This is a genomic window from Pedococcus sp. P1_H8, from assembly GCF_056405175.1.
Genome location: NZ_JBFUCP010000013.1, coordinates 57,672 through 115,342 on the forward strand (window position 1 = coordinate 57,672; position 57,671 = coordinate 115,342).

Sequence of the window (57,671 nt, forward strand, 5' to 3'; positions counted from 1 at the left end):
CTACCAACTGCGCCACAGCCCCGGTCTCCCGAGTGGGACATCCCCCGAGGGGGACTGCGGAAGTTTACCCAGTACCCCCACCCAATCTCCAAATCGGGGCGGCGTCCGCGCTCAGACCTCAGGCCGATGCGTTCCAGGCCTGGATCCGCCAGCCGTTCTCGGCCTCGACGACCTCGGCCCAGTGACAGTTGCCGAACCCGCCCAGCACCCGCCAGGCGGTCAGCCGGTCGAGGTCGACCAGCTCGGCGATGACCACGCGGCCGGTCACTCCGTGCGTCGCCACCACGGCCGTCTGCCCCGCCGGAAGTCCGTCGAGCAGGTCGTCCAGGGCGGCGCGGACCCGCTGCGCCACGTCCGAGAGCGACTCCCCGTCGACCCCGCGCACGAAGTCCTCGCCGCGCAGGTGTCGCAACCGCTCCTCCGGGAACTCGCTGCTCACCTGTTCGCTGGTCATGCCCGCCCACTGACCCACGTGGATCTCACGCCACCGCGCGTCATAGCTGATCGGCAGGCCACAGGCCTGCGCGACCTCCGCGCCGGTCTCCGCCGCCCTCTTCAGGTCGGAGGCAACGACCACGGAGGGCGCGTATGCCGCGAGCGCACCGGCCGCTGCCCGCGCCTGTTCGTGGCCGAGTGAGGACAGGTCGCTGTCGACCTGTCCCTGCCAGACGCCCCGAGCGTTGTCGTCGGTCTGGCCGTGCCTCAGCACGATGATGCGGCGACGACCAGACGTGGTCGGGGCGGTCGAGGCCGAGGCCTCGCCGCTCATGCGTCCCGGCGCTTGGGCACGCCGAGGTCGATCTCGGGGCAGTCCTTCCAGAGCCGCTCGAGCTCGTAGAACTCGCGCTCCTCGTCGTGCTGGACGTGGACGACGATGTCGCCGAAGTCGAGCAGCACCCATCGGCCGTCCCGCTCCCCCTCGCGGCGGATCGGCTTGGCGCCCTTCTCGCGGAGCTGGTCCTCGACCTCGTCGACGATGGCGCCGACCTGTCGGTCGGTGCTCGCCGAGACGATGACGAACACGTCGGTCAGGGCGAGCTGTTCGCTGACGTCGATGCCGGCCACGGTGGTGGCCAGCTTGTCGTCGGCAGCTTTGGCGGCCGTCATGGCCAGGTCAAGGGATCGTTCGGTGGCGGGCACTGCTCTCCTACGTTCGTGCCGGTGCGCCGGCAGGTGAGCCGGCGGCATACAGGCGGTATTTGTTGACGTACTGGACGACGCCGTCGGGCACGAGGTACCAGACGGGTTCGGCGCGCTCGACGCGCGCTCGACAGTCGGTGGAGCTGATCGCCATGGCGGGCACCTCTTGCAAGGTCACCCGGTCGGCGGGGAGGCCGGACTCCGACAGGACGTAGCCCGGCCGGGTGACCCCGACGAAGTGGGCGAGGTCGAACAGCTCGTCGGCGTCCTTCCAGGACAGGATCTGGGCCAGCGCGTCGGCGCCGGTGATGAAGAACAGCTCGGCATCGGGCCGCTCGCGGTGCAGGTCGCGCAGGGTGTCGATCGTGTAGGTGGGGCCGGGGCGGTCGATGTCGACCCGGCTCACCGTGAAGCGCGGGTTGGACGCTGTCGCCACCACCGTCATGAGGTAGCGGTGCTCCGGCGCGCTGACCTCGCGCTCGTCCTTCTGCCAGGGCTGGCCGGTGGGGACGAAGACGACCTCATCGAGCCCGAACCGGGTCTGGACTTCGGAGGCGGCCACCAGGTGGCCGTGATGGATCGGGTCGAACGTCCCGCCCATCACTCCGAGGCGCATGGTCAGTGGTGGCTGCCCTGGTGGTCGGTGTGCGCCCCGTGGCTGTCGTGCTGGTGGCCACTGCCGTGCGTGGCGTGGCCGACGGCGTGCTTCTGGGCCGTGCCGCGGAAGGCCCACAGGACGCCCAGGAGGGCGAGGAACGAGACGAACGCGATGACCCCGAACGCATAGGGGGACATCGGCAGCTCGCGAGTGTGCTCCTCGGCGACGACGACCAGGTTCGGCAGGGACACAGGCGACAGAGACAACGACATGGGCCTCAGCGTACCCGCCACCGGGGCAACGGCCGTGACCATCGCCGCCCTTGCCTCGCAGGCGCACGCTCTCCGCCGATCCGTGGCGGAACTATCGGGGATCTCTCGCAGATCTGTCACGGATCCGTCAGGGATCCATCAGGGATCTGTCCACGGATGTTGTGCACAGGGGTGTGCACAACATCCCTTGCGAGCACGGCCGGGTGTGGACAACGGTGTGGGAAACCGGTGGACGAAAAAAGTTTCGCGAAACCTATTGCGGCGCAATGGATGCGGCGAATAGAAATCTCTCACGCGCTCCGGTCGGAGGGTCGAAACGGGGAGACCCGGACGGCCGTGAGACAGGAGCACAGGTCAACCGGATAACGGACGACCGCCTCGACCGGGTTCGCTCGGACGAGGTCCTCGAAGCCTTCGGGCTGACAGGTCCGCGGGCGACGCCGCGGAGGAATGCCGGGCCCGTTGACCAGATCGCATCGCCGTGGTTGCACCGGTTCGCCGGAGCAGGCAGGGCGCCATCGTCGCAGTGGCCACAACGTCCGGTTCGCCGGAGGACGTGGGCGATCGACAGGGGCAGGGTCGTGGCCGGTTCGCCGGCCAAGGAACTGCACCACCCCGTGGGGAGAGTCGTCACCTCGGTGACGGCAGCACCCGCACCGTGGGAAGCCACGCCGCTTCGGTGGCGTGGGGACCCGCACCCGTGGGGAGAGTCGTCACCTCGGTGACGACAGCACCCGCACCCGGGGATCCACCCAGCAGCCGGCTCTGCCAGCGGCCGGGAGGATCTCCACCGAGGGCCCCTCGAACTCATACTTCGAGGGGCCCTCACCCTTTCGGGGGAGCCCCGCCGCGAGCGCTCCGGTGCCGGTGGCCAGGCACGTAACCTGTCCTCATGGCCCCCGAGCTCAGCATCGTCGTCCCCGTGTACAACGAGGAGGCCGTGCTGCCCCTGTTCGCAGCCCGCCTCCGGCCGGTCGCCGACGGGCTCGGCACGACGTACGAGGTCGTCACGGTCGACGACGGGAGCGATGACCTGTCACCGGCGGTGCTGCTGCGCATGCGGCGCGACTGGCCCGAGCTGCGCATCGTGCGGCTGCGCGCCAACGCCGGCCACCAGGCGGCCATCTCCGCGGGGCTGGCGAGCGCCCGTGGCGCCTACGTCGTGACTCTCGACGCCGACCTGCAGGACCCGCCAGAGGTCATCCCCCAGATGCTTGCCCAGGCGCGTGCCCAGCGAGCAGACGTCGTCTACGGCGTGCGGTCGGACCGGTCCAGCGACTCGCCGTTCAAGCGCCTCAGCGCCCGGGCCTTCTACCGCCTCATCCGACTCCTCTCGGGCACCCACGCCCAGGTCGATGCAGGTGACTACCGGCTCATGTCCCGAGCCACCGTCGACGCGATCAACTCACTCCCGGAGCACCACCGGGTGCTGCGGTTCGTCGTACCGACCCTCGGGTTCCCGTCGACCTCGGTGACCTACCGTCGTGGCGAGCGCGCAGCCGGCCGGTCGAAGTACCCGCTCTCCACCATGATCCGGCTCTCCCTCGACAGTGTCACCGGGTTCTCCACCGCTCCCCTGCGGGCTGCCACCTGGTTGGGGCTGCTCGGTGGACTCGGGGCGTTCGGCCTGCTCGGCTACGCCCTGGTCGGCAGCGCCCTGGGCCGCACGCTCCCCGGGTGGACGTCCATCGCCGTCGCCGTCGCCGGGGTCGGTGCCGTGCAGCTGCTGTGTCTGGGAATCCTCGGCGAGTACGTCGGGCGCATGTATGCCCAGCTGCAGGCCAGGCCGACCTACTTCGTCGCCTACGACTCGCTCACCGGACCCGTCACCCCTGCCGACGAGCCCCTTCCGCCCGCAGACGGGTCCGCCAGAACCGCACCCGCACCCGCACCCGCACCCGCACCCGCACCCTCGGCCGCACGCCGTTCCTAGGCGCGTACCTGTCCGTCGCCCTCGACGATCCACTTGGTCGTGGTGAGCTCAGGCAGGGCCATCGGCCCGCGGGCGTGCAGCTTCTGGGTGGAGATCCCGATCTCCGCGCCGAAACCGAACTCTCCCCCGTCGGTGAACCGGGTTGACGCGTTGACCATGACGGCAGCGGCGTCGACCTCGCTGGTGAAGCGTCGGGCGGCCGCGCGGTCCTCGGTCACGATCGCCTCGGTGTGCCCCGACCCGTAGGTCCGGATGTGGTCCATGGCCGCGTCCAGGTCGGGGACCACGCGGACGCTCATCTCCAGTGCGAGGTACTCGGTGCCGTAGTCCTCCTCCGTGGCGGCCTGGTGGGCAACCCCGGCAGCATCGGCCGCCGCGCCTGAGGCGTCGTCGGTGTGCAGGACCACGCCGGCACCCGAGAGCTCGGCCAGCACCTTGGGCAGGAAGTCCGCCGCGACCGCCTGGTGGACCAGCAACGACTCGGCCGCGTTGCAGACGCTCGGTCGGTGGGTCTTGGCGTTGACGGTGATGGCCAGGGCCTTGGCGAGGTCGGCCGCGGCATCGACATAGACGTGGACGATGCCCACCCCGGTCTCGATCACCGGCACGGTCGACTCGGTCACGACGGTCTGGATCAGTCCGGCACCGCCGCGCGGGATGATCAGGTCGACCAGTCCCCGGGCGGTGAGCAGCGCCCGCACGGCGTCGCGCCCGCCCTCGAGCAGGGTGATGGCGTCGGCCGGGAGTCCGCGCGCCTCGAGGCCAGCCCGCATCACGTCGACCAGCGCCCGGTTCGTGGACTCTGCGGCCGAACCACCCCGGAGGATGACGGCGTTCCCGGACTTCAGGCCCAGCCCCGCCGCGTCGACGGTCACGTTGGGTCGCGCCTCGTAGACCATGCCGACGACCCCCATCGGCACCCGCACCTGGCGGATCTGCAGACCGTTGGCCAGGGTCGAGCCCCGGACCACCTCCCCCACCGGGTCGGGCAGGGCGGCCACGTCACGCAGCGCCTGGGCCACGGCGGCGACCCGCTGCGGGTCGAGGGCCAGGCGGTCCAGCAAGCCCTGCGGCATACCCGAACTGCGGCCGCGCTCGAGGTCCTCGGCGTTGGCGGCCACGACCTGGTCGGTGGCGGCGTCGAGGGCGTCCGCGAGCGCGTGCAGCGCGGCGTCCTTGTCAGCGCGCGAGAGCAGCGCCAGCCTGCGGGAGGCCGCGCGAGCGGCGCGGGCCGCGGTCGCGACCTGCGCGACGGCGGCTTGGTCGATCTCAGCCATACCCCAAGGGTATGCCGCGTGGCCACGCCAGCCACGCGCCCGTCCAGCAAGCCGGGTGGGACGCTTTCGACGACGCTATGCACTGCCCCAGACGTCTGGGGCAATGCATAGCCTCCCCACCCTGCCCCGCGCGGCTCGCTGGTTGAATGCTGGCGTGAGCATCCTGTCGATCCAGTCCTCCGTCGCGTACGGCCACGTCGGCAACAGCGCCGCCGTCTTCCCGCTCCAACGGCTCGGGGTCGAGGTCTGGCCCGTCCACACGGTGCACTTCTCGAACCACACCGGTTACGGCGAGTGGCGCGGGCCCTTGCTGCCCGCCGACGACGTCCGCGCGGTCCTGCGAGGTGTGGAGGAGCGCGGCGCCTTCCCGGGGGTCGACGCGGTGCTGTCCGGCTACCAGGGCGGCGAGGACATCGGGGACGTGATCCTCGACGCCGTGGCGCGGGTCAAGGCGGCCAACCCCCTCGCGATCTACGCCTGCGACCCGGTGATGGGCAATGCCAAGAGCGGCTGCTTCGTCCACCCCGCGATTCCTGTCCTGCTGCGCGAGCGCGTGGTGCCGGCTGCCGACCTCATCACGCCCAACCAGTTCGAGCTGGGCTACCTCACCGGCACGCAGCCGCGGACCATCGAGGAGACGCTGGCCTCCGTCGAGCTCGCGCGGGACCTGGGCCCGGCGACCGTGCTGGTCACGAGCGTCGAGCGTCCCGACGCCCCAGCCGACACCATCGAGATGCTGGCCGTCACCGACGACGGCGCGTGGATCGTGCAGACGCCGCGACTGGCCATGAAGGCCAACGGTTCCGGCGACGTCACGGCCGCCCTGTTCACCGCCCACCTGCTCTCGACGGGCGACCCGGCGGTGGCCCTGGCCCGGACGTCGAGCAGCGTGTTCGACCTGCTCCAGAACACCTTCGACTCCGGCGATCGCGAGCTCCAGCTGGTCCAGTCGCAAGAGACCATCGCCGCGCCGCGGATGCAGTTCGAGGTCACCCGGCTCCGCTGACGGACAAGCGCAGGCGCAGCCGCCTACAGGATCACGAGGTCGTCGCGGTGGACGACCTCACGCTCGTACTCGGGCCCGAGCTCCTTGGCGAGGTCGCGGGTCGAGCGCCCGAGCATGCCGGGCAGCTCTGCCGAGCTGTAGTTGACCAGGCCACGACCGACCACGCGTCCCTCGGGTGCGCACAGGTCGACGGGATCACCGTCGGAGAAGGTGCCCTCGACCCCGGTGATCCCGGCGGGCAGCAGCGAGGTGCGCCGCTCGGTGACCGCACGCACCGCGCCGGGGTCGAGCAGGAGCCGGCCCATCGGCGTCGTGGCATGGGCCAGCCACAGCTTGCGGGAGGTTCGACGCGAGCCGGTCGGCACGAAAACCGTGCCGACGTCGTCGCCGGCGAGGGCCTGCTCGACCTGCGCTGCGCTGGTGAGCACGGTGGTGATCCCCGCCGCGTTCGCGATGGAGGCCGCCTCGACCTTGGTGACCATACCGCCGCTGCCGACGCTCGAACCGGTGCCACCGATCGTGATCGCGTCCAGACCCGCACCACCGACCACGGTCGGCACCCGCTGGCTGCCCGGACGGCTGGGCGGCCCGTCATAGAGCGCGTCCACGTCGGTGAGCAGCACGAGACCGTCGGCGTGCACGAGGTGCGCCACCAGGGAGGCGAGCCGGTCGTTGTCCCCGAACCGGATCTCGTGGGTGGCCACGGTGTCGTTCTCGTTGACGATGGGCACGATGCCGAGCTCGAGCAACCGGTCGAGGGTGCGGCGGGCGTTCGTGTAGTGCGACCGCCGGGTCATGTCGTCGGCCGTGAGGAGCACCTGCCCGACCGTGAGCCCGTGGGCACCAAAGGCCCGCTGGTATGCCGCGACGAGGGCTCCCTGCCCCACGCTGGCTGCCGCCTGCTGCGTCGCGAGGTCCCACGGACGCTTGGTCAACCCGAGCGGGGCGATCCCTGCCGCGATGGCACCCGAGGACACCAGCACGACCTGTTGCCCGGCGTGGCGCCGCTTGGCGAGGACGTCGACCAGGGCGATGAGCCGCCCTTCGTCGAGGGCTCCTCCCCCGACGTCGGTCAGGCTCGACGAACCGACCTTGACCACGAGGCGCCGGGCGCGCGCCACCTCGCCCCGGCGGTCAGCCGCGCTCATTCCTCGGTGTCCTCGTCCTTCGCAGTGGCCCAGTGACCGGCCCGACGCTCGGCGGCGAGCTCGGCGCGGGCAGCGGTCTTGGCCGCCCGACGGTCGGCGTAGTCCGCGCGTTTGTCGTCGCGGGTGGGCCGGGCCTCGGGCTCGAGGCGCAGGTCGGTGCCCCGGGCGCCGAGCATCTCGGCGCCCGCCACGAGGGTGGGCTCCCAGTCGAAGACGACCGCGGCGTCCTTCGGGCCGATGAGCACGGTGGCTCCGGCCACCGCCCCTGCGGCGAACAGCGCCTGCTCGACGCCGGCCCGCCCGAGCCGGTCGGCGAGGTAGCCGACGGCCTCGTCGTTGGAGAAGTCGGTCTGGCGGACCCAGCGGGTGGGCCGCTCACCGTCGATGCGGAAGACCTCGCCGTCCGGAGTGTTCTCACGGATGACCTTGAAGCCGGTGTCGTCAACCGACTTGGGCCGGATCACGATGCGCTGCGGGGTCGCCGCTGCGGCGGCCTCGATCTCGGCCCGGGCCGCCTTGACCTGACGAGCCATGGCGAAGGTCAGCTCGCGGAGTCCGGTGTGGGCGACGGCGGACACGACGAACACCTCGATGCCGCGCGCCTCGAGGTCGGGCTTGACCATCTCGGCGAGCTCGTTCGCATCGGGGACGTCGGACTTGTTGAGCACCACCATGCGGGTGCGCTCGGCCAGCGGGCGGCCACCCAGGGTGGCATCGATCACGTACTGGGCGAGCTCGCTCTCGATGACGTCGAGGTCGGTCATCGGGTCGCGGCCGGGCTCGAGGGTCGCGCAGTCGATGACGTGCACGAGGACCGAGCACCGCTCGACGTGGCGCAGGAACTCCAGCCCCAGCCCCTTGCCCTCGCTGGCGCCGGGGATCAGCCCGGGGACGTCCGCGATGGTGAACCGGGCGTCACCGGCCTGGACCACGCCGAGGTTGGGCACCAACGTGGTGAACGGGTAGTCGGCAATCTTGGGACGCGCGGCGGACAGCACCGACACGAGCGAGGACTTCCCTGCGGAGGGGAACCCGATCAGCGCGACGTCAGCAAGCGACTTGAGCTCGAGCACGATGTCGAGGGCGTCGCCGGGCTCGCCGAGCAGCGCGAAGCCGGGCGCCTTGCGACGGGCCGACGACAGGGCCTTGTTGCCGAGCCCACCGCGACCACCCTTGGCAGCGATGAACTCACCGTCGAGCCCGACGAGGTCCATCAGCACCTCCCCGGAACCGTCCTTGACGACCGTGCCCTCAGGGACGGGCAGCACCAGGTCGCCACCGTCGGCGCCGTTGCGCTCGTCACCGGCGCCGGGCTTGCCGTTGGTCGCCTTGCGGTGGGGGTGGTGGTGGTAGTCCAGCAGCGTGGTGGCGTTCGGGTCGACGCGCAGGATGACGTTGCCGCCACGCCCGCCGTTGCCACCGTCCGGGCCTCCGAGCGGCTTGAACTTCTCGCGCTTGACGGAAGCCACTCCGTGTCCGCCGTCGCCGGCAGCGACGTGCAGCACGACGCGGTCGACGAACGTGGTCATGGGGGCTCCTCTGGTCTGTAAGGGAATTCTAGGTAAAGACGTGCGGAGGGGGCGGGCCCGTGTCGGGCCATGTTGACGACCTTGCGCCGACGCTTCGTGCCGAACTGGACGTTGCCCGCGACGAGCGCGAACAGCGTGTCGTCGCCGCCACGGCCGACGCCGTCACCGGGGTGGAAGTGCGTGCCACGCTGGCGGACGAGGATCTCGCCCGCGTTCACGAGCTGGCCGCCGAAGCGCTTGACGCCGAGGAACTGTGCGTTCGAGTCGCGACCGTTACGGGTCGAGGACGCACCCTTCTTGTGTGCCATGTCAGTACCTGCCTATGTCTTGTTCTGGTCCGAAACTCAGGCGTCGATCGAGGTGATCTTGACCTGGGTCAGGTGCTGACGGTGGCCCTGACGCTTGCGGTAGCCGGTCTTGTTCTTGTACTTCATGATCGTGATCTTGGGGCCCTTGGCGGCCTTGACGACCTCAGCCTTGACGCTGACCTTGGCGAGCTTGGCAGCGTCGCTGGTCACGGTCGAGCCGTCGACGACGAGCAAGGGGGTCAGGTCGATGCTGTCGCCAGCCTTGCCGCTGACCTTGTCGATGATGAGGACGTCGCCCACGGAAACCTTCTCCTGGCGACCACCAGCGCGAACAATCGCGTACACGTGGAACTCTTTTCTACTTCGGAAGGCACGCGCTCTCTGTCTGACCAGCCAGCAGCTACCCGCGCTGTGATTCAACTCAGCCGCGGACGCCGGATGGTGGGCGCACCAAGGATGAAGATTACCGGCTAGGGGCCTTGCCGACCAAACCGGCGGTCGTGCGGCACACCGACGGGTCATCCGCCGGTATGCCGCACGGCTCAGGCCTGCTCTGCCGTCGCCTCCGCGGCGGGCTCGCCGTCGGCGTCGCCGGCGCCGGCGCGCGGTGGGCCTGCCGGGGCCACGACGCGGCCGCGCTTGCGTCGCTTCGGGGCCAGGGCCACCGGCTCGGGAGCGAGCTCGCGGACCGGCTCGGGCGCCGTCAGCGTCTCGGGGGCGACCTCGGGGGCGACCTCGGCAGCAGGCTCAGGGAAAGCTTCGGGAGCGGTCTCCTGACCAGGCTGGTCGGGCTGCTCCTGCTCGATGTCCTCGTGCACCTCGACGACCGGGGCGTCCTGCCCGACCTCGTCGTGGTCGTCGTGGTCGTGGTCGTCGTCGTGGTGGTGGTGGTCAGCGGACTTCAGGGCCGCCGCGTGGGCAGCTGCGGCGATCTGGGCGGGGGTCGGCCCGGTGTGGACCGGCTGCGGCGCAACCTCTGCCTCGGGGGCCGGGGAACCGGACCGTCCGCGACGGCCGCGGCCGCTGCGGGAGTTCTGGCCGCTCGAGCCGGCCCCACCCTGGCTGCCACCACCGCTGTCACGGCTGTCACGGCCATCACGGCTGTCACGGCTGTCACGACCATCGCCACCGGACGACCTGTCGACCGGGTCGGCGTGGACGATGATGCCGCGGCCACCGCAGTGCTCGCAGTTCTCGGAGAAGACCTCGATGAGGCCCGACCCGACGCGTTTGCGGGTCATCTGGACCAGGCCGAGCGAGGTCACCTCGGCGACCTGGTGCTTGGTCCGGTCGCGGCCCAGGCACTCCAGCAGTCGGCGCACCACGAGGTCGCGGTTGCTCTCCAGGACCATGTCGATGAAGTCGATGACGATGATGCCGCCGATGTCGCGCAGCCGGAGCTGGCGGACGATCTCCTCAGCCGCCTCGATGTTGTTCTTGGTGACGGTCTCCTCGAGGTTGCCGCCCGAGCCGACGAACTTGCCGGTGTTGACGTCGACGACCGTCATCGCCTCGGTGCGGTCGATCACCAGGGAGCCACCCGAGGGCAGCCAGACCTTGCGGTCCATGGCCTTGGCGATCTGCTCGTCGACGCGGTAGTGGGTGAACAGGTCCTCCTCGGAGGTCCACTTCTGGAGCCGCTCCGCGAGGTCGGGGGCGACATCGCCGAGGTAGTCGCTGATCTCGCCGTAGGCCTGGTCGCCGGCGACCACGAGGGAGGTGAAGTCCTCGTTGAAGACGTCGCGGATGACCCGGACGGTGAGGTCCGGCTCGCCGTGGACGAGGGACGGGGACCCGCCCTTGGCCTTGCCCTTGGAGTCGGCCTTGCCCTTGATCTTGTCCCACGTCTTGGTGAGGCGCTCGACGTCGGCGCGCAGCTCCTCCTCGCTCGCCCCCTCGGCAGCAGTGCGCACGATGACGCCGGCGCTGTCCGGCACGACCTCCTTGAGGATGCCCTTGAGGCGGCTGCGCTCGGTGTCGGGGAGCTTGCGGGAGATGCCGGTCATCGAGCCCTCGGGCACGTAGACGAGGTAGCGGCCCGGGAGCGAGATCTGGCTGGTGAGCCTGGCGCCCTTGTGACCGATGGGGTCCTTGGTGACCTGCACGAGGACGGTGTCACCGGACTTGAGGGCGTTCTCGATGCGCTTGGGCTGGTTGTTCTCCAGGCCTGCGGCGTCCCAGTTGACCTCACCGGCGTACAACACGGCGTTGCGGCCCTTGCCGATGTCGACGAAGGCGGCCTCCATGGACGGGAGCACGTTCTGGACCCGGCCGAGGTAGACGTTGCCCGCCATCGACACGTTGGTCTCGCGCGACACGTAGTGCTCGACCAGGACGTTGTCCTCGAGCACACCGATCTGGGTGCGGCCCTCGCGCTCGCGGACAACCATCACGCGCTCGACGCTCTCGCGACGGGCGAGGAACTCGGCCTCGGTGATGATCGTGCGACGACGTCCGGCTTCGCGGCCCTCGCGGCGACGCTGCTTCTTGGCCTCGAGGCGGGTGGAGCCCTTCACGCTCTGCGGCTCGTCGCGGCGCGACTCACGCACGCGGGTCACGGTGCCGGGCGGGTCGTCCCCCTCGGCCGAGGAACCGCTGCGGCGACGGCGACGGCGACGACGGCTCGACGACGCGTCGCCGTCACCGCCCTGGTCCTCGGTCGCGTCGGAGTCAGGGCCCTCGGACGACGAGTCGTCGTCCTCGTCGGAGCTGGCGCCCGCGTCGGAGTCCGCCTGACCGCGGCCGCGGCCGCGGCCCTTGCCGCCACGGCGGCGCCGACGGCGACCGCCTTCGGAACCACCCTCGGCGTCGTCGCCTGCCTGGCCGTCTTCGTTCTGGCCGTCCTCACCCTGGTCGGCCTGCGCGGTGTCCTCGGTGCGGTCGGCAGCATCGCCGCCGTCCCGAGCGGTTGCGTCACCCTGGGCGCCGGCCTGCTGCCGGGCTCCACGGCCACGGCGGCGGCGCGGTGCGGGAGCCTCCTGCACCTCGACGGCCTCGTCTGCACCGTCGGTCTGGTCTGCGCCTTCCCTGTCGGCCTCGGCGGCAGGGAGGGCCTCGGCGACCTGCGGCGGTCCCGCGGCCTTGGKGGCCGCGCGGCGGCGCGTCGGCCGGGCGGCCGCGGGGTCGGGCGCCTGGAACACCACGCCGAAGCTCGGCACGGCAGCGGCAGTCGCTGCGGCCTCGTCCTGCGCCGCGTCGTCCTCAGGCGTTTCGTCCTCGGGGGTTTCTTCCTCGGGAGCCTCGATGGCCTCGTCGATGGTCTCCTGCAGCACGGGCTCGGCCGTGGCGCGCGTCGCCCGACGGGACCGGGTCCTCGAGGCCCGTGCCGGTGCCGCAGGCTCGGTGTCGGCGTTGGTCTGGTCGGCAGCGGTGGTCTGGTCGGCAGCGGTGGTCTGGTCGGCAGCGGTGGTCGCGTCGGCAACGGTGGTCGCGTCGGCGGCGGCCTTGGCGGCCTTCTTGGGAGCCGCCTTCTTGGCGGTGGCCTTCTTGGCAGTCTTCTTCGCAGCCGCCTTGGCGGTCTTCTTCGCCGCGACCGGCGCGTCGCTCAGGGCGTCGGCATCCGTCTCGGGGGAGCCGAGGGCGGCGTCCAGGGCGAGGACGTCCTGCGCCACAGCAGCGGAACCGGTGTCGGTGGACTCGACAGGTGCCGGGGCGGACGCCTTCTTGGTCGCCCGTCGGGCCCGCTTGCGGGCCGGTGCCGGGGTGCTCACCCCGTCGTCGCCCGCAGGCTCGTGCGTGGAGGTGTCCGAACCTTCTGAGGGGTTCGAGTTGAACAGGTCTTCGTTGGAGGCCATCCGTGGCGCCCTTCCGTCACCCACGGGCGAAGGCCACACCGAGAATCCGGAAGGACTCTCCCATCGGCCACGTGGTGCGCGGTGTTGCGTCGTGTCGGTGGCGGGATGCCGTCGACACGGAAGTCGGGTGGGCTACGCCCGTCGAGGCTCGCGCAGGTCGCGCGGCACCAAGTCAGGCGCCGTCGTCGTCCTTGTCGGCAGCCAGTGGATCAGCCACCCCAGCGGTTGCGGGTCGCAGCGGGCCTTGCGCCAGTCGGGTCACCAGGGGTGGTGTCGGTGGCGTGAGCTCCGTGGCTGCTCGCAGCGCGGTCAGGACGTCGTCGGGGCGTACGGCCGGTGTGGTGTGCCGTACAACCACCCGAAGTATCGCACAGTCGGGCCGCTGCGACGGTTCGGTGGTCATCGACACGACGGCCGATCTCACGTCGAACGTCTTCGGGCCGGTCTTGAAGGTCCGGGTGACCTCGACCCGGTCGAGCGCGAGGAGCTGGTCGGCGGCCCGCTGGAGCTGATCGGCGGTGAGCCCCGGGAAGTCCATCACCCAGTCGCTGCCCTGCAGCCGGTCGGCGAGCGCACCGGGCGCCGCTTCGACCACCTCGAGCACGTCCAGCCCCTCGGGTAGCGCCTCGTCCAGGGCCCGTCGCACCGACTCGGGGTCGACCCGCTCGGTGACCGAGATCTCGAAGTACTCGGCCTCGCTGGCCGTCCCGGTGGGGGCGGCGTTCGCGTAGCTGATCTTCGGGTGCGGGTGGAAGCCGGCTGAGAACGCCATCGGCACCCCCGCCCGTCGCAGGGCACGCTCGAGAGCGCGCTGGAAGTCCCGGGTGGAGGAGAACCGCAGCCGACCCCTCTTGGCGTACCTGATCCGCAGCTTCTGCACAGCCAGGGCGGGTGGGGGTCCTTCGGGAACGCGCTGCCTGGCCATGGGCCAAGCCTAGGCACCTTCCCGCGTCTGGCTCCATCGGGCCATGGTGGGCCACTGCGGACCGTGCCACGGTGGTCTGGTGGCAGCGGGCGACGTCCTGCGCGACGTCGTGGAACGCACGGTGGTCCTGGACCACGTGGGCAAGTCCGGAGCGGGACTCGAGCGGGTCCGGCTCCGAGACGGGCGTGCCCTCGTGGTCAAGCGGGTCGACCCCCGGCACGACGTGACCCTGGCTCTGACCGGCGGTGGGCCGTCCAGGGAGTACGTCCTGTGGCGCGACGGCGCGTTCGACCGGCTGCCACCGGGCGTCGGGCACGCCGTGGTGGATGGTTGGGTCGAGGGTGACAGCACCGTCCTGGTGCTGCGGGATTTGGGGGACCACGTCCTGACGTGGGACGACCGGCTCTCGGCCGACCAGGCCGCACGGACGATAGCCGCGGTCGCCTCCCTCCACCGCGCCTTCCTCGGCCAGGCACCGCCGGGCCTGGCACCGCTCGACCTCGTCGTGACGCTGTTCACGCCGCGCCGCATCCGGCAGGCGCAGGTCGACGAGGTCGAGCTCCTGCGGCTGGCACTGCGCGGGTGGGAGCTGTTCGCGGACGCCGTCCCGGCCGATGTCGCCGGCCCCGTGCTCGGCCTGCTCGACGATCCCGCGCCGCTCGTCACCGCCCTGCACCGCTCGCCGTCGACGTTGGTCCACGGTGACCTCGCCTCGGTCAACATGGCGTTCGAGGGCGATGACCTCGTCCTCCTGGACTGGGCGATGGCGACGCAGGGACCCGGGGCCCTCGACGTCGCCAGGTTCGTCGCCGGGTGTTCCTCGGTCGTCGACGCGACGAGGGAGGACCTGATCGGCTGGTACCGCGCGGCGGCCGGCTCGGCGTGCGATGACCGGACCATGCACCTCGGGCTGCTGTCGGCCATGGTCTGGCTGGGCTGGAACAAGGCGCTCGACGCGGTCGAGCACCCGGACCCGGCGATCCGGGCCCGGGAGAGGACGGACCTCGACTGGTGGGTACAGACCACCCGAACGGCACTGGAGAGTGGAGCGATCTGATGGACCTCAACACCCTGTACCACCGTACGGTCGAGCGCTGGGCCGACGTCGTCGTCGCAGTGCGCGACGACCAGTGGGACTCCCCCACGCCCTGCAGCGAGTGGAGCGTGCGCGACCTGGTCAACCACATCACGTCGGAGGACCTGTGGACCGCTGCCCTCCTGGAGGGCAGCACCATCGAGGAGGTGGGCTCCAGCCTGGACGGCGACCTGCTCGGTGACGAGCCGGTCGGCCGGTCGATCGACGCGGCGAAGGCGGCCACCACGTCCGTCGCCGAACGGCTGCCCCGGGGTGGCACGGTGCCCCTGTCCTTCGGTGACACCGACGTGGCGGAGTACGTCTGGCAGCTGGCCGCGGACCACCTCATCCACTCCTGGGACCTGTCGGCGGCGACGGGGACGGACCGGCGGCTCGACCCAACGCTGGTGGCGGGCGTGGCCGGCTGGTTCGCCGGTCGCGAGGAGGCCTACCGGGGCGCCGGAGCGGTGGCGCCGCGGGCCATCTCCCACGGCGGCTCCCAGGCTGACCTGCTCGCCACGTTCGGTCGCGACTCCGAATGGGGCCCCAACCATGCCTGCGCCGCACGCTTCCTGCGCGCCTTCGGGAACGGCGACATGGACGCTGCCCTGCTCGAGATGACGCCCGACTGCGTGTTCGAGGCCACGGGGCCGGCGCCGGACGGTGTCCGCCACGAGGGAGCCGATGCCGTGCGCGCCGTGTGGACCCAGATGTTCGCCGAGACCACGGACCCGCTCTTCACGACCGAGGAGCAGGTCGTCGCAGGCGACCGGGCACTGTTCCGGTGGTCCTACGGCTGGACCGACTCCGAGGGGGCACCGGGCCACGTCCGTGGGGTGGACGTCGTCCGGTTCCGGGACGGACTGATCTGCGAGAAGCTCTCCTACGTCAAGGGCTGACGCAGCACTGACCAGCGGCCGCAACGGAATCCGCACTCGCCTGCGACCGGCCTCCCCCCGGTCCTAGCGTGGGCCCATGCCCTCCATCGACCGCGCCCGGCTCACCTTCCTCCTGGACCGTGAGCAGGCGGCATACACCGATAGTCACCCCCGCAGCCGCGCCCTCTTCGAGGAAGCCGGCAACCTCTTCGGCCGCGTGCCGATGACGTGGATGAACATGTGGTCCGGCGGCTTCCCGCTCTACCTCGACCGCGCCACCGGCAACAGGGTCACCGACGTGGACGGCCACACCTACGTCGACTTCGCCCTCGGCGACACCGGCGCGATGGCCGGCCACTCCCCTGCCGCCACGGTCGCCGCCGTGCAGCGCCGCGCCGGCGACCTCGGCGGGATCACGACGATGCTCCCGACCGCGGACGCCCAGTGGGTGGGCGCCGAGCTGGAGCGACGTTTCGGTATGCCGTTGTGGAGCTTCACGCTGTCCGCGACCGACGCCAACCGCTGGGCGATCCGGCTGGCACGGCTGGCCACCGGCCGGCCCAAGGTGCTGGTGTTCGCGTACTGCTACCACGGCTCCGTGGACGAGGCGTTCGCGCTGCCGGGCCCCGAGGGCAAGGCGCAGAGCCGCCCCGGCAACGTCGCTCCCCCGGTCGACCTCGACCTCACCACCCGGGTCGCGACGTGGAACGACCTGGCGTCGGTCGAGGCGGCACTGGCGCACGGCGACGTCGCCGCGATCCTCACCGAGCCCGCCCTGACCAACATCGGGATCGTGCTCCCCGACGAGGGGTTCCTGGCCGGGCTGCGCGAGCTCGCCACCCGCCACGGCGCCCTGCTGATGATCGACGAAACGCACACCTTCTCGGCCGGGTGGGGTGGCGCGACCCGCGAGTGGGCGCTGGAGCCGGACATCTTCGTCATCGGCAAGTCGATCGGCGGCGGCATCCCCTGCGGCGCCTACGGGATCTCCCGCGAGGTCGCTGACGCGATCACCCGCCACACCGATGCCGGGGACGCCGACATCGTCGACGTGGGGGGCGTCGGCGGCACCCTGGCCGGCAACGCGCTCTCGACCGCGGCGATGCGCGCCACGCTCGATGAAGTGCTGACGCAGGACGCGTTCACCCATATGACGGCGCTGGCGACGGCTTTCACGGCGGGGGTCCAAGCCACGCTGGACGAGTTCGACGTCCCCTGGTCGATCAGCCAGCTCGGCGCCCGCGCGGAGTACCGCTTCGCGCGTCCCGCACCCCGCAGCGGGGAGGAGTCCGCTGCGGCCGCCGACGACGTGCTCGATGCCTACCTCCACCTCGCCATGTGCAACCGCGGCATCCTCATGACGCCGTTCCACAACATGGCCCTGATGTGCCCCGAGACGAGCCCGGCGGACGTCGACCTGCACACCGTGACCTTCCGCGAGGTCGTCGGGGCACTGTTCGCCTGACCGCTCGGCGCACGGCCCGGTATGTCTGGTGACGCGACCGCACCGCCGGCGTAACTTCGTCAGGTGGACCACTTCAGTGGGAAGCGGCCCCTGCAGAGAGCGGAGGGTTTGAGGTGTTCATCCAGATCATCCAGGGAAAGTGTCGGGACGCGGACCGAATGCACCGGCTGACCGACGAGTGGCGAGAGCAGCTGGGACCGACGGCCGAGGGCTGGCTCGGGGGGACCTACGGCATGACGGACGACAACGAGTTCGTGGGCGTGGTCCGGTTCGAGAGCCGGGAGGCCGCTGCCCGGAACTCCACCAGGCCCGAGCAGGGCGAGTGGTTCAGCAAGATGCAGGAGTGCTTCGACGGTGACGTCATGTTCCACGACTGCGACAACGCCCAGATGTTCCTGAACGGCGGCTCGGACGACGCCGGCTTCGTGCAGGTCATGCAGGGCCGGCTCAGCGACCCCGAGCGCTTCCGGCGCTTCATGGACAAGCCGATGGACATGCTCCAGGAGCAGCGACCCGAGATCATCGGCGGCACCATTGCGATCGACGAGGACGGCTTCTTCACCGAGACCATCGCGTTCCGGAGCGAGGAGGAGGCTCGCGTCGGCGAGAAGATGGAGATGCCCGAAGACCGTCGTCGCGAGTTCGAGGACGAGATGGCCCAGGTGCGGGACATGCGCTACCTCGACCTGCACTCCCCGTGGTTCTCCAGCGCCCCAACCGGCGGGATGGCGATGAGCTGACCGGCTCGCCGACCACCCTCCCTCGTGCAGAACGTACGCCGCCCGCCCACCTGAGGCGCTGAGCCTGGGTGAGCGGGCGGCATACCCTGACCCTCTCCGCACGAGGAGCCAGGGGGTGGCGCCGACGAGGGGGTGAAGGGGACCCACCCGCCGGCGCGCGCGGTCAGGAGGAAGCGACCGCGTTCAACCACGCCTGTCCGTTGGGGACGCCGACGCCGGTGACGTCGTCGTACCCGGGGCGGACGTGGATGGTCAGGGCGTCATCACGGTCGAAGTAGCGAGCGCTGTAGACGTAGCCGTCGGCGGCGTCGACGCCGTTGACGTAGTCGGAACGCACGTCACCCCGGTAGGCCGAGAGGTCGGTCTTGGTGATGTCGATGCTGGTGCTGCGGGCTCCGTAGAGCACCGGGTTGGCGAGACCGAACGCGTGGCCCGCCTTCTGCTGGGCCAGGGCGAACATGCCCGCGTAGAGCGGCGAGGCGAGCGAGGTGCCGCCGATGCGGTACTCGGAGTACTGCTGCGACCCGTCCGGGAAGGTCTGGGTCTCCCCGACGAGCATGCCGGTGTTGGGGTCTCCGAGGGCCGCGACGTCGGGCACCGAGCGCATCGCGCCGCCGCCGTAGGTCTGCGAGATGGCCGCAGGGACCACACTCGCCTGGTAGGACGGCTGGGCGAACAGCCGCGAGGTGCCGCCGCCGCTGCCGTAGAGGAACGCCGGGGCGTTCCACGTCGTGGTGGACTTGTTGAGCGTGCCCTTGGCGGTCTCCCAGCCGAGCTCGAAGACGCGACCGTTGGCCTGGGACACGCCGGCGCTGGTACCGCCGACCGCCGTGACGTACGGGCTCGAGGCCGGCCAGTCCGGGCTGGGGGTGGCGCCGGCCACTCCGCCCGTCTCGTCGCCGCTGTCTCCCGAGGAGAAGAACAGCGTCATGCCCTGCGCGGCCGCCTGGATCTGGGTGTCCAGCGACGGCTTGATGGTGCCGGCCGGGAGGGCCTCGCCGCCGTAGCCGTAGGAGTTGGTCACGATGTCGGCGAGGTGGTTGTCGACGACCTTGTTCATGATCGCGTCCAGGTCGCGGTAGTTGTTCGGGGCGCCGATGTAGGTGATGTCGGCTCCCGGGGCCATCGTGTGGACCGCCTCGACGTCGAGGGTCTCCTCACCGGCCCAGCCCTGCGGGTCCTGCCTGGGGTTCTCGGGGCGGTTGTAGGTGCCCGGTGCCACGACCTGGCTGAAGTGCCCGTTCAGGGAGGGCAGCCCGTGGGCGGCCGAGTAGGTGTTGGCGTCCTGGAGGATCGTCGGCGACGCGTAGGCGTCGATGATGCCGACGGTGACTCCGCGGCCGTCGTTGCCGGAGCCGATCGCCCCGGTCATGCCGTAGAGCCCCTGGAGCTGCGCCCCGGCATACCCCTTGGGGGCGAAGGCGCTCGGGGAGGCCGGCAGGGCGGTGCCGTCCGGAGTGGGGGTGTTCTGGACGGTCTTCTCGCCCCAGTAGGCGCTGGTCGGCTCGGCGTTGCGGAACAGCGCCGGTCCGGGAGTGACCTTGTCCTGGTGGGCCAGGGTCTGCGACTCGTCGAGCCCGACGACGCCCTCGACCGCGGTGAGGGTGGCCGGGACCTTGAGCGCCGAGGCGTTGCCACGCACGGTCTTGCCCTCGGTGCGGTACTCCGCGAAAGAGGTGTCGAACGCGGCGGCCGCCTGCGCGAGGGTGCCAGTGGCCTCGACGTACTTGCGATTGTCGGGAGTGCTGCCGATCGTGAAGCCCTGGCTCTTCAGCCACGCCGAGACGCTGTTCACGTCGGCCTGCGCGGGCGAGAACTGGGCGCGGAACTGCGCCGGGGTGAGGAACTTCTTGTAGTTGGCGCTCCCGGGAGTCGAGACCGAGCTGGCGTATGCCGCGGCCGCGTCACCACCGCGGTAGTTGAGGTAGACGCGGAAGGTGACCTGCTGGGTGGCGTCGCTGCTGGCGGCGCGGTTCTTCGCGACCGCCCAGGACGGGACGCTGCCCGGCAGGGCGTGGGGCCCGGACGTGGCGGCCAGGGCGGAGCCGGCCGACGCGGCAGTGACCAGTGCGGCTGCGCCCAGTGCGGCGCAGGCGGTTCTCGACATTCGTGACATCAGACCTCCGGGACGAGTGGCCCGGGGCAGCCGGGTCTCGGCAACCCCCAGGTGGAGCGTCCTCATTCGACAACGCAACCTCGTCCCGTCCCGATGACAAATGTCAGGGCTTTCGGATGAGTTCCTCGGGAGGCGGTGGGCTGCAGATGCCTGTCTGGAAGGCGTTTTGGCGCGCTACGTGGCATTGGAACCGTTGATCCTGCGCCATATGGGGGTCACGCCCGGAGGACTTCATTCCTAGCGTGGGAGACCGGCACCCGACGACCCGTGCCCGACGACCCCACCGTCCTCGATCCCCCTCTCTCTGGCGGGAGCTCCCCGACGACGGAGCCGCGGCCCCCACCGCCGGCGCGATGCCCTACCCGGCCCCAACCCGGGCCGGCTGGATCTGAAATGGGAGAAGTCATGACGCAACGCATGACCGTCGCAGGGGGCGGAAGCAGGATGACCCGAAGGTCGCGGCTGAAGGCCGCACTGGCCATCGCGGGACTGGTCGTCGCCGGTGCGGTGGCCGTACCGCAGGTGGCCTACGCCGCGGACGGCCCGTTCAACATCGACGGTAACGTTCCGGATGCCAACACCACCGAGCTCGCAGACGGCTTCGGCAACGTCAAGGAGCTCGGTCCCAAGAACTCCAACGTCACGAAGATCGGCGTCATCCACGGCGCGGCCGTCCCGATGCTGGACACGACCAACCCCAACGGGCAGGTCGACCTGCGCCGTGCCTGGCTCGACACCGAGCGTGACACCGCCGCTCCCAACCACGACTGGCTCTACTTCGCCTGGGAGCGCGACGCCAACAGCGGCAGCGGTTTCATCGCCTACGAGTTCATGCAGAACGCTGCTCCCGCCGCGTGTGCCTACGACACCGCCACCGACGCCCAGCTCATCGCCAGCTGCAACCCGTGGGCCAACCGCAAGGCCGGCGACTTCATGATCCTGTGGGACCAGCAGGGTGGCAGCAAGGACCTCTTCCTGCGCATCTGGTCCGGCACCGCGCCCAACCTGACCCTTGGCGCCCCGACCCAGCTCAACTCCACCGTGTCCCAGGCGGAGTACAGCGCCGACGGGTTCCGCGGCGAAGCAGCGGTCGACCTGACCGCGACCATCTTCGGCGGCAGCACCGCCTGCAAGACGTTCGCCAACACCATCCCGAGCACGGTGACGGGCAACTCCGACACGGCCGACTACAAGGACACCATCCTCAAGAACGCGCCGCCCATCACCAACTGCACCTCCACCACCGTCACGACGCCGAAGACCGGCGCCGGCGGTGACATCCCGGCCGGTGGCCTGTCCATCGGTACCGGTGTCGTGTCCGTGAAGGACTCGGCCGTGGTTGACCTCGTGGGCGGCACCGCCACCCCGGCGGGTTCGGTCGCGTTCAACCTCTGCAAGGTCGACTCCCCCGGGCTCTGCACGACCGGTGGAACCTCGGTCGGCTCGACCAACCTGAGCGGCGCGGCCTACCCCGCGACCGTCCTGTCGCCGATTGCCTACGTGACCTCGGTAGGCCGGTACTGCTGGAGGGCCGCGTGGAGCGGTGACTCCGCCAACGGGATTCCCGGCTCGAGCGACTCCCGCGCGAGTGAGTGCTTCACCGTCAACCCGGTGACGCCCGATCTGGCCACCTCGGCCAGCGACGACGTCGTCCTCGGTGGCTCCGTCAGTGACAGCGCCACGCTGAGCGGCCTGGCCACCCAGCCGGCCAACCCGGTCATCAACCTGACCGGCACCGGCGGAGCGGCTGCGGGCGGCTCGATCACGTTCACCCTCTTCGGTCCGGACAACTGCACCACGGTGGCCTACACCTCCACCGCCGTGACCGTCTCCGGGAACGGGTCGTACGGGACCCCGGCACCGCAGTTCGCCCCGACGGCGGCGGGCACTTACCACTGGGTGGCTTCCTACAGCGGGAACCTGCCGAACAACAACGCGACGTCCCACAACACCGCGTGCGACGACACCAACGAGGACGTCGTCGTGACGACAGTGCCGTCGTCGCTGACCAGTGCGCAGACCTGGGTGCCGAGCGACTCGGTGACCGTGTCCGCGACCGCTGGCGGCGCCATGGTCGGCACGGTCTCGTTCGAGTTCTTCACCAACGGCACCTGCACCGGCGCCAACGCCTTCTCGACGACCAAGGCAGTCTCCGGCGCCTCGCCGCAGACCGTCCTGTCAGGCAACGCCCCGGCGCAGACTGCTACCGGCTCGTTCTCGTGGCGAGTCAGCTATGACAGCACCAACCCCGGGCAGCGCGACATCGCCGCGAGCTGCCACGAGACGTCGAGCCTGACGGTCACGAACGGAGGGACCATCACGGGTCAGTGACCCGAGGACGGACCCCCCTGTGGCCTCCTCGGTGGTGCGACCGCGCAGGGCGGTTGAGCCACTCGAGACCCTGAGGACAAAGACACTGATGGCCCCTCCCGACGACGCGAGGGGCCATCAGCCTGCTCAGTGCTGGTGGGTCGCCGGGCTCCCCGAGCCTGCGAGCATCGCTTCGCGTCCGGCGCCGAGGACGGTGAGGGGCAGCAGCGTCTTGCCGGTCGGGCCGACCTCGATGTCGGTGCCCATCTGGGGGCAGACCCCGCAGTCGAAGCACGGCGTCCAGCGGCAGTCGTCGACCTCGGTCTCGTCCAGGGCGTCCTGCCAGTCGGCCCAGAGCCACTCCTTGTCGAGCCCCGAGTCGATGTGGTCCCACGGGAGCACTTCGGTCTCGCCACGCTCGCGCGTGGTGTACCAGGCGACGTCGACGGGGAGGTCGGCCAGCGCGGTGTCGGCCGCGCTCATCCAACGGTCGAACGAGAAGTGCTCGCTCCAGCCGTCGAACCGTCCGCCGTCGCGCCAGACCTGCTCGATGACCCGGCCGATCCGGCGGTCGCCCCGGGACAGCAGTCCCTCGACGATGCCGGGCTTGCCGTCGTGGTAGCGGAACCCGATCGACGAGCCGTAGCGGCGGTCGGACCTGATCGCCTCGCGCAGCTTGGCCAGCCGGGCGTCGGTCTCCTCGTCGCCGAGCTGGGCGCACCACTGGAACGGTGTGTGCGGCTTGGGCACGAACCCACCGATGGACACCGTGCACCGGATGTCACGGCGACCCGAGACCTGACGGCCGGTCTCGATGACCTTCTTGGCCAGCTCGGCGATCTGGAGCACGTCCTCGTCGGTCTCGGTGGGCAGGCCGCACATGAAGTAGAGCTTCACCTGGCGCCAGCCCGCGCCGTAGGCCGCGGCGACGGTGTTGATGAGGTCGTCCTCGGACACCATCTTGTTGATGACCTTGCGGATGCGCTCGCTGCCGCCCTCGGGCGCGAAGGTCAGCCCGGAGCGGCGGCCGTTGCGGGTGAGCTCGTTCGCGAGGTCGATGTTGAAGGCGTCGACGCGGGTCGACGGCAGCGACAGCCCGGTCTGGGTGCCTTCGTAGCGGTCGGCCAGACCCTTGGCGATGTCGGCGATCTCGGAGTGGTCGGCAGAGGACAGTGACAGCAGCCCGACCTCTTCGAAACCCGTTGCGGCCAGGCCCCGCTCGACCATCTCGCCGATCCCGGTGATGGAGCGCTCGCGCACCGGGCGGGTGATCATGCCTGCCTGGCAGAACCGGCAACCACGGGTGCACCCACGGAAGATCTCGACCGACATCCGCTCGTGGACGGACTCGGCCAGCGGGACCAGCGGCTGCTTGGGGTAGGGCCACGCGTCGAGATCCATGACGGTGTGCTTCGACACCCGCCACGGCACTCCGTGGGCGTCAGCCTTGGGCGCGACCCGTTGGATCCGCCCGTCGGGCAGGTAGGTGACGTCGTAGAGCGACGGGACGTAGACCCCGCCGGTCCGCGCCAGGCGCAGCAGCAGCTCGCGCCGGCCACCCGGCATACCCTGCGCCTTCCAGGCACCGATGTGGTGGGTCACCGCCAGCACGGCCTCTTCACCGTCTCCCACTATGGCGGCGTCGACGAAGTCGGCGACCGGCTCGGGGTTGAACGCGGCGTGGCCGCCGGCCACGACGATCGGGTCGTCGTCGGTGCGGTCGACCGCGTGCAGCGGGATGCCGGCGAGGTCGAGCGCGGTGAGCATGTTGGTGTAGCCCAGCTCGGTCGAGAAGGACAGACCGAGCACGTCGAAGTCACGCACCGACCGGTGCGCGTCGACGGTGAACTGGGGCACCGCGTGCTCGCGCATCAGCGCCTCGAGGTCCGGCCAGACGGCGTAGGTCCGCTCCGCCAGGGCATCGGGCCGCTCGTTGAGCACTTCGTAGAGGATCATGACGCCCTGGTTGGGGACGCCGACCTCGTAGGCGTCGGGGTACATCAGCGCCCAGCGGGTGGTCAGCTCCTGGCCGTCCGGGCCGTGACCGCCGCAGTTCCAGTCCTTCACCGTGGAGTTCAGCTCGCCCCCGACGTACTGGATGGGCTTGCTGACCTGCTCGAGCAACGGCTCGAGCAGCGGGAAGACGGAGGTGCCGGAGGTCTGGGTCATGGTGGGACAAGGGTAACGGCGGCACCGCCGGGCGCCGAAACGAGCGAGCCTCCCACAATTCTCCCAGCAACGGTTCCTACCATCGCGCGGTGCCTCGCCACCTGCTGCCGTCAGTCGTCGTCGCGGGCGCCGCAGTGCTCGCCGCTGCCCTCGCCGCTGCCCTCGCGGCAGTGCTCGCCGTGGCCTGGCCACCTGCCCCTGCCCGTTCCTCGCCAGGGCTGACGCACGGCTCCCAGCGGCCGAGCGCACCAACCTCGGCCTCCCCTGCCCCGACCGCATCCGACCCTGGTCCGCTCCTCGTGGTCGGGCTCGGCGACTCGGTGACGGCTGGGTCCAACTGCGCCTGCGCACCGTTCGTGGAGCGGTTGGCCGATCTGCTCGCCGCCCGGGACGGACGGGCTGCCACTGCCACGAACCTCGGCACACCCGGGCTGACGACCGGCTCGCTGGCGACCCAGCTGACCCGCCCGGGACCGTCGAGGTCGGTGGCCTCCGGCGACCTTGTCGTGGTGACCATCGGGGCCAACGACCTCGGGCCGCTCGAGGACCGGTGGGAGCAGACCGGGTGCGGAACGCCGTGCCTGACGCCCGCGGTGGCGGCCATGGCGCGCGGGCTCGCTGCAGACCTCACGCGGATCAGCGTCCTGGGGCACCCCGGTCAGAGGGTCGAGGTGACGACGTACTGGAACGTGTTCGAGGACGGTGACGTCGCCGACCGGCAGCGCGGGCCGGGCTTCGCCGACTGGAGCGACCGCGTGACCGTGACAGCCAACCGAGCGATCTGCGCGACGGCGCGGACCTTCGGTGACACGTGCGTGGACCTCTATGCGCCGTTCCTCAGCACCGACGGCAACCGCAACCCCACCTCGCTGCTGTCCTCCGACGGTGACCACCCGAACGCCGCCGGCCACCAGGTGATCGCCCGTGCCCTCCTGGCCTCCACACCACCCTGAGGACGATTGGGCCGGATGGTCAGGCGGCGAGGTGGGCGGACAGGAAGTCGAGGGCCTGCGGCATCAGGGCCGACCACGTGGCGAAGTTGTGTCCGCCGCCGGGGACGACGACCGTCGTCACGGACATGGGGGCGTGCACGAGGGCGACGAACCGGCGGGTGTCGCGGATCCCGGTGCCACCGATCTCGCCGGACCCGATCGTCGCCAAGAGCGAGACAGGGGGTTCCGGCTCGTGACGCACCAGCCATTCCGGGTCGTTGAGGTCGCGCAGCACCGGCGAACCACCCCAGAGGTCACCGGTCGTCCCGTCGCGGAGCGTGTGGTAGTAGCCGGAGAGGGACACCCCGGCCGTGAAGACCGAGGAGTGGGTGAGCAGGAGCTTGGCAGCGCAGTAGCCACCCGTGGAGTCGCCCATGGCCCCCCAGCCGACCGGAGCGACCCGCAGGCTCTGGGACACGGCCCTCGGGACGTCCTCACCGAAGTAGGTCAGGGTCTGGGGTCCGGCCGGGACGTCGCTGCACTCGGTGTCGCGCGGCGGCACCACGGTCGGACGCATCATGACCAGGACCATGGGCAGCGCACGGTGCGCGTCGATCTGCGACAGCAGCACGTCCGGGTACTTCATCCTCGAGACCAATGCCATCGTGGTGCCCGGATAGCCGGTGAACACCTCGACCCCGGGGAACACGGTCCGCGCGTACGCCCTCTGGAAGTACTGCGGCGGCAGGTACACGGCGGCAGGTTCGGACAGGCCGCTGTGCGCGCCCGACAGGATGAGGGCCTCCACCCGGCCCCGCGTGGCCCACTGCGCCGGCGTCGACCAGGAGTCGACACTCGCGAGGGAGGCGTCGCGGGTGGCCGCGACCGGCAGAGCGCCATGGCGCCTCGCCGGTGGGTTGACCCCGGCGTGGACCGCCGCAGCGGCTGAGGCCGACGTGCCCAGCAACTCCGACCACGACCCGTAGAAGTACCCGTAGTCGTTGAGGGCAGCCGCGACCAGCAGCACCGCCGCGAGCTGACCCGCCACGACCAGTGCGAGCCGCTGCCCCACACGCACAGGGGCAGGGCCGCGAACGCGGGACCACAGCACGAGCGCCAGGACGGTCGCGAGGACCGTCGCCAGACCCAGCGTGACCAGCAGGGGCCAACCCAGCAGGGGCATGCCACAGACCTCCGACCCGGCCCCACCGCAGGGCACGAACCCCAGCGTGCGCGCGGCCGATGTGAGGGGGCTGCGTCCCGGCTGGGGGTTGGCTGGGAGGGACGGCCGTCAGGACCCGGCCCGCTGGGCGCTGAACGACCCGTCCGGCGATACTGGGATGGTGCCGAGCACGGCCGAACGAGTGGCTGCGGCGATGCAGGCGGTGCCCCGCCTGGCGTTCCTGCCGCCCGCCCAACGACGCCACAGCGAGCGCGACGCGCCGCTCCCGATCGGTCACGGCCAGACCAACAGCCAACCGACCACCGTCCGGCAGATGCTGGAGCTGCTCGACGTCCAGCCCGGTGACCGCGTCCTCGACGTCGGCTCCGGGTCGGGCTGGTCCACGGCGCTGCTCGCCCACCTCACCGGACCGGCGGGCCGGGTGACCGGCGTGGAGCGGGTTCCCGACCTGGCGGCCTTCGGCGCGACGAACCTCGCGTCGAGGGGTATGCCGTGGGCGCACGTCGAGGCGGCGGTGCCCGGCCAGCTGGGCCACGCGGCATACGGACCCTTTGACCGCATCCTCGTGTCGGCGCAGGCGCCGGCCCTGCCCTCCGAGCTCGTCGGGCAGCTCGCACCGCACGGAGTGCTCGTCATCCCCGTGGCGGGGCGGATGCTGCGGGTGGTGGCACGCGAGAACGGGCCGGCGGTCGAGGAGCACGGGTGGTACCGCTTCGTGCCCCTCGTCGCCGACCCGCCTCGTGGACCTGCCGCTCCGGGTCCTGCTGGCTAGCCCGGCTCGCGCGGCCTACTGGCTCGTGTAGAGCGCGTCGAGCGTGGTCTGGTACTTCTCGCTGACGGCCTTGCGGCGCAGCTTGAGGCTGGGCGTGAGGTCACCGTCCTCGATGGTGAGGTCGTGGTCGAGGATCGTGAACTTCTTGATCTGCTCCCAGCGGTTGAGGTTGACGTTGAGGTTGTCGACGTACATCTGCACCATGTCGCGCACCTCCGGGGAGGTGACGATGGCGCGGTAGTCGCCGGTGACGCCGTGCAGGCCGGCCCACTCGTTGATCGCGTCGGCGTCGAGGGTGACCAGGGCCGTCACGAAGTTGTGGTTGGACCCATAGACCATGAACTGGCTGACGTAGGGGCACAGGCCCTTGAAGGTCGACTCGATGAGCGAGGGACCGACGTACTTGCCGCCCGACGTCTTGAAGAAGTCCTTCTTGCGGTCGGTGATCTTGAGGTACCCGTTGTCGTCCAGGGTGCCGATGTCACCGGTGTGCAACCACCCGTCTGCGTCCTTGGTCTCGGCCGTTTCCTCGGGCTTGTTGTGGTAGCCCTCCATCACGCCGGGACCGCGCAGCAGGACCTCGCCGTCCTCGGCGATCTTTACCTCGGTGCCGGGGAAGGCCCAGCCGACGGTGCCGATCACGTTGGTGGCCGGCCGGTTGACGAAGGACGCCGCGCTGGTCTCGGTGAGGCCGTAGCCCTCGAGGATGACCAGGCCGACCGAGTCGAACCAGGTCGCGATGTCCTTGTTGAGCGCCGCCGAACCGGAGATGAAGAACCGGATCCGGCCGCCGAAACGGGCCCGCACCTTGTGCAGCACGAGCTTGTCGGCGACGGCGTGCTGCCGGGCGAGCAGACCCGAGGGCTCCTCGCCACGCGCGCGCACCTCGGCGGCCTTGGCCCCGACGCCGGTGGCCCAGGCGAACAGCTTGGCCTTCACGCCGCCCTCGTTGGCGACCGTCGTCGTGATCCGGCCGTAGGCCTTCTCGAAGATGCGCGGTGCGGCACCCATGAAGGTCGGCTGGACGACCGCGAGGTTGTCGACGATCTTGTCGACACGGCCGTCGATGGCCGTCGGGAAGCCCATCTGCAGGGGCAGGGTCAGCAGCACCTTGCCGAAGACGTGCGCCAGTGGCAGCCAGAGGTACTGCAGGTCATCGGGGCCAAGGATGCCGATCGAGTCGGTGGCGGCGGCCTCGTAGGTCCACGCGTCGTGGCTGAGTCGGACGCCCTTCGGACGGCCCGTCGTGCCCGACGTGTAGATGATGGTGGCGAGCTGGTCCTTGGTGAGGGCGTCGATGCGGTCGTCGACGGCCGAGGAGTTCGTGGCGAGCAGCTCGGCGCCCATCTGCTCGAGGTCGTCGAGGCTGATCACCCAGTCACCGTCGGCGGTGCCGTCGATGGTCACGACGCGGACGATGTCCGGCAGGTCGATCCGGCGCTCCCACAGCTTGGCGACCTGGTCGTCGTCCTCGGCGAACACGACCACACTGCCCGAGTTGGACAGGATGTAGGCGACGTCAGGGGCGATCGTCGTCGGGTAGATCGTCGTGGTGGCACCGCCGGCGCACATCACGGCGAGGTCGGCCAGCGCCCACTCGTAGCGTGTCGACGAGGCGATGGCCACCCGGTCCTCGGGCCGGACGCCCAGGGCGATCAGGCCGGCCGCGAGCCGGTAGGCGCGCTCGCGCACCTGGCTCCACGTCACCGACGACCAGGAGTCGTCCTCGGCGAACCGGAACGCCTCGCTCTGCGGCGTCTTGGCGACCCGGTCACGAAACAGGTGGGCCACGGTGGCGGGGCGTTGCTCCAGGACGGCGGTGTTGACGCGCTCGTTGCTGGAGGCGGCTTTCGTGGAGGTGGCGTGCGGTGCTTGAGTCGACATTGACCGTCCTCGGCTCGGTGACAGGGGGCGAATGGTGGTCACAGTGGGTGACAGGGGGTCACAGGGTGGTGACACGGGGGTGACAGGGGGTTCCCGGGATAGTGCCATGCACGAGGGGCCAACGGGGGTGTTCGAGCGCGATTGTGGCCAAACAGTTGGACGTTGCGCGTGAGGACCGTCACAGCGTCACGCTTCTTGCGCTGTGGTCTCGTCGCCTCGGTATGCCGGGTGGTTCAGCGCCGCTGTGAGGCCAGGTGGGCGTTGTTGACCAGTCCGACCGCCAGCCAGCACGCGAACATCGAGGACCCGCCGTAGGACAGGAACGGAAGGGGCAGTCCCGTGACGGGCGTGATCCCGAGGTTCATGCCGACGTTCTCGAAGACCTGGAACAGGAACCAGGCGGCCACACCGGATGCCATCAGCCGACCGAAGGCGTCCTGGACCCGTGCGGCGACGAGCACGGCGCGCAGCACCACGAACCCCAGGAGCAGCAGCAGGCCCGCCGCGCCGAGGAAGCCGAGCTCCTCCCCTGCCACGGAGAACACGAAGTCGGTCTGCTGGTAGGGGATGAACCCGCCCTGGGTCTGCCGCCCTTCGAACAGCCCCTGACCCTGCCAGCCCCCGGAGCCGATCGCGATGCGCACCTGACGGGTCTGGTAGCCGATCCCCTGTGGGTCCGCCCGCGGGTCGGCGAAGGCCGTCAGCCGATCCCGCTGGTAGTCGCTCAGGACGGGTGTGGTGAGGGCCACGACGACCCCCGCCGCCACGAGGGCGCTCGCAGCCGCGAGGTAGCGCTTGGGTGTGCCCGCGACCGCGATCACGCCGAACCCGAGCGCGCCGAGGACAAGGGCCGACCCGAGGTCCGGCTGGAGCATGACCAGCCCGATCGGGAGGGCCACCACGAGCACGGCGAGGAGCAGGTCACGACTGTCTGGCTGGGCCTGGCGGTCGATCCGCTCCCCCAGGAGGATCGCCAGGCCCAGGCACAGGGCGACCTTGGCGAACTCCGACGGCTGGACCGAGAACCCGCCGGGCAGCTGGATCCACGAGTGTGACCCGTTGATCGTCGACCCGACCGGGGTGAGCACCAGCACGAGCCCGGCGACCGACGCGAGGTAGAGCAGCGGCGCCACGGCCCGGAGCAGCTGGTACCCGGTCCTGGTCACCGCCGCGGCCAGCGCCACTCCGAGGGCCGTGTTTAACAGGTGCCGCACGAGGTAGGCCGACCCGGCCTGGTGCCGGGTCGCCGACCACACGAGCAGCGCACCGATCAGCGAGAGCCCGAGGGCTGCGACGACCAGTCCCCAGTCACTTCGGTTCCACAGCGCCGCGCCGCCACTCGCCCTGGCCCAGGTCCCGCCGGTGCGGGACCTGCTCGTCAGGACGGGACGATCGAGGCCAGGACCTGTCGGCACGTCTCGATGTCCCCGGCCATGGCCTCGAGCAGTTCGTCGATGGAGTCGAAGCGCAGGGTGGGTCGGATGTGTTCGACGAACTCGACGGTGACCTCCTCGTCGTAGAGGTCGAGGTCGGTCCGGTCGAGGACGTAGGCCTCCACGGTCCGCACGGTCCCGTCGAAGGTCGGGTTGGTCCCCACCGAGATCGCTGCCGGCAGGGTCCGCTCGGGGTCGTCGGCGGGCTTGGCCACCCGGGTGAGCCACCCGGCATACACCCCGTCCGCGGGGACCACTCCGAGCGAGTCGGGCGCCAGGTTGGCGGTCGGGTAGCCCAGCTCGCGCCCGCGGTGGGCGCCATGGACGACGGTGCCGGTCATGCCGTGCGGCCGTCCGAGGATCGCGGCGGCGGCTCCCACCTCGCCGGCGGCGAGGTGGCGCCGGACCGCGGAGGACGACCAGCGCTCGCCGTTGCCGAGGTCGTCGAGGACGACCACGTCGAAGCCGTGCTCCTCCCCCAGCGCAGCGAGGGTGGAGACGTCGCCGGTGTAGCCCCGTCCGAACCCGCGGGCGTCCTCGCCCACGACGATCGCGCTGACGCCGAGCGTCTCGACGAAGGTGCGGACGATGAACTCCTCGGCCGTCTGCTGGGCGAACTCCCGCGTGAAGTCGAGCACGAGCAGGCCGTCGATGCCGGTGGTCTCGAGCAGCTCGTCGCGCACCCGCCCGGGCGCGATCAGCTCCAGGGTGTCGGGGTGGAAGATCGCCGCAGGGTGCGGGTCGAAGGTGACGGCGACGCTGGGCAGGCCACGCTCGCTCGCCTCGGCGACCAGCCGGGCCAGCACTGCTCGGTGGCCGAGGTGGACACCGTCGAAGTTGCCGAAGGTGGCGACGCAGGGGCGCAGGCCCTCGGGGGTCTGGGCGGGATCGGTCCAGCGGTGCACGGAGGACACTCTACGAACCAGCCGGGGCAAACACGACGTGCGCCCTCGCCTGGCGACCGGTCTCGTCGAGCATCGCGACCAGACGGCCGTCCGGCGCGAAGGCCGCGACCGGCTCGGTGCGCCCCTCCTGAGCGGAGTCGACCCGCTGGCCGTAGCCCACCGCGGTGGTCTCCGCGGCGGTGAGCTCGCGCACGGTGAACTGCGCGCGAGCGGCGTCGGCGAGCGGGGTGACCGGGATCTGCTCGGGGTCCCCGACGGCACCGAGCGCCTCCAGGTCGTGCGCCTGGTCGAGCGTGAAGGCGCCGACCCGCGTGCGGCGCAGCGCGGTCAGGTGGCCCCCGACGCCGAGCGCGGCGCCTAGGTCGCGGGCGAGCGCCCGGACGTAGGTGCCGGAGCTCACCGTCACCTCGACGTCCACGTCGAGCACGGGTATGCCGTCCACGTCACCCGGGCGGGTGGCCAGGAGGTCGAACCGGCTGACCGTCACCGGACGCGGGGGCAGGTCGACGTCCTCGCCCGCGCGGACCCGGTGGTAGGAGCGCTCCCCCTTGACCTTGATGGCGGAGACCGAGCTGGGCACCTGCTGGATGTCACCGGTCAGCTGCCGCGCCGCCGCCTCGAGCTGTCCCGTGGTGACGCCGTCTGCGGCCGCGGAGGAGGTGACCTCCCCCTCGGCGTCGTCGGTGATGGTGGTCTGGCCCAGCCGAATGGTGGCGGTGTAGTCCTTGTCGCAGCCGACCAGGAAGGTCAGCAGCCGGGTGGCCCTTCCGATGCCGAGCACCAGCACGCCGGTCGCCATCGGGTCAAGGGTCCCGGCATGGCCGACCTTGCGCGTGGCGCACAGCCGACGAGTCCGGCCGACCACGTCGTGGCTGGTCCAGCCGGACGGTTTGTCGACGACGAGCAGGCCGTCAGGCGCGGGCATCCGCGCCGTTGTCCCGGGTGCCGTCGGTGGGAGAGCCCTCGACGCCTGCAGAGTCGGCGTCGGAGTCGGCCTCGGCATCGTCCTCGTCGGGTTCGGGCTTGCGGTAGGGGTCGGCGTCGCCGGCGTAGGTCGCCCCGGCCGCAGCAGCGGCCACCGCCTCGTCGCGCTCCTTGGCCTCGCGCAGCAGGTCCTCCATGTGCGCCGCGGTCTCCGGGATCGCGTCGGCGAAGAAGTCCAGGCTGGGAGTGAGCCGGATCTGGATCTGCTGGCCGACGAACGACCGCAGTCGACCCTTGTTCTTCTCGAGCAGGGCGGCCGTCTTGTCGCGCTGGAGCTCGTCACCGAACACGGTGTAGAAGACCGAGGCGTGCTGGAGGTCGCCGGTCACCCGGACGTCGGTGATGGTGATGAAACCCAGGTCGGGGTCCTTGACGATCGACACGACGTTCGCGGCGATGAGCGTCTTGATGCGGTCGGCGATCTTGCGGGCGCGTCCGGCGTCAGCCATGCGAGGACTCCTTGGTGCTCATGTCTGTGGTGGAGCAGGTGTTGGTGAGCCTGGGTTTGACGATCACGTGGTGCGGATCAGGCTCTCAGGCGAAGCCGGGGGCGACCAATGGTCGCCCCCGGCTCATCCGACCTACGTCAGGCGCGGGGCTTCTCGCGCATTTCGTACGTGGCGATGAGGTCGCCGAGCTGGAGGTCGTTGTAGGACCCCAGGTTGATGCCGCACTCGAAGCCCTCGCGGACCTCGGTGACGTCATCCTTGAACCGGCGCAGTCCGGCGATCTCGACGTTCTCGGAGACCACCACACCGTTTCGGGTGATCCGGGCCCGGGTGCCGCGCTTGATCTCGCCGCTGCGCACGATGGAACCGGCGATGTTGCCGAACTTGCTGGAGCGGAAGATCTCGCGGATCTCGGCGGTGCCGAGCTCCACCTCCTCGAACTCCGGCTTGAGCATGCCCTTGAGAGCCGCCTCGATCTCCTCGATGGCCTGGTAGATCACCGAGTAGTAGCGGATCTCGACGCCCTCGCGCTCGGCGTAGTCGGCGTTCTGGCCCTCGGCGCGGACGTTGAACCCGATGATCACCGCGCTGGACGCCATGGCCAGGTTGATGTTGTTCATCGTGATCGCGCCGACACCGCGGTCGATGATGCGCAGGTCGACCTCGTCGCCCACGTCGATCTGGAGCAGCGCGTCCTCGAGGGCTTCGACGGAACCGGACACGTCACCCTTGAGGATGAGGTTGAGGGTTTCGACCTTGCCTGCTGCGAGGGCCTCGGTGAGGTCCTCGAGCGAGATGCGCTTGCGGGCCTTGGCCAGCGAGGCCTGACGGTCCGCGGCTTCGCGGCGCTCGGCGATCTGGCGGGCCGTGCGGTCGTCCGGAGCCACCACGAAGGTGTCACCGGCGCGCGGGACCGAGGACAGACCGAGCACCTGCACCGGACGGGAGGGACCCGCTTCGGTGAGGTTGTTGCCGTGCTCGTCGAGCATCGCGCGAACGCGGCCGTAGGCCGACCCGGTGACGATGGCGTCCCCGACGTGCAGGGTGCCGGCCTGGACCAGCACCGTGGCCGKGGCGCCACGGCCACGGTCGAGGTTGGCCTCGATCGCGACACCGCGGGCGTCGCGGTCGGCGTTGGCGCGCAGGTCGAGCGCGGCGTCGGCGGTGAGCAGGACGGCCTCGAGGAGGGCGTCGATGTTCTGCCCGGCCTTGGCCGACACGTCGACGAACATCGTCTCGCCGCCGTACTCCTCGGCGACGAGGTTGTACTCGGTCAGCTGCTGGCGCACCTTGGCCGGGTTGGCACCCTCGACGTCGATCTTGTTGACCGCCACGACGATCGGCACGTCCGCAGCCTGGGCGTGGTTGAGCGCCTCGATGGTCTGCGGCATGACGCCGTCGTCGGCCGCGACCACGAGGATCGCGATGTCGGTCACCTTGGCGCCACGGGCACGCATGGCGGTGAACGCCTCGTGACCCGGGGTGTCGATGAAGGTGATCGGACGGTCGACGCCCTCGTGCAGCTTGTGCACCTGGTAGGCACCGATGTGCTGGGTGATGCCACCGGACTCGCCACCGGCGACGTCCTCGTTGCGGATCGCGTCGAGCAGGCGGGTCTTTCCGTGGTCGACGTGACCCATGACGGTCACGACCGGCGGACGGGCCTGCAGGTCCTCGTCGTCCTCACCCTCGATACCCGTCTCCAGGTCGATGTTGAAGGCGTCGAAGAGCTCCTTCTCCTCCTCTTCGGGGGAGACGACCTCGATGTTGTAGCCGAGCTCGGCACCGAGCAGCTTGAAGGTGTCCTCGTCCAGCGACTGGGTGGCCGTGGCCATCTCGCCGAGGTGGAAGAGCACCGTCACGAGGGCACCGGGGTTGGCGTTGATCTTGTCGGCGAAGTCGCTCAGCGACGAGCCGCGACGCACCCGGATGAGGGTCGTGCCGTTGCCACGGGGGACGGTGACGCCACCGAGTGACGGCGCCTGCATCTGCTCGAACTCCTGGCGCTTCGCGCGCTTGGACTTGCGGCCACGCACGGGACGGCCACCGCCGCGCCCGAAGGCACCTGCGGTCGAGCCGCGACCGGCGCCACCACGGAAGCCACCGCCACCGGGGCGACCGGCGAAACCGCCGCCACCGCCGGGGCCACCAGGGCCTCCGGGACCACCGGGTCCACGACCGCCGCCGGCACCGCCGGGGCCACCGGGGCCACGTGCGCCACCGCGGGCGGGACGGTCACCAGGACGGCCGACCGCACTGCGGTCGGGCATCATGCCGGGGCTGGGGCGGGCACCGGCCGGACGGGGTCCACCGGGACCTGCCGTGCCTCCGGGGCGCGGACCGGCGGCACCGGGACGGCTCTGGGGACGCGGCATACCCTGGCTGGGCGCGAAGGGGTTGTTGCCCGGACGGGCGCTGTCGCGGCCGCCACCCTCACGGGGTGCGCCGCCCTCGCGGGGCGCGCCCTCGCGGGGACCGCCCTCACGACCGGTGCGCATGCCCTGGCTGGGCGCGAACGGGTTGTTGCCCGGGCGCGGTGCGCCGGGACGGGGAGCGCCGGGGGCCGAGCCGGCCGGACGCGGGGTGCTGCCGGGACGCGGGGACGCGGGGGCACCCGGACCCTGGTCACCGTCACGCGAGGACGGGACGTCGGCACGGGCGGCGGGAGCCTCCGGAGCAGCAGGCGCGGCGGGAGCCGGGCTCGCCGGTGCAGCGGCAGCGGGAGCCGACACCGTCTCGGGGGACGCGGGCGCCGGGGCCGGGGCGACCGGAGCCGACGCGGCAGGAGCCGGAGCCGCGGGAGCAGCAGCGGGCGCTGCTGGCGCCGCCGGGGCGGCAGGCGCAGCGGGAGCGGCCGGACCGGCCGGCTTCGCTGCAGCCTTCTTGGCAGGAGCCTTCTTGAGGTCCTCGGGGAATGTCTCGGTCGCCTTGCGGACGACGGGGGCCTCAATCGTCGAACTGGCGGTCTTGACGTACTCGCCAATGCTGTTGAGGTGGGCGATCAGCGTCTTGCTGTCGGTGCCGAGCTCTTTGGCGAGCGCGCTTACACGGACCTTGGCCACGTTTCTCCTGTTCCTGGTCCGTGTGTCAGGTGACAGGCGCGGACCGTCGTTAAGGCTGGGGGGAGCTCATTGCTGAGTTCTCATCGAATGCTCATCAGCGTCAAACCCGATTCTCGGTTCGATGGACATAACCGGTGCCCATGGAGACGGTGTGGTTCCCATGGAGATGGACGGTTCCCTCGGATGAGGGCTAGGTGCTCGTGGCCTCGCCCAGGCCCTCGACGTATGCCGTGACCGCTGCCGGATCGGGCGCGGCGCTGACACGCAGCGCGCGACCGAACGCCCGGCGGCGTAGGGCCTGCTCAAGACAGTCGCCGGTGGGGTGCAGCCAAGCGCCGCGCCCCGGCAGGCAACGCCGCAGGTCAGGAGTCAGCCGGACTGCTCCGGTCTCATCCGTCTCCGCGACCACTCGCAGGAGTGCCGACCAGCTATCCGTCCGGCGGCATCCCACACACGTCCGGGTCGGTTGCCCGTGCGAGGTGTGGAGGGTCGTGCGCGATGCCGCTGGCCGGAGTCCAGTCCGGTCGGTCACCACCAGTCTAGCCCCTACTGCCGATCGGAGGCGTCATCCGCACCTGCGGACGACGCTGCGACGGGGGCGGTGTCGGGGCGGATGTCGATCCGCCAGCCGGTCAGCTTGGCGGCCAGGCGGGCGTTCTGACCCTCCTTGCCGATGGCCAGCGACAGCTGGTAGTCGGGAACGATGACGCGCGCCGAACGCAGGGTGGGGTCGACGATCTGCACCGACTGGACCCGCGACGGCGAGAGGGCTGCCGCCACGAAGGTGCGGGCATCCTCGGAGTAGTCGACGATGTCGATCTTCTCCCCGTGGAGCTCGGTCATGACGGCACGGACGCGAGCTCCCATCGGACCGATGCAGGCGCCCTTGGCGTTGAGTCCCGCGACCTTGGAGTGCACCGCGATCTTGGTGCGGTGTCCGGCCTCACGCGCCAGGGCGGCGATCTCGACTGATCCGTCGGCGATCTCGGGCACCTCGAGGGCGAACAGCTTGCGGACCAGGTTGGGGTGGGTGCGGGAGAGTCCGATCTGGGGCCCCTTGGGCCCGCGCCGCACGGACACGACGAAGCAGCGCAGCCGCTCCCCGTGGACGTACTTCTCCCCCGGCACCTGCTCGGCCAGGGGCAGGATGCCCTCGACCGTGCCGAAGTCGACCGTCACGACCCGGGGGTCGGGGCTCTGCTGGATGATGCCGGCGACCACGTCGCCCTCGCGACCCTTGAAGTCACCCATGATCGCGTCGTCCTCGAGGTCGCGCAGCCGCTGCACGATGACCTGCCGGGCGGTGGACGCGGCGATCCGGCCGAAGCCGGTCGGGGTGTCGTCGAACTCAGGGCCGTACTCCCGCACGAGACGCTCGACCGGCGCTGGTGGCGCGTCGGACTCCGAGTCCGCGTCCGACTCCGCGCGCTCGGGCTGCTCGATCTCCTCCTTGGCCCACACGATGACGTGCCCGGTCTTGCGGTCGAGCTCGACCCGAGCCGAGCGGTAGGCACCGTCGGTGCGGTGGTAGGCCACCAGGAGGGCCTGTTCGATCGCGGGGATGAGGATGTCGAGGGAGATGTCGCGCTCGCGCTCCAGCGCCCTCAGTGCAGCCAGGTCGATGTCCATGTCAGTGCTCCTCAGAATTGTCGTCGTCGTCGCTGGCTGCCCTCGAGAACTCGACCTGCACCACGGCCCTGGACACGTCGGCATACGCCACGTCCACGGACTGGGCCGGCACCTGCTTGACCGCAGGGACCTCAAGGGTCACACCCGTCTCACCAGCAGCGGTGATGCGGCCGGTCACGGCCGGGCCTTCCAGCGGGGTGATGGTGACCAGCCGAGAGACGTTGCGCCGGAAGTGGCGAGGCTCGGTCAGTGGTCGGTCGACGCCCGGCGAACCGACCTCGAGGGTGTAGGGCTGCTCGCCCATCGCCCCGGTCTCGTCGAGGGCGTCGCTCACGGCTCGGGTGGCGTCGGCCACCTCGTCCAGGGTGAGCGGCGGCGTGGTGGTCGTCGTGTCACCGGTCGCGTCGAGGATGCGGTCGATCCAGAGGCGGACGAGACGACGCTTGCCTGCGGGGGTCACGGCGACGTCTTCGACCAGCAGGCCGAGGTCGCGCAGCGGCCCCTCGACGGCGGGACGAATCTGTTCCTTGACGCTCACTGACTCGTCCTCTCTGAAGTTTGGTGGCCGTGCACTCGTCACTCTATCTGCGCCGTGAGTGGGCCGCATGCCCGCACCTGCGGGCATGCCATGATCGGCCCATGCCCCAGGACGACGCCGGTATGCCGCCGTGCCCCACCCGGCGCCGCGTGCTCACCCTGGGGCTCGGCACAGTGGCGGCAGCCTCGCTGGCGGCCTGCGGCATCCAGCTGGAGGACGACGCCCCCAGGGTGCCGCTCATCCCCACTCGGGCACCCATACCCAGCGAGGCGTTCCTGCTGGCGCTGTGGCGACACAGCGAGGACCTCGCCACCCGGGCCAGGTCCCTGGGCGGACCGGCGACCGGTGTCCCCGCACGGCTGGCCGCGCTGCACCGCAGCCAGGTGTCGGTGCTGGAGACGGAGCTGCTGAGGCTGGGGGTCCCCCGCAAGGTGCTGGACAGCGCCACACCCAGCCCATCGGCAACCGCAACGGCAACCGCGACGGCGACAGCGACAGCGACGGCGTCCACCGGCTCGGGAAGCTCCACCGGCTCGGCGAGCCCGAGCACGGCCCCTCCAGTCCAGGGCCCCAAGGGACTGGGGGCCGAGGAGGCCAGCGACCTCGGGCCTTCGGCGATCGCCTCGCTCGCGAGAGTGCCCTCACCGGCCATCCCCTTGGTCGGAAGTGTGCTCGCCCAGCGCGCCGCCGCGGCCACCCTCTTGGGCGCGCCCGCGACGTGGCCCGAGACCAGCTGGTCGGCACCCTCCCTGGCGGCCTCCTACCTCGAAAGCACCCGCGCCGCCGTGTACGCCTTCGAGGTCGTCGCCGCCCAGTCCCCCAGCGGCGCCCAGCACACCTTGGCGCTGGCCACGCTCGCTGCCCTGGAGTCGCGCGCGCAGGACCAGGAGTCGCTGGCCGGGGCGTCCGCCGGCCCTCCTGCCCTGGGCTATCCGCTGCCCTTCCCCGTGACGACGGCCGCGACGGCGCGCAGGCTGGCCGTGCAGGTGCTCACCGAGCTGCGGGCGTCCGTCGCGAGGGACCTGGGGTCGACCGCTGGCGACCTCGGGCCCCTCGGCGCCCTCGTCCAGTGGCTGGCCGACACCGAGGTCCTCGCGTCGCAGTGGGGTGTCCGGCTGTCGGCCTTCCCCGGGCTCACGTGACGCGTCCCGAGGACGTCGCACCGCTGGTTCCCGAACGCTTCCGTGCCTTCGTCCACCGCTTCTCGGAGCAGGACGGGGCGGTCGGCGGCCCGTCCGGCGCCGACTGGTCCGCGCGGCTGCCACGGCTGCTCGCGGAGGTCCTCGACGACTGGCGGCTGGAACCGCTGGGGGTGGGCGCCACCGGATGGACTGCCGTCGTCGTACCGGTGAGCCGCGACGGCGAGCGGCTGGCCCTCAAGCTGGTCTGGCCGCACGTGGAGTCGCGCGACGAGCCGCTCGTGCTGCGGCACTGGGACGGCCACGGCGCCGTGCGACTGGTGGCCGCTGACCCGGGCAGGAGCGCCCTCCTGCTCGAGGCGCTCGACCCGACCCGCGACCTGCGCTCCGTGGACGTGGACACGGCCTGCCGCGCCACCGGAGAGCTGCTCCGCCAGCTGCACGTGCCGGCCCCGGCGGGGTTGCGCCGCCTGTCGACCTTCGCCCGCGAGCAGCTGTCGCGGCTGGAGTCCGCGGAGGGGGCCCTCCCCCGCCGCATGCTCGAGCGGACAGCGTCGCTCGTGCGCGACCTCACCGCGGACGAGGCCTGCGACGCGACGCTCGTCCACACCGACCTGCACTACGAGAACGTGCTCGCCAGCCTCCCCGGCTCGGGTCGCCCGGACTGGCTGGCCATCGACCCGCACGCCATGGCCGGGCACCCCGGCTTCGAGATCCAGCCGCTCCTGCGCAACCGCACCGACGAGCTCGGCACCGGGTCGACCTTCCGCTACCTGGTGCGGCGCCGACTCGAGATCTGTTGCGAGGCAGCCGGAATCGACGAGGACGAGGCCCTCGCGTGGACCTACGTCCACACGGCGATGGAGGCAGGGTGGGCGGCCGGGGACGGCGATCGTGACGCGGTGTCCTTCAACGTCGCCCTGCTCAAGGCCCTCGACGGCTGAGCCTGTTCACCCCGCTGACACCCAGCGGTACTCCACCTCGGGACGTCCGGCACCGGCATACCTCTGGGTGCGCACCGTGAGGCGGTTGTCGCAGAGGTGCTCGGCGTAGCGACGGGCGGTCACCCGGCTCACGCCGACGGCCTCACCGAGCTCGGTCGCGGACAGGCCCGAGCCGGTGTCGCGCAGCGCCCGCGTGACGCGCGCCAGTAGCTCCTCGCTCATTCCCTTGGGGAGCGCCGTGGGGGTGCTGGTGCGCACACCGGCGAAGACCTCGTCGACCTCCGCCTGGGTGGACAGGTGCTGGGTGTCGCCGAGCTGGGTCCGGTAGGCGCGGTAGGCCTCGAGGCGGTCCCGCAGGGTCGCGAAGACGAAGGGCTTGAGGAGGTACTGCACGACTCCCAGGGACACGGCCGCACGGACCACGTCGAGGTCGCGGGCCGACGTCACGGCGATGACGTCGGCGTGGTGGCCACCCGCGCGCATCGCGCGGATGACGTCGAGGCCGTGCCGGTCGGGCAGGTTCATGTCGAGCAGCACCACGTCGACCGGCGTGGACTGGAGGGCCCGCAGCGCCTCGTGACTGGTGGCGGCCCGTGCCGCCACGACGAAGCCGGGCACGCGCCCGACGTAGGCCGCGTGGGCTTCCAGCGCCACCGGCTCGTCCTCGACGACGAGGACCTTGAGGACGGCGGGCTCGGCTGGGCTGGAAGTCGGGTCGTCGTCAGGCACGGGGCCTCGCCTCCAGCGGCAGCCGCACGGTGAACCGGGCACCCGGCGGCCCCGACACCTCCAACAACCCGTCGAGGCGCGCCACCGACTGCGCCACGAGGGCCAGCCCGATGCCGCGGCGACCCGCCCCTCCCTGCGCCTTGGTGGAGAAGCCGCGTCGGAACGCCTCGTCGACGGCGTCGGGCGGCAGCCCCGGACCGGAGTCAGCGACGCTCAGCACGATCTGGCCACCCTCGATCCGCGAGCGCACCTCGACGCGACGTTCGCCCGAGTCCGAGGTGACGGCGTCGAAGGCGTTGTCGATGAGGTTGCCCACGATGGTCACGACGTCACGCACCGGCGCGACGTCCTGCGGCCAGACCGCGTCGTTCGCGATCCGGAAGTCGATGCCGCGCTCCGCAGCCTGCGCGGCCTTGCCCAGGAGCAGAGCGGTGAGGGCCGGCTCGCCCACCGAACCCACCACGCTGTCGGTGAGGCGCTGCGAGACCTGCAGCTCGTCGGTGGCGAAGGCCAGCGCGCGCTCCGGGTGACCGAGCTCGATGAGCGACACGATGGCGTGCAGCCGGTTGGCCGACTCGTGCGCCTGCGAGCGCAGCGCCTCGGTGAGGCCGCGGGCCGAGTCGAGCTCGCCGGTGAGGTGCTCGAGGTCGGTGCGATCGCGCACCGTGGCGACGAACCCCAGCGCGCGGCCGTCCCACAGGGCGCGTGCCTTGTTGAGGACGAGCACCCGGGCCGAGGTGACGTGCAGCTCGTCCTCGCGGGGCTCGCCGTCGGTCAGCGCAGCAAGGAGCGGAGCGGACAGCCCCAGCTCGGCGACGGGGCGGCCGCGCGCGTCATCGGGCAACCCCAGCAGCCGGACCGCCTCGTCATTGGCGAGCCGGAGCCGTCCGTCCAGGTCGGTCAGCAGGAGCCCCTCGGTCACCGCGTGCAGGACGGCGTCGTAGTACTCGACCATCTCGCGCAGCTGCCGCTCGCCCAGACCGTGGGTCTGGCGACGGATCCGACGGCTGACCAGCGCGGTGCCGACGCCGGACAGCAGGGCCGCGGCCAGTCCGGCGAGCAGCAGCGCCGGTAGCTGGCCGCGGAGCCGCTCGCTCACCGCTGCCTTGCGGATGCCCACCGCCACCAGCCCGACGACAGACCCGTCGTCGTCCCGGACGGGCACCACGACCCTGCGGGAGGGGCCGAGCGTGCCGGTGTAGTCCTCGACCACGGTGCCACCTGCGCGGGCCGCCGCGATGTGACCGAGGAACTGGCCACCGATCTGCCTGGGGTCGGGGTGGGTGTAGCGGACGCCGCCGGGACTCATCACCACGACGAAGTCGGTCCTCGTCTCCGTCCGGACGTCCTCGGCGAACGCCTGCAGCTCCGGGCCGGGCGCACCGGCGCGCACCCCCGCCACGACGGAGGGGGTGCTGGCCACCGTCTCGGCGACGGCGGTCGCCCGCGCGGTCGCCTCCTGCGTGCCGGCCCGCTGCGCCTGCGCGTAGGCCGCCAGGGTCCCCACCCCGACCACGAGCAGCGCGACGAGCACCTGCAGCGCGAAGGTCTGCGCCGCCACGCTCCATCGCGCGGGTGCGGTGAGCCACCGAGGTGCGCTCACCGGCATACCGGGAACTCAAAGAACACAAACGTGACCCTAGTCACTGGTGGGGCCACCCTCATCCTTGTTCACCGCTCCCGGGCACCGCCCGGGACCCGATCCCCTGGAGACCACCGTGAGCACCAGCGCCGACAGCGTCGTCGAACGCCCCGTACCGAAGCGGGACCGCACGCACTACCTCTACATCGCCGTCATCGTGGCGATGGTCCTCGGCATCATCGTCGGGTTCGTCAACCCCGAGTTCGGGGTCAAGCTCAAGTGGCTGGGCACCGGCTTCGTGAGTCTCATCAAGATGATGATCACGCCGGTCATCTTCTGCACCATCGTGCTGGGCATCGGCTCGGTCCGGAAGGCCACGCAGGTCGGCAAGGTGGGTGGGCTGGCCCTGGGCTACTTCGTCACGATGTCGACGTTCGCCCTCGGGATCGGCCTGCTGGTCGGCAACATCGTCAAGCCCGGCGCCGGCCTGCATCTCACCGACGAGCTGGCCGCCAGTGGCCAGAAGGCGGTGGGCGAGGCCCACACGACGACCACCGACTTCATCCTCGGGCTCATCCCCGACACCGTCGTCTCGTCGCTCACCTCGGGCTCGGTGCTGCAGGCCCTGCTGGTGGCGCTGCTCGTGGGCTTCGCGCTGCAGAAGATGGGCCGCGCGGGCGAGCCGATCCTGGTCGGCGTCAAGCACCTCGAGCGCCTCGTCTTCCGCCTGATGGCGATGATCATGTATGTCGCGCCGATCGGTGCGTTCGGAGCGATGGCCGCCGTCGTGGGCGCCACCGGCGTCGACGCCCTGAAGAGCCTGGCCCAGGTGATGGTCGCGTTCTACATCACCTGCGCGCTGTTCGTGTTCGTCGTCCTCGGGACACTGCTCAAGCTGGCGACCGGGGTCAACGTCTTCGCCCTGCTGCGCTACCTCGCCCGCGAGTTCCTCCTCATCCTGTCGACCTCGTCGTCCGAGTCGGCCCTGCCGCGCCTCATCGCCAAGATGGAGCACGCGGGTGTGTCGCGGCCGGTCGTCGGGATCACCGTGCCGACGGGCTACTCGTTCAACCTGGACGGGACCGCGATCTACCTGACGATGGCGTCGTTGTTCATCGCCGACGCCATGGACAAGCCGTTCTCCATCGGTCAGCAGATCTCGTTGCTGGTGTTCATGATCATCGCCTCCAAGGGTGCTGCGGGCGTGACCGGAGCGGGTCTGGCCACCCTGGCCGGCGGCCTGCAGTCGCACCGCCCCGACCTGGTCGACGGCGTCGGTTTCATCGTCGGCATCGACCGGATGATGAGCGAGGCGCGCGCGCTGACCAACTTCGCCGGCAACTCGATCGCGACGGTCCTGATCGGTCACTGGGTGGGCGAGCTCGACCGGCCACGCCTCGACGCGGTGCTCGCCGGTGACCTGCCGTTCGACGAGTCGACGCTGATCGACGACCACGAGCCTGAGCGGGACCGTCAGGTCGACAACGAGACCGACCGCCGACCCGACCTCGTCGGCGACTCGGGCACAGCCACCCGCCACTGACGAGCTCGGCGGGCGCCACTTCTGGCCGCTGCTGTCGGGTGCCGGGTTCCTTGAAGGCCCTGCACCCGGCACCGGTGGCCAGAAGTGCTCGGCGGTCAGGCCGGCGGGTCGGTTCCGGACGCGGCGACGGCGATGAGCTCGTTGAAGCCGGCGCGGATGCCGTCGGCGATGACCTCGACGTCGGGGAAGCTGTCGAAGTCCGCGGTGATCCCGAAGCTGAAGGTGTCGAGGTAGGAGAAGATCCCGGTGGCCACCCGCACCCCGGCGAAGACCGGCACGTAGGGGTGCGACTCGATCAGCCGGTGACCGAGGAGATACAGCGGGACCCGCGGACCCGGGACGTTGGTCGTGCCCGTCTGCGTGAGCTTGTTGGGCACGCGAGACATCGATCGCGCGCCGAGTGCGAGCAGCGTGGGTGCGGCGTAGTCGGCCAGCCCGACGATGGCGGCCGCGTCCACCGCCCCCATCCCCCGCTTGTTGCGATCCATCTGCTCGCGGATCGAGGCCAGCCGCCTGACCGGGTCGTCCTCGGCGACGGGGAGGTCGACGACGACGCTCGTGACCTGGTTGTTCACCTGTCCACGACCTGACGCCTGACGCGTCGAGACGGGCACGAGCGACCGCACCACCATGTCGGGGACGAGCTCGCCCCTGCCCATCACGAGGTCGCGGTGGCCGCGGGTCACCGCCGCGAGGATGACGTCGTTGACGGTGCCGCCCAGGGCGGTGCGAATGGTCTTGACCTCCGCCATGGTGGCCTCGGTCCAGACCCAGCGCCGGTTGGGGCCGAGCGGGCCGTTCATGCTCTGGGGAGTCGGTTGTCCGCGCCCGGGGATCATCTGTGCAATCTGTTGCGGGACAAGCTCTTTGACCGCCACGCCGACGCCCGCCAGGGCCAGGGGCACCTTGCCGAGGTCGGACAGGCTGGGGACCCCGATGGCCTGGAACGGTTCCTGCACGAAGTCGCGCAGGGACCCCGCCGTGAGCGCGAGCGTGGACGGGGACGAGGCGGGCGACCAGTCGGGGGGCTCCCGGCGCTCCGGCTCGGGTTCGAGGTCGAAGATCACCTGCATGAGGTCGGTGCTGCCCTCACCGTCGATCATGCAGTGGTGCGCCTTGGAGATCAGGGCCCACCGGTCGTCAGCAAGGCCCTCGACCAACCACGCCTCCCACACCGGTTTGGTCATGTCGAGGCGCTGCGCGAAGACGCGACCGGCCAGGTTGCGCAGCTGCTCCGGGCCTCCGGGTTGGGGCAGCGACGTGTGCCGCACGTGGTAGAGCAGCTGGAAGTGCGGGTCGTCGACCCAGACCGGCCGGCCGACCTGGAAAGGCACCGTCCTGATCACCTGCCGGTAGCGCGGGACCAGGTCCATCTTGGCGGCGAGCAGTCGGACGAGGTCACCGTAGGCCGGCGCTGGACCCTCCATGACGGACACCCCGCCGACATGCATCGGGGTGTTCTCGCCCTCCATGTAGTAGAACATCGCGTCCATCGCGCTCATCCGGTCCACGGACGACTCCTCAGGCTGGGGTGACGGTGATGGGTATGCCGTTGAGGGCGGCAGTTCCCGTGGGAGCGTCGACGAACAGGTCGTCGGCGAGGACGTTGCTGTTGACGCCGGCGTGCAGGCTCGCCACGGCCGTCCGGGCTCCCAGGGTGGTGTGCCCCCAGCCGTGCGGGATGCTGACGACGCCCGGACGCACCGCATCGGTGACCTGCACCGGCACGGTGATCGAGCCGGCCCGTGAGCGCACGACGGCGTCGCCGCCGTCGCGCAGCCCGATCCGTGCCGCGTCGTCGGGGTGCACGTGCGCTGTGCAGGTGTTGGTCCCACGCACCAGTGGCGTCAGGTTGTGCATCCACGAGTTGTTGGAGCTGAGCTGACGCCGCCCGATGAGGACCAGTCCCTCCGTCGGGGCGGTCTCCAGCACCGCGACCAGGCGCGGCACGTCGTCGGTGATGGCGGTCGGGGTCAGCTCGATGGTGCCGCTGGCGGTGCGCAGGACCTCGGGCATCCGGGACATGAGGGGACCCAGGTCGAGTCCGTGCGGTGCGGCCTCGAGATCGGCCAGCGTGAGGTCGTAGGGACCTGCGCGCAGCATCAGGTCGAGCAGCCGGGCAGGCCCCCGCCGGGGAGCGCTGACAGCCGGGTCGAGCTGGTAGCGGGCAGCCGTCTGGGCGGCCAAGAGGTCGTCGAGTCCCTCGATGTCGGCCTGGGGTCCCTGCCCGGCGGCGATGCCGACCAGCCGCAGCAGGGTCTGCCACTCCTGGGGCAGATCGGTCGCCATGGCCGCCGGACTCCAGTTCGCCATGTTGCGCACCGACAGCTGGGTGAAGGTCAGGTCGAAATGGTCCCGGGCAAGCGGCGACGGTCCCGGCAGGATGACGTCGGCGTGCTCGCTCGTCTCGTTGACATACACGTCGAGGGACACCATGAAGTCGAGGGTCTGCACCGCCTCGCGCAGCCGGTCGGCGTTGGGCGTGCTCAGGCAGGGGTTGCCTCCGACGACCACCAGGGCACGCACCTGCCCCGGTCCCGGTGTGAGGATCTCCTCCGCCAGGGTGGCGACCGGCAGCTCCCCCATCACCTCAGGCAGGCCCCGGACGCGGCTGCTCCAGCGAGCGTGTCGCCAGACCTTGGTCGGCGGACTGCCTTTGGCCGCAACGCTGTTCGCCTGTCCGGCTGGGGCGAGTGGGAACATCGCCCCACCAGGTCGGTCGAGGTTGCCCGTGATGACGTTGAGCACGTCGACGAGCCAGCTGGCCAGGGTGCCGAACGCCTGAGTCGTCGTCCCGATCCGGCCGTAGACGGCGGCGCTCTCGGCGGCAGCGAGCTCTCGAGCCATCCGCTCGATCTCGGCGGCGGCGATGCCGGTGTGGCCGGCGACGGCCTCGGGGGTGAACGGGGCAGCGAGTCCCGCCAGGGCATCGAGCCCGGTCACGTGGTCGGCGAGGTGGCCCAGGTCGGCCAGGCCCTCGCGGAGGATCACGTTGACCAGCCCGAAGAGGAGAAGGGCGTCGGCGCCCGGCCTGATGGCGTGGTGCTCGTCAGCCGCCTCGGCCGTGCGGGTCCGTCGCGGGTCGACGACGACGACCTTGCCGTCGCGGTCCCGGATCGCCTTGAGGCGCCCGCGGGCGTCGGGCACGGTCATCAGCGAACCGTTCGACACCAACGGGTTGGCCCCGAGCAGGAGCAGGTGATGGGTGCGGTCGAGGTCTGGCACGGGGATGCTCATGGGATCGCCGAACAGGTAGCCGGACGAGTAGTGCTTCGGCAGCTGGTCCACGCTGCCGGCGGTGAAGATGTTGTGCGTGCCGACGGCGCGATAGAACGCACGGCCGTAGAGCGTCACGCCGAGGTTGTGCGACGAGGGGTTGCCCAGGTAGAACGCGACCGCGTCACGGCCATGCTCCGCGATGATCGGCACCAGCCGTCGGTCGATCTCCTCGAAGGCCTCGTCCCAGGTCGCCTCCTGCCACTGCCCGTCGCGCTTGACCAGGGGACGGCGCAGCCGGTCGGGGTCCTCGTGGAGTGCCTTGAGCGAGGCGCCCTTGGGGCAGATGAAGCCGTGTGAGAAGGCGTCCTCGTCGTCGCCGCGCACGGAGGCGACCGTCTCACCGTCCAGGGTCACGGCCAGCCCGCAGGTCGCCTCGCACAACGGACAGGTCAGGTATGCCGTGCTCATGGGCCCGGGGTGAAACCGTGGTCTCCCAGCCAGGTCACCAATCGCTCCCTGACCGCGTCGGGCACCTCGAGCTGCGGGGTGTGACCGGCACCGGGCAGGAACATCGTCTCCCAGGACGGGTTGTCGGCAGCCGCCGCCCGCGCAGCCGCGATGGGGACCAGCCGGTCCAGCTCTCCGTGCACCAGCAGGACTGGCTTGTCGATGCTGCGCATCAGCGACCGGTAGCGGCGCGGGTTGGCCAGCACCTTCATGAGGGACCGCGCCGCCCCGAGGAACGCGGCCTCCTGGCCCGGCACGGTGCGGCGGTGCCCCCCGAGGACCACTCCGGCGTCGACGACTGCAGGGTCGGCGCGGGTCGGGTCGGCGAAGCAGAGGTTGACGACGCTCTGGACCCGTTGGCGGTCACTGGTCCGCCGGGTCATCAGCTCCAGGTATCGCTCACCGAGGAACGGCGTGGCGTAGAGGAGGAAGGTGGCGCTGACGGCCAGGTCGGGGCGTTGGCGCGGGACCGGGATGGAGGGGTCGATGAGGACGAGCCCCTCGACCAGCTCAGGATGGGCGGCTGCCATCAGCAGCGACACCATCCCGCCCATGGAGTTGCCGACGAGGACCACGGGAGCACCCACGACCTCCCTGACGAACCGCGCCAGCAGGTCGGCGTTCGCCTGCACCGAGGTGGACCGGTGGGTGCCAGGCGTGAGCCCGAAGCCCGCCTGGTCCACGGCATACACGTGGTGCCTTTGGGCCAGATGAGGCGCGACCCCGACCCAGTTGAGGTGCGAGCCGCCGAGCCCGTGGACCATGACGATCGGCACTCCGGCCGTGGCGTCTCCGGGCTGGTCCGGGCCGCCGTAGTCCACCCAGTGCACCGGACCGCCGAGGTCACTGACCCACCCGGTCCCGCCCCATGGCTGGGCGAGCTGGAGGCTGGCCGGCCGTGATGCCGTCTGTGCTGTCACCTGTTGCTCACCGTCCGCACCGCCTCACGTCGGGAGCTTGCAGGGGCGCCTCGCGAGGTGAAAGAAATGGGTTCCTGACGCACGACCGACCCTAGGCGTCGACCTCACCTCGGGCAAGGACCCCATGACCGAACTGCGCACCGACCGGCTGATGCTGCGGCACTGGCGGCCCGAGGACCGAGCACCCTTCGCGGATCTGAACGACGACCCCGAGGTGATGGCGCACTTCCCGTCGCATCAGACGCGGGAGCAGAGCGACGCCATGGCCGACCGGATCGGGACCTTCCTCGACGAGCGAGGCTGGGGGCTGTGGGCCGTCGAGGTGGCAGAGTCCGGGGAGTTCGCTGGGTTCACCGGCCTGGCCATCCCGCGCTTCGACGCGGCCTTCATGCCCGCCGTAGAGATCGGGTGGCGGCTGGCCAGGGGTGCGTGGGGGCGCGGGATCGCGTCCGAGGCCGCGCGGGCCTCGATGCACCACGGGTTCAGCGTGCTGGGCCTCGACGAGATCGTCGCGATGATCGTCCCCGGCAACGTGCGGTCGCAGGCCGTGGCGACGCGGCTCGGGATGGTCCGAGACGAGAGCGCCGACTTCGACCATCCACTGATTCCAGAGGGCAGCCCCCTTCGGCGCCACTGGCTCTATCGGATCACCGCCAGCACGTGGCGCGCCGGTCAGACGACCTGACACTCAGCCGGGACCTTTGGCGTCGGTCAGCGCCTCGCGCAGCCGTGCGACGAGCTCGAGGCCCTGCCGGGCCCGGACCTGCGCGTCGTCGGTGTCCTCGGTGCCGTCGGCCTCACTCAGCAGGTCCTCCAGGGTGCGCCCGAGCCGGCTCGCCTCAGCGAAGCCGAAGGTGCCTGCCGAACCCACCAGGGAGTGTGCGGCCCGACGCGCGGTCAGCCGCGCGTCGTCTGCCAGGCCACCGTCGCCGAGGCGGTGCAGGGCGTCCGCGATGACCTCCACCCGAGCAAGGTTGGTGACCCTGGCGCGGTCACGAAAGGCTGCCATCGCCGGCAGCGCTGCCTCCGGATCGATCGGCAGACCGGTTGGCATCAGGACCAGCCGAGGATCTCGGACAGCTCCGCCGCGAGCAGCATGGGGTCGAAGGGCTTGCGGAGCACCCCGTTCACGGGCAGGGCCGCCAGGGCGGCGCGTTCGGCGGCCAGCACACTCGCGGTGAGCAGCACGATGGGTATGCCGGCGGTGGCGGGATCGGCCCGCAGGGCCATCACCGCGGTGGGCCCGTCCATGCGCGGCATCATCACGTCCATGACGATCGCGTCGGGCTGCTCGCTGCGAGCGCGGTCCAGCGCCTGCTGGCCGTCGGCTGCCGTGACGACACTCCAGCCGCCGACCAGTTCCAGGCTCATCTGGGCCACCTCGAGGATGAGCTCGTCGTCATCCACGACGAGCACCCGGCGGGCAACGCTCTCCTGCGAACCGGCGTTCGCGGCCGCGTTCACCTGCAGGAATGGTGGAATCGGAGTTTTGCGACCATTTGGCCAGTGTGCAGCACCGTCACCCCCTGCGCACACTCGACCGGCCGGCGGGCGCAACGCGCGCGTGGCCCGAACCGCTGGCGCAGGGCCCGATAGAGGGCACACTGTGCACATGCGGACAACTGGGCACCTGCGGATAACAGTGCACATGCGGACAAAGCAGCCCGCGAGCGACCAGCGCACTCGATGAGCGACACCGGGGGTGTGGCCGTAGCGGGATCGACAGGGGTGGGGGCCCGACGGGTCCTCGTCGTCGACGACGACGAGCTCATCCTCGAGGTGGCACAGATGTGTCTGGAAGCGGTGGGAGGTTGGCAGGTGACCACCGCCAGCAGCGGCCAGGAAGGGCTGGACCGGGCGGTCGCGGAGCGGCCCGACGCCATCGTCATGGACGTGATGATGCCCGGCATGGATGGCCCCGCGACCGCCCTTGCGCTGCACGAGAACCCGGTGACGGCCGGCATCCCCATCGTCCTGCTCACGGCGAAGGCCCAGGGCAAGGGGCAGACGGACCTGTCGACCCTGCCGGTGGTCGGCGTCCTGGGCAAGCCGTTCGACCCGATGCTCCTGCCCGCCACGCTGGCCTCGATGCTGGGCTGGTCGTGACGGCCTCCCCCACCGACGCGCAGCGAGCTCCCGGGTGGCTGCGCCGGCTCCGGTCGGGCGACCCGCTCGGTGGCCTGCCGTTGGGCCGCGCCCTGCTCGTGGCTGCGGTCGTGGCGGTCATCCTCCCGCTGTCGGTGGTCACCACTGCCCTGACCGGCTTCGCCGATGTGGAGCGCGCCCACGCCAAGGCCACCGCCCTGTTCACGGCCCAGCAGTTCCAGCAGGACGCCAACCTCATGTACGCCACCCTGCACGGCGACGTGCTGGAGTCGCTCGAGGCCTTCGAGGGCAACAACGAGAGCGGCGCCGAGCTGTCGGCCCGGACCCGGACCCACGTCGCCCGCCTCGAGGCCGACCTGCAGAAGCTGAGCTCCTCGACGCTGCCCCCCTCGGTGGCCCCGGGAGTCCGGGCCCTCGAGACGACGCTGAGGGCCTACGGCGCCGACGCGGTCAGGCTGACCGACCTCGCCACGCAGTCGCCGAGCCAGGCTCGCGAGCAGCACGAGGCCTTCGACCAGGCGTTCGACGACCTGGGCGAGCCGCAGGCCACGTTGACGACCGCGTTGGCTCGTGAGGCCGGCGTGGCCAACCAGGCGGCCGACCGTCGGCAGGAGGCGGCGATCCGCTGGACGGCCATCGTCGCGGCCGCCACCGTGGGCGCGATGTTGCTGCTCGCGTTCGCGCTGTACCGCCTCGGTGTCGGGAACGAGGCCCTGCTGCGCCGCGTGGAGGAGAACGCCCAACAGCTCACCTTCAGCAACGACGAGCTCCAGGACGCCCAACAGCTCGCCCACATCGGCAGCTGGCAGTGGGACCTCGCGAGCGGGCAGACCCAGTGGAGCGCCGAGTTCTACCGCATCCTCGGCCTGGACCCCGACACCCAGGGCAACCACCAGGACCTGTTCACCGCCCGCGTCCACCCCGACGATGCGGCCGACGTCGTGCGAGCCCAGGACGAGGCAGCCACCTCCCCCGGCGACGTCCACTCCGAGTACCGCATCGTGCGCCCCGACGGCACTGTCCGCGACGTCCGCGCCATGGGACGGGCGGTGCGCGACGACTCGGGCAGCATCGTGCGCCTCGTCGGGACGGTGCAGGACATCACCGAGCAGCGCGTCGTCCAGCGGATGAAGGACGAGTTCGTCGGGGTCATCAGCCACGAGCTGCGCACTCCCCTGACGTCCATCCGCGGCGCGCTCGGCCTGATGGCCGGAGGTGCAGTCGGCACCCTGCCGCCCAAGGCGCAGCGGATGGCCGACGTGGCCCTGAACAGCTGCCAGCGCCTGGTCCGCCTGGTCAACGACATCCTCGACGTGGAGAAGCTTTCCGCCGGAAAGCTCGAGCTGGACGTGGAGCTGCTGTCCGTGGACGAGCTGGTGAGCGCGGCCCTCGAGGAGATGCGGGCGATGGCGCAGCAGGCGGGCGTGACGCTCAGCGCGAACCACACCGACGCTCTCGTGCTCGCCGACCGCGACCGGATTGCCCAGACGCTGGCGAACCTGCTCAGCAACGCGGTGAAGTTCTCCCCCCAGGGTGGGGTGGTGACGGTCTACGCGGGGCCTGCGTCGCCCGAAGCCGGTGGTGACGACATGGTCCTGTTCACCGTGACCGACCAGGGCCCCGGCATCCCGGCCGACAAGCTCGAGACCATCTTCGACCGGTTCGCCCAGGTGGACGCCTCGGACACCCGCGCCAAGACCGGCACCGGTCTCGGCCTCCCCATCTGCCGCGGCATCGTCGAGCAGCACGGCGGCCGGATCTGGGCGACCAGCACACCGGGGTCGGGCAGCACCCTGACGTTCATGCTGCGGGCCGCCCCGGCTCAGGTGGAGGACGTACAGGCGGGACCGAGGCCGGTCGGCGCCGTCCTGATCTGCGACGACGACCCGGACATCGTCGAGGTCCTGGCCGCCATGCTCGAAGCCCACGGCTACTCCACCCTGACCGCCCACACCGGGCAGCAGGCCCTGGAGCTCGCCGCCGGCCAGGCACCCAGCCTGATCCTGATGGACCTGCGCATGCCGGGGATGTCGGGCTGGGAGACCATCGCCGCCCTCGGCGCGCACCCGGCAACCACGCACATCCCGATCGTCATCCTCAGCGCGCTGGCTCCGGACGACTACGCCGTCCCCAGTGCATCCTCCTGGCTGACCAAACCCGTCGACCAGGGCGCCCTGATGAGCTCCCTGCGCAAGGCCCTGGGGACCGACGCCACCACGAGCGTCCTCGTCATCGAGGACGACGAGGACCTGGGCGAGGTCCTCAAGGGCTTCTTCACCGACCACGGAGTCCACGCGCGCGTGGCCCACACCGGGATGCAGGCCCTGGCCATGAGCCGTGAGGTGGCACCCGACCTGCTCGTCCTCGACCTGGGGCTGCCTGACATCGACGGGTATGCCGTCGTCAACGCGTTGCGTCGCGACGAACGGCTGCGCTCGCTACCGATGGTCGTCTACACCGGCAGGGAGCTCGACGAGAACGACCGGCGCCGGCTGCGCCTGGGCGAGACCCGGTTCGTGACCAAGGCAGGAGAGTCCCCGGCGGACTTCGAACGGCAGGTCATCGGACTCCTTCGGAACATCACCTCACCCACCTCTGCCTGACGCCGCCAGCCGATGAGGGAGAGTGGGACGCATGCCGAACCGTCTGGCCGACTCGACCTCCCCGTACCTGTTGCAGCACAAGGACAATCCCGTCGACTGGCAGGAATGGGGTCCACAGGCGTTCGCCGAGGCCCGGCAGCGCGACGTCCCCGTCCTCCTCTCGGTGGGGTATGCCGCGTGCCACTGGTGCCACGTCATGGCTCACGAGTCGTTCGAGGACGAGGACGTCGCGCGGGTGCTCAACGCGGACTTCGTCGCGGTGAAGGTGGACCGCGAGGAACGTCCCGACATCGACGCGGTCTACATGGCGGCCACGACTGCCCTGACCGGGCACGGTGGGTGGCCGATGACGTGTGTCCTCACGCCCGACGGCGACCCGTTCTTCGCCGGCACCTACTTCCCCAAGGGCCAGTTCCTGCAGCTGCTCGCGGGGGTCACCGACGCCTGGACCACCCAGCGCGACCGCGTCCTCGACAGCGGCGCCCACATCGCCTCTCGACTGCGCGAGCTGTCGGCCCCGGTCACGGAGCAGGTCCTTGACGAGGAGGCGCTCGAGGCGGCAGCCGTGCAGCTTCGTGGCCAGTTCGACCACGGCGCAGCGGGATTCGGCGGTGCACCGAAGTTCCCACCGTCGATGGTGCTCGAGTTCCTGCTGCGCCACCACGCCCGGACCGGGTCCGCCGATGCCCTGGCCATGGCGGCCAGCACCTGCGAGGCGATGGCGCGCGGTGGCATCTACGACCAGCTCGCCGGCGGGTTCGCCCGCTACTCCGTCGACGCGCGCTGGGTGGTGCCGCACTTCGAGAAGATGCTCTACGACAACGCCCAGCTCCTGCGCGTCTACACGCACCTGCACCGACTCACCGACGACCCGCTGGCTCGCCGGGTCGCCCTCGAGACGGCCGAGTTCCTCCTGCGCGACCTGCGCACCGACGAAGGTGGTTTCGCCTCAGCCCTCGACGCGGATACCGACGGTGTCGAGGGCCTGACCTACGCGTGGACACCCGCGCAGCTGGCGGAGGTCCTCGGTGACGACGAGGGCGCCCGCGCGGCCACCCTGCTCACCGTCACCAGCGCCGGCACGTTCGAACACGGGTCGTCCACGCTCCAGCGGCCGGCGGACCCCGACGATGCGGCGTGGTGGGCCGCAGCGCGACAGCGGTTGTTCGAGGCACGCCAAGCCCGCCCTCAGCCCGGCCGCGACGACAAGGTCGTCACCTCGTGGAACGGTCTGGCCATCGCCGGGCTCGCTGACGCGGGTGTGGTCCTGGGACGGCCCGACCTCGTCGAGGCTGCCACCGCGTGCGCTGAGTTCGTCGTCTCGACCCACCTCGTGGACGGCCGCCTCCGCCGGACCTCGCGGGCTGGGGTGGCCGGAACCGCCACCGGTGTCGCCGACGACTACGGCAACCTCGCCGAGGGGCTGCTCGCCCTGCACCAGGCCACCGGTGACGCGAAATGGCTTGCAGCAGCGCGAGATCTGCTCACCACCGCGGTCGAGCGGTTCGCCGCGGACGATGGCGGGTTCCACGACACGAGCGACGACGCCGAGGCGCTGTTCAGCCGCCCGCGCAGCGCCGCCGACAACGCCGAGCCCTCGGGGCAGTCGGCCCTGGCCGGTGCCCTCCTCACCTGCTCGGCCCTCACCGGGGACTCCGCGATGCGCGAGCGCGCAGAATCAGCCCTCGCCGCAGCGGGACAGCTGGCCGTGCGCGACCCGCGGTTCGCCGGATGGACGCTGTCAGCGGCCGAGGCCTCCGCGATGGGCCCCTTGCAGGTTGCCGTCGTCGGCACGGGCGCCGATGCCGACGCGCTGGTCGAGGCAGCGCGCCGCTCGGCCTCGCCCGGCCTGGTCGTCGTGCACGGGGAGCCGGACGCTCCCGGCCACCCACTGCTCGCCCAACGGCCCCTCGTGGGCGGCGGCGCCGCGGCATACGTGTGCCGTGGTTTTGTGTGCGACGCCCCGGTGACGGAGGTCGCGGCGCTCACCGCGGCGCTGGCTCGCTGACCAGGTCGGCGAGCCGGGCCTCGTCCCAGTCGGGCGCCATGCCCGGCCGCGCGAGCAGGTAGTCCGTGAGCTCGTCGTCCGAGAGGTCATGGGCCTCGCGGAGACCGGCCGCGACCGTCCGCAGATAGGCGGGCGTGGGCGAGTTGGGTTGCACCGCAGTCGGATCCGGCGTCGTGAAGGTGAGGACCGGCGCTCCCTCGAGCTCGCCGACGAGGTGGAGTGTCTCGTAGCGACCCGGTCCGACCTCGTGCCGTGCGTGCTCGAGCACGTGCGAGAGGTCGAGGTCGGTGCCCGGCGCGCGAAGCATCTCCTGGGCCGCGACGTCGGCGAACTGCTGCTCGGTCACCAGGTAGGCCCGCGCCAACGTCGTGCCGGCGGCGTCCGCGTCGTAGAAGGCGATCCCGCCACCCCACGTGGGCGACTCCCAGCCAAAGACCAGCTCGCCGGGCAACGTGAGCGCGCGGTCGTCCTCCGGTGGACTCTGGTTGCGGGCACCCGGATAGGTGCGGCTCGCCCCCTCGGGCCGACCGCCGCCCAGGTAGCACTGGAAGCGGTCGCGGGAGAGGTTGCTGCCGTAGCTCGCGTACCAGACCTGCACACGACCACCATGCCACGCGCACCCTGTGGGACACCCAGCACCGAGCGTTCAGAGCAGCAGGGACCGGTATGCCGGGTCGGCACCTTCCAGCGCCCGCTCCCCTGTCAACGGGTCCACGAACAGGGCAGTCGCCCAGACGTCCGCCCACAGGAGGCTGGGTCCCCAGACTGTCGCCGAACCCGCGCGGGCGATGGCTGCGCTGTTCCGTGGGTCCACGACGTGGGCTCCCCTGGCCGCCGCGCCGGACGTGGCCAAACCCCCACTGCGCAGCGGAATCGTCGCCGCGACGACACCGGGCTCTCGCGGGTCCTCCACACCGACGCGCCAGGTGCTCGGCGAGGTCGCACGACCGGCGCCGGCCAGCAGGTCTCCGCCCGCGTTGACGCACCAGGAGACTCCCGGCACGTGCCGCAGGTGCATCGCCGCCCGCTCGACGGCCCAGCCCTTGACCAGGCCGGTCGGGTCGTAGCCGGCGGCTGCGTAGGAGGGGCTGAACAGCCCTGTCGTCCGCCGCTGCGCCTCGGCACACAGCTGCTCGACCTCGGCCAGCCACGGGTGCGCCTGGGCCGGCGAGAGGTCGCCGCGCCCCACCCGCATCAGGTCGCTGTCCTCGCGCCAGGTGCTGAGCACCGAGTCGACCCGACGCAGGACGGCAAAGGTCTGCTCGACGGCGGTCGCGACCTGGGGACCTTCCAACCTCCCTGGCGCCTCGGCGCGGAGGTGGATCGAGACCGGCATACCCATGACCTGCTCGACAAAGGCCCTGCGCGGGGGCGCGGTGACCACGGTCACAGGTTGGCCTTGTCGATCGCGGACTGCAGTGACGAGAGGTAGCCCTCGGACGTCACCGTCGCCCCGGAGACCATGTCGATGTCGGCGCTCTGCTGCTGCACGGTCTCCTGGCTGAGGACCGGCAGGGCCGCGGAGTTGATCTGGACGTCCTCGTGGTTGCCGTCGGGGTAGACGATCGCCTCGGAGGCGGTGATCTTGCCGTCCTGCACGGTGATCCGGACCTGAACCGGGCCCCACCGGGTCTGCACCGAGTCGCCGGTGTAGGTCTTCGCCGCGGAGGTGCTCGAGCCCGAGGTCGTACCCGAGCCGGTCGTCCCCGAGTCAGTCGTGGCTGAGCTGCTGCTCGACGAGTCGTCGGACGACGTGCCTGCAGCCGCCGGCGCCTGGGCCGAGGTACCGGCGGCCAGCGATGTGCCGGAGCCTGCGGTCGAGGTGTGGTAGCTGAAGAGCAGCACGAGGGTGGTCAGGGTGGACAGCGCCCACAGGGTGATTCGTCGCATGGAGGCTCCTAGTACTCGAACCGCTCG

50 protein-coding genes and 1 tRNA gene (2 of these 51 cut by a window edge) are annotated in these 57,671 nt (G+C 71.0%); 16 read left to right on the top strand and 35 right to left on the bottom strand.

The window, feature by feature from the left end:
- From AC1DYG_RS17070 to AC1DYG_RS17090, 5 genes are all read right to left on the bottom strand, one after another.
- Positions 1-22 (bottom strand) — tRNA-Ala (locus tag AC1DYG_RS17070) (it extends 51 nt beyond the left edge of the window).
- 96 nt (positions 23-118) lie between these two features.
- On the bottom strand, positions 119-769 hold the full coding sequence (locus AC1DYG_RS17075; RefSeq protein ID WP_477641069.1) for a histidine phosphatase family protein: 651 nt from the start codon (positions 767-769) through the stop codon (positions 119-121).
- Positions 766-1,140: a ribosome silencing factor gene (gene rsfS / locus AC1DYG_RS17080; RefSeq protein WP_082592622.1), complete on the bottom strand. Its 375-nt coding sequence runs from the start codon at positions 1,138-1,140 to the stop codon at positions 766-768. Before rsfS ends, AC1DYG_RS17075 begins: the two co-directional genes overlap by 4 nt.
- Positions 1,141-1,147: 7 nt before the next feature.
- Positions 1,148-1,756 (bottom strand): nicotinate-nucleotide adenylyltransferase, encoded by a 609-nt coding sequence (gene nadD / locus AC1DYG_RS17085; RefSeq protein ID WP_477615369.1) that lies wholly within the window; start codon positions 1,754-1,756, stop codon positions 1,148-1,150.
- Between the two features lie 2 nt (positions 1,757-1,758).
- Positions 1,759-2,010 carry a hypothetical protein gene (locus AC1DYG_RS17090; protein ID WP_477641070.1) on the bottom strand — a complete coding sequence of 84 codons (252 nt, stop codon included), beginning with the start codon at positions 2,008-2,010 and terminating at the stop codon, positions 1,759-1,761.
- 892 nt (positions 2,011-2,902) lie between these two features.
- Here AC1DYG_RS17090 and AC1DYG_RS17095 point away from each other — a divergent pair.
- The gene (locus tag AC1DYG_RS17095; protein WP_477641071.1) at positions 2,903-3,943 is read left to right on the top strand and encodes a glycosyltransferase family 2 protein; all 1,041 of its coding nucleotides are present in this window, start codon (positions 2,903-2,905) and stop codon (positions 3,941-3,943) included.
- Here the strand turns inward: AC1DYG_RS17095 and AC1DYG_RS17100 are convergent.
- On the bottom strand, positions 3,940-5,220 hold the full coding sequence (locus AC1DYG_RS17100) for a glutamate-5-semialdehyde dehydrogenase (protein WP_477641072.1): 1,281 nt from the start codon (positions 5,218-5,220) through the stop codon (positions 3,940-3,942). The genes AC1DYG_RS17095 and AC1DYG_RS17100 overlap by 4 nt on opposite strands.
- 154 nt (positions 5,221-5,374) lie before the next feature.
- Here AC1DYG_RS17100 and pdxY point away from each other — a divergent pair, with 154 nt between their 5' ends.
- Positions 5,375-6,226, top strand: coding sequence for a pyridoxal kinase PdxY (gene pdxY, locus AC1DYG_RS17105; protein WP_477641073.1), 852 nt, complete (start codon positions 5,375-5,377; stop codon positions 6,224-6,226).
- A 23-nt stretch (positions 6,227-6,249) separates the two neighbouring features.
- Here the strand turns inward: pdxY and proB are convergent, their stop codons facing one another.
- From proB to AC1DYG_RS17135, 6 genes are all read right to left on the bottom strand, one after another.
- Entirely contained in the window at positions 6,250-7,374 is a 1,125-nt protein-coding gene (gene proB, locus AC1DYG_RS17110) for a glutamate 5-kinase (RefSeq protein ID WP_477641074.1), read from the bottom strand.
- The gene (gene obgE / locus AC1DYG_RS17115) at positions 7,371-8,903 is read right to left on the bottom strand and encodes a GTPase ObgE (protein WP_477641075.1); all 1,533 of its coding nucleotides are present in this window, start codon (positions 8,901-8,903) and stop codon (positions 7,371-7,373) included. Before obgE ends, proB begins: the two co-directional genes overlap by 4 nt.
- Entirely contained in the window at positions 8,900-9,211 is a 312-nt protein-coding gene (rpmA, locus tag AC1DYG_RS17120) for a 50S ribosomal protein L27 (RefSeq protein ID WP_477641076.1), read from the bottom strand. Before rpmA ends, obgE begins: the two co-directional genes overlap by 4 nt.
- Positions 9,212-9,247: 36 nt before the next feature.
- Positions 9,248-9,556 (bottom strand): 50S ribosomal protein L21, encoded by a 309-nt coding sequence (gene rplU / locus AC1DYG_RS17125; protein WP_140741724.1) that lies wholly within the window; start codon positions 9,554-9,556, stop codon positions 9,248-9,250.
- Positions 9,557-9,753: 197 nt separating this feature from the next.
- Positions 9,754-13,005, bottom strand: a complete 3,252-nt coding sequence (locus AC1DYG_RS17130) for an Rne/Rng family ribonuclease (protein ID WP_477641077.1) — start codon at positions 13,003-13,005, stop codon at positions 9,754-9,756.
- 172 nt (positions 13,006-13,177) lie between these two features.
- Positions 13,178-13,930, bottom strand: a complete 753-nt coding sequence (locus tag AC1DYG_RS17135) for a TIGR03936 family radical SAM-associated protein (RefSeq protein WP_477641078.1) — start codon at positions 13,928-13,930, stop codon at positions 13,178-13,180.
- Positions 13,931-14,009: 79 nt separating this feature from the next.
- On the opposite strand from AC1DYG_RS17135, the gene AC1DYG_RS17140 reads away from it, so the two are divergent.
- The 4 genes from AC1DYG_RS17140 to AC1DYG_RS17155 all read left to right on the top strand — a co-directional run bounded on the left by AC1DYG_RS17140 (position 14,010) and on the right by AC1DYG_RS17155 (position 18,088).
- On the top strand, positions 14,010-14,987 hold the full coding sequence (locus AC1DYG_RS17140) for a phosphotransferase (protein WP_477641079.1): 978 nt from the start codon (positions 14,010-14,012) through the stop codon (positions 14,985-14,987).
- A complete protein-coding gene (locus AC1DYG_RS17145; protein ID WP_477641080.1) occupies positions 14,987-15,904 on the top strand; it encodes a TIGR03086 family metal-binding protein in 918 nt (305 codons plus the stop codon). The genes AC1DYG_RS17140 and AC1DYG_RS17145 overlap by 1 nt, the downstream gene beginning before the upstream one ends.
- 76 nt (positions 15,905-15,980) lie before the next feature.
- Positions 15,981-17,348 carry a transaminase gene (locus tag AC1DYG_RS17150; protein WP_477641081.1) on the top strand — a complete coding sequence of 456 codons (1,368 nt, stop codon included), beginning with the start codon at positions 15,981-15,983 and terminating at the stop codon, positions 17,346-17,348.
- Positions 17,349-17,461: 113 nt separating this feature from the next.
- Entirely contained in the window at positions 17,462-18,088 is a 627-nt protein-coding gene (locus AC1DYG_RS17155) for a hypothetical protein (protein WP_477641082.1), read from the top strand.
- Positions 18,089-18,251: 163 nt separating this feature from the next.
- Here the strand turns inward: AC1DYG_RS17155 and AC1DYG_RS17160 are convergent, their stop codons facing one another.
- Positions 18,252-20,195 (bottom strand): S53 family peptidase, encoded by a 1,944-nt coding sequence (locus AC1DYG_RS17160; protein WP_477641083.1) that lies wholly within the window; start codon positions 20,193-20,195, stop codon positions 18,252-18,254.
- A gap of 414 nt (positions 20,196-20,609) precedes the next feature.
- On the opposite strand from AC1DYG_RS17160, the gene AC1DYG_RS17165 reads away from it, so the two are divergent.
- On the top strand, positions 20,610-22,535 hold the full coding sequence (locus tag AC1DYG_RS17165) for a hemagglutinin (protein WP_477641084.1): 1,926 nt from the start codon (positions 20,610-20,612) through the stop codon (positions 22,533-22,535).
- Positions 22,536-22,661: 126 nt separating this feature from the next.
- On the opposite strand, the gene AC1DYG_RS17170 is transcribed toward AC1DYG_RS17165, so the two are convergent.
- The gene (locus AC1DYG_RS17170) at positions 22,662-24,683 is read right to left on the bottom strand and encodes a TIGR03960 family B12-binding radical SAM protein (RefSeq protein WP_477641085.1); all 2,022 of its coding nucleotides are present in this window, start codon (positions 24,681-24,683) and stop codon (positions 22,662-22,664) included.
- A gap of 89 nt (positions 24,684-24,772) precedes the next feature.
- On the opposite strand from AC1DYG_RS17170, the gene AC1DYG_RS17175 reads away from it, so the two are divergent.
- Positions 24,773-25,636 (top strand): SGNH/GDSL hydrolase family protein, encoded by an 864-nt coding sequence (locus tag AC1DYG_RS17175; RefSeq protein ID WP_477641086.1) that lies wholly within the window; start codon positions 24,773-24,775, stop codon positions 25,634-25,636.
- A 19-nt stretch (positions 25,637-25,655) separates the two neighbouring features.
- On the opposite strand, the gene AC1DYG_RS17180 is transcribed toward AC1DYG_RS17175, so the two are convergent.
- Positions 25,656-26,798, bottom strand: a complete 1,143-nt coding sequence (locus AC1DYG_RS17180; RefSeq protein ID WP_477641087.1) for an alpha/beta hydrolase — start codon at positions 26,796-26,798, stop codon at positions 25,656-25,658.
- Between the two features lie 157 nt (positions 26,799-26,955).
- Between AC1DYG_RS17180 and AC1DYG_RS17185 the strand changes: the two genes are divergently transcribed.
- Positions 26,956-27,570: a protein-L-isoaspartate O-methyltransferase family protein gene (locus tag AC1DYG_RS17185; protein WP_477641088.1), complete on the top strand. Its 615-nt coding sequence runs from the start codon at positions 26,956-26,958 to the stop codon at positions 27,568-27,570.
- Positions 27,571-27,585: 15 nt separating this feature from the next.
- On the opposite strand, the gene AC1DYG_RS17190 is transcribed toward AC1DYG_RS17185, so the two are convergent.
- The 9 genes from AC1DYG_RS17190 to rimP all read right to left on the bottom strand — a co-directional run bounded on the left by AC1DYG_RS17190 (position 27,586) and on the right by rimP (position 38,454).
- Positions 27,586-29,454, bottom strand: a complete 1,869-nt coding sequence (locus tag AC1DYG_RS17190; protein WP_477641089.1) for an AMP-dependent synthetase/ligase — start codon at positions 29,452-29,454, stop codon at positions 27,586-27,588.
- A 233-nt stretch (positions 29,455-29,687) separates the two neighbouring features.
- Positions 29,688-30,869, bottom strand: coding sequence for a rod shape-determining protein RodA (rodA, locus tag AC1DYG_RS17195; RefSeq protein WP_477641090.1), 1,182 nt, complete (start codon positions 30,867-30,869; stop codon positions 29,688-29,690).
- The gene (locus AC1DYG_RS17200; protein ID WP_477641091.1) at positions 30,833-31,792 is read right to left on the bottom strand and encodes a bifunctional riboflavin kinase/FAD synthetase; all 960 of its coding nucleotides are present in this window, start codon (positions 31,790-31,792) and stop codon (positions 30,833-30,835) included. Before AC1DYG_RS17200 ends, rodA begins: the two co-directional genes overlap by 37 nt.
- A gap of 10 nt (positions 31,793-31,802) precedes the next feature.
- Positions 31,803-32,717 (bottom strand): tRNA pseudouridine(55) synthase TruB, encoded by a 915-nt coding sequence (gene truB, locus AC1DYG_RS17205; RefSeq protein ID WP_477641092.1) that lies wholly within the window; start codon positions 32,715-32,717, stop codon positions 31,803-31,805.
- On the bottom strand, positions 32,704-33,225 hold the full coding sequence (gene rbfA / locus AC1DYG_RS17210) for a 30S ribosome-binding factor RbfA (protein ID WP_477641093.1): 522 nt from the start codon (positions 33,223-33,225) through the stop codon (positions 32,704-32,706). The genes truB and rbfA overlap by 14 nt, the downstream gene beginning before the upstream one ends.
- 137 nt (positions 33,226-33,362) lie before the next feature.
- Positions 33,363-36,287 carry a translation initiation factor IF-2 gene (infB, locus tag AC1DYG_RS17215; RefSeq protein ID WP_477641094.1) on the bottom strand — a complete coding sequence of 975 codons (2,925 nt, stop codon included), beginning with the start codon at positions 36,285-36,287 and terminating at the stop codon, positions 33,363-33,365.
- 190 nt (positions 36,288-36,477) lie between these two features.
- Complete coding sequence (locus tag AC1DYG_RS17220; RefSeq protein ID WP_477641095.1) at positions 36,478-36,822, bottom strand: YlxR family protein; 345 nt, start codon at positions 36,820-36,822, stop codon at positions 36,478-36,480.
- A gap of 11 nt (positions 36,823-36,833) precedes the next feature.
- Complete coding sequence (nusA, locus tag AC1DYG_RS17225) at positions 36,834-37,916, bottom strand: transcription termination factor NusA (protein ID WP_477641096.1); 1,083 nt, start codon at positions 37,914-37,916, stop codon at positions 36,834-36,836.
- Between the two features lies 1 nt (position 37,917).
- Positions 37,918-38,454: a ribosome maturation factor RimP gene (gene rimP / locus AC1DYG_RS17230; RefSeq protein ID WP_477641097.1), complete on the bottom strand. Its 537-nt coding sequence runs from the start codon at positions 38,452-38,454 to the stop codon at positions 37,918-37,920.
- 101 nt (positions 38,455-38,555) lie between these two features.
- Between rimP and AC1DYG_RS17235 the strand changes: the two genes are divergently transcribed.
- Entirely contained in the window at positions 38,556-39,596 is a 1,041-nt protein-coding gene (locus tag AC1DYG_RS17235) for a DUF4439 domain-containing protein (protein WP_477641098.1), read from the top strand.
- Positions 39,593-40,537 carry an aminoglycoside phosphotransferase family protein gene (locus AC1DYG_RS17240; protein ID WP_477641099.1) on the top strand — a complete coding sequence of 315 codons (945 nt, stop codon included), beginning with the start codon at positions 39,593-39,595 and terminating at the stop codon, positions 40,535-40,537. Before AC1DYG_RS17235 ends, AC1DYG_RS17240 begins: the two co-directional genes overlap by 4 nt.
- A gap of 6 nt (positions 40,538-40,543) precedes the next feature.
- On the opposite strand, the gene AC1DYG_RS17245 is transcribed toward AC1DYG_RS17240, so the two are convergent.
- Together AC1DYG_RS17245 and AC1DYG_RS17250 are read right to left on the bottom strand one after the other, a co-directional pair.
- Complete coding sequence (locus AC1DYG_RS17245; RefSeq protein WP_477641100.1) at positions 40,544-41,266, bottom strand: response regulator; 723 nt, start codon at positions 41,264-41,266, stop codon at positions 40,544-40,546.
- Positions 41,259-42,875: a sensor histidine kinase gene (locus AC1DYG_RS17250; protein ID WP_477641101.1), complete on the bottom strand. Its 1,617-nt coding sequence runs from the start codon at positions 42,873-42,875 to the stop codon at positions 41,259-41,261. Before AC1DYG_RS17250 ends, AC1DYG_RS17245 begins: the two co-directional genes overlap by 8 nt.
- A 109-nt stretch (positions 42,876-42,984) precedes the next feature.
- Between AC1DYG_RS17250 and AC1DYG_RS17255 the strand changes: the two genes are divergently transcribed.
- Complete coding sequence (locus AC1DYG_RS17255) at positions 42,985-44,391, top strand: cation:dicarboxylate symporter family transporter (RefSeq protein WP_477641102.1); 1,407 nt, start codon at positions 42,985-42,987, stop codon at positions 44,389-44,391.
- Between the two features lie 95 nt (positions 44,392-44,486).
- Here AC1DYG_RS17255 and AC1DYG_RS17260 read toward each other — a convergent pair whose 3' ends face one another.
- The 3 genes from AC1DYG_RS17260 to AC1DYG_RS17270 are packed head-to-tail and all read right to left on the bottom strand — an operon-like array spanning position 44,487 to position 49,037.
- Complete coding sequence (locus tag AC1DYG_RS17260; protein WP_477641115.1) at positions 44,487-45,893, bottom strand: WS/DGAT/MGAT family O-acyltransferase; 1,407 nt, start codon at positions 45,891-45,893, stop codon at positions 44,487-44,489.
- Positions 45,894-45,912: 19 nt separating this feature from the next.
- Positions 45,913-48,078 carry a molybdopterin-dependent oxidoreductase gene (locus AC1DYG_RS17265; RefSeq protein WP_477641103.1) on the bottom strand — a complete coding sequence of 722 codons (2,166 nt, stop codon included), beginning with the start codon at positions 48,076-48,078 and terminating at the stop codon, positions 45,913-45,915.
- Entirely contained in the window at positions 48,075-49,037 is a 963-nt protein-coding gene (locus AC1DYG_RS17270; protein ID WP_477641104.1) for an alpha/beta fold hydrolase, read from the bottom strand. The genes AC1DYG_RS17265 and AC1DYG_RS17270 overlap by 4 nt, the downstream gene beginning before the upstream one ends.
- 124 nt (positions 49,038-49,161) lie before the next feature.
- Here AC1DYG_RS17270 and AC1DYG_RS17275 point away from each other — a divergent pair, with 124 nt between their 5' ends.
- Positions 49,162-49,722, top strand: coding sequence for a GNAT family N-acetyltransferase (locus AC1DYG_RS17275; RefSeq protein ID WP_477641105.1), 561 nt, complete (start codon positions 49,162-49,164; stop codon positions 49,720-49,722).
- 3 nt (positions 49,723-49,725) lie between these two features.
- Here AC1DYG_RS17275 and AC1DYG_RS17280 read toward each other — a convergent pair whose 3' ends face one another.
- Both AC1DYG_RS17280 and AC1DYG_RS17285 read right to left on the bottom strand, forming a co-directional pair.
- Complete coding sequence (locus tag AC1DYG_RS17280; protein WP_477641106.1) at positions 49,726-50,091, bottom strand: Hpt domain-containing protein; 366 nt, start codon at positions 50,089-50,091, stop codon at positions 49,726-49,728.
- The gene (locus AC1DYG_RS17285) at positions 50,091-50,501 is read right to left on the bottom strand and encodes a response regulator (RefSeq protein WP_477641107.1); all 411 of its coding nucleotides are present in this window, start codon (positions 50,499-50,501) and stop codon (positions 50,091-50,093) included. Before AC1DYG_RS17285 ends, AC1DYG_RS17280 begins: the two co-directional genes overlap by 1 nt.
- A 222-nt stretch (positions 50,502-50,723) precedes the next feature.
- Here AC1DYG_RS17285 and AC1DYG_RS17290 point away from each other — a divergent pair, with 222 nt between their 5' ends.
- Genes AC1DYG_RS17290 through AC1DYG_RS17300 form a run of 3 tightly spaced genes read left to right on the top strand, consistent with a single transcriptional unit; the run spans position 50,724 to position 55,754 of the window.
- Complete coding sequence (locus AC1DYG_RS17290; protein WP_477641108.1) at positions 50,724-51,143, top strand: response regulator; 420 nt, start codon at positions 50,724-50,726, stop codon at positions 51,141-51,143.
- Complete coding sequence (locus AC1DYG_RS17295; protein WP_477641109.1) at positions 51,140-53,746, top strand: response regulator; 2,607 nt, start codon at positions 51,140-51,142, stop codon at positions 53,744-53,746. The genes AC1DYG_RS17290 and AC1DYG_RS17295 overlap by 4 nt, the downstream gene beginning before the upstream one ends.
- A 31-nt stretch (positions 53,747-53,777) precedes the next feature.
- Positions 53,778-55,754 (top strand): thioredoxin domain-containing protein, encoded by a 1,977-nt coding sequence (locus tag AC1DYG_RS17300; RefSeq protein ID WP_477641110.1) that lies wholly within the window; start codon positions 53,778-53,780, stop codon positions 55,752-55,754.
- Here the strand turns inward: AC1DYG_RS17300 and AC1DYG_RS17305 are convergent.
- The 4 genes in view from AC1DYG_RS17305 to AC1DYG_RS17320 are tightly spaced (at most 48 nt apart) and all read right to left on the bottom strand, a layout consistent with a single transcriptional unit that may run on beyond the window.
- Entirely contained in the window at positions 55,732-56,352 is a 621-nt protein-coding gene (locus AC1DYG_RS17305; RefSeq protein WP_477641111.1) for a histone deacetylase, read from the bottom strand. The genes AC1DYG_RS17300 and AC1DYG_RS17305 overlap by 23 nt on opposite strands.
- 48 nt (positions 56,353-56,400) lie before the next feature.
- Complete coding sequence (locus AC1DYG_RS17310) at positions 56,401-57,138, bottom strand: FAD:protein FMN transferase (RefSeq protein ID WP_477641112.1); 738 nt, start codon at positions 57,136-57,138, stop codon at positions 56,401-56,403.
- A 2-nt stretch (positions 57,139-57,140) separates the two neighbouring features.
- Positions 57,141-57,644 carry an FMN-binding protein gene (locus tag AC1DYG_RS17315; RefSeq protein ID WP_477641113.1) on the bottom strand — a complete coding sequence of 168 codons (504 nt, stop codon included), beginning with the start codon at positions 57,642-57,644 and terminating at the stop codon, positions 57,141-57,143.
- Positions 57,645-57,652: 8 nt separating this feature from the next.
- Positions 57,653-57,671, bottom strand: partial view of a ferredoxin reductase family protein gene (locus AC1DYG_RS17320; protein ID WP_477641114.1) — the 3' portion only. The gene runs 1,436 nt beyond the window's last position; the window shows 19 of its 1,455 coding nt (coding positions 1,437-1,455); its start codon lies off the right edge, out of view — the gene reads right to left on this strand; the stop codon is at positions 57,653-57,655.

Coding starts and splice junctions, on each gene's coding strand:
- AC1DYG_RS17075 (WP_477641069.1), bottom strand. CDS start 769: ATGAGCGGCGAGGCCTCGGCCTCGACCGCCCCGACCACGTCTGGTCGT.
- nadD (WP_477615369.1), bottom strand. CDS start 1,756: ATGCGCCTCGGAGTGATGGGCGGGACGTTCGACCCGATCCATCACGGC.
- AC1DYG_RS17090 (WP_477641070.1), bottom strand. CDS start 2,010: ATGTCGTTGTCTCTGTCGCCTGTGTCCCTGCCGAACCTGGTCGTCGTC.
- AC1DYG_RS17095 (WP_477641071.1), top strand. CDS start 2,903: ATGGCCCCCGAGCTCAGCATCGTCGTCCCCGTGTACAACGAGGAGGCC.
- AC1DYG_RS17100 (WP_477641072.1), bottom strand. CDS start 5,220: ATGGCTGAGATCGACCAAGCCGCCGTCGCGCAGGTCGCGACCGCGGCC.
- proB (WP_477641074.1), bottom strand. CDS start 7,374: ATGAGCGCGGCTGACCGCCGGGGCGAGGTGGCGCGCGCCCGGCGCCTC.
- obgE (WP_477641075.1), bottom strand. CDS start 8,903: ATGACCACGTTCGTCGACCGCGTCGTGCTGCACGTCGCTGCCGGCGAC.
- rpmA (WP_477641076.1), bottom strand. CDS start 9,211: ATGGCACACAAGAAGGGTGCGTCCTCGACCCGTAACGGTCGCGACTCG.
- AC1DYG_RS17135 (WP_477641078.1), bottom strand. CDS start 13,930: ATGGCCAGGCAGCGCGTTCCCGAAGGACCCCCACCCGCCCTGGCTGTG.
- AC1DYG_RS17145 (WP_477641080.1), top strand. CDS start 14,987: ATGGACCTCAACACCCTGTACCACCGTACGGTCGAGCGCTGGGCCGAC.
- AC1DYG_RS17150 (WP_477641081.1), top strand. CDS start 15,981: ATGCCCTCCATCGACCGCGCCCGGCTCACCTTCCTCCTGGACCGTGAG.
- AC1DYG_RS17160 (WP_477641083.1), bottom strand. CDS start 20,195: ATGTCGAGAACCGCCTGCGCCGCACTGGGCGCAGCCGCACTGGTCACT.
- AC1DYG_RS17165 (WP_477641084.1), top strand. CDS start 20,610: ATGACGCAACGCATGACCGTCGCAGGGGGCGGAAGCAGGATGACCCGA.
- AC1DYG_RS17170 (WP_477641085.1), bottom strand. CDS start 24,683: ATGACCCAGACCTCCGGCACCTCCGTCTTCCCGCTGCTCGAGCCGTTG.
- AC1DYG_RS17180 (WP_477641087.1), bottom strand. CDS start 26,798: ATGCCCCTGCTGGGTTGGCCCCTGCTGGTCACGCTGGGTCTGGCGACG.
- AC1DYG_RS17185 (WP_477641088.1), top strand. CDS start 26,956: ATGGTGCCGAGCACGGCCGAACGAGTGGCTGCGGCGATGCAGGCGGTG.
- AC1DYG_RS17190 (WP_477641089.1), bottom strand. CDS start 29,454: ATGTCGACTCAAGCACCGCACGCCACCTCCACGAAAGCCGCCTCCAGC.
- truB (WP_477641092.1), bottom strand. CDS start 32,717: ATGCCCGCGCCTGACGGCCTGCTCGTCGTCGACAAACCGTCCGGCTGG.
- rbfA (WP_477641093.1), bottom strand. CDS start 33,225: ATGGCTGACGCCGGACGCGCCCGCAAGATCGCCGACCGCATCAAGACG.
- nusA (WP_477641096.1), bottom strand. CDS start 37,916: ATGGACATCGACCTGGCTGCACTGAGGGCGCTGGAGCGCGAGCGCGAC.
- AC1DYG_RS17235 (WP_477641098.1), top strand. CDS start 38,556: ATGCCCCAGGACGACGCCGGTATGCCGCCGTGCCCCACCCGGCGCCGC.
- AC1DYG_RS17250 (WP_477641101.1), bottom strand. CDS start 42,875: ATGCCGGTGAGCGCACCTCGGTGGCTCACCGCACCCGCGCGATGGAGC.
- AC1DYG_RS17260 (WP_477641115.1), bottom strand. CDS start 45,893: ATGAGCGCGATGGACGCGATGTTCTACTACATGGAGGGCGAGAACACC.
- AC1DYG_RS17265 (WP_477641103.1), bottom strand. CDS start 48,078: ATGAGCACGGCATACCTGACCTGTCCGTTGTGCGAGGCGACCTGCGGG.
- AC1DYG_RS17275 (WP_477641105.1), top strand. CDS start 49,162: ATGACCGAACTGCGCACCGACCGGCTGATGCTGCGGCACTGGCGGCCC.
- AC1DYG_RS17280 (WP_477641106.1), bottom strand. CDS start 50,091: ATGCCAACCGGTCTGCCGATCGATCCGGAGGCAGCGCTGCCGGCGATG.
- AC1DYG_RS17290 (WP_477641108.1), top strand. CDS start 50,724: ATGAGCGACACCGGGGGTGTGGCCGTAGCGGGATCGACAGGGGTGGGG.
- AC1DYG_RS17300 (WP_477641110.1), top strand. CDS start 53,778: ATGCCGAACCGTCTGGCCGACTCGACCTCCCCGTACCTGTTGCAGCAC.
- AC1DYG_RS17315 (WP_477641113.1), bottom strand. CDS start 57,644: ATGCGACGAATCACCCTGTGGGCGCTGTCCACCCTGACCACCCTCGTG.